Origin of the sequence: Mesorhizobium sp. M0184, from assembly GCF_040322215.1 — a bacterium.
Classification (GTDB): Bacteria; Pseudomonadota; Alphaproteobacteria; order Rhizobiales; family Rhizobiaceae; genus Mesorhizobium.
On sequence record NZ_JAMYSZ010000028.1, the window covers coordinates 1 to 57671 of the forward strand.

Here is a 57671-nt window from a genome sequence, read left to right on the forward strand (position 1 = left end):
CTCCGCTAAACACGGGGGCTGCGCGGCGGACACGCCGACGTCACCGCAATGCCACGCCATTTTGCAGAACTTGACGCACACAACTAGGGACAGCGCCCGGACAGCGCCCCCCTCTGGCCTGCCGGCCATCTCCCCCTCAAGGGGGGAGATCGGTACCTTCGCCGGTAGCGCCTCTCTTTCAACATTCGCGATTGGCGAAACGATACGTGACATTCAATCTCCCCCCTTGAGGGTCCCTTGAGGGGGAGATGTCCGGCAGGACAGAGGGGGGCGCGAAGGAACTCGACGAAGATCAGCTAGCCTGTCTCGCGGCAACCCGGCGCATCGAAATGACGCGGCGGCGCCAGATCTCGGTGCGCATCGCCGTTAGGTGCAGCGCGAAGAAAAGCACGATAAAACCAACCGCCATCACCAGCAACGGCCACAACAGGCTTGGATCAATGGTCGGCCCGCCAAGCCGGAACACCGACGCCGGCTGATGCAGCGTGTTCCACCAGTCGACCGAAAATTTGATGATCGGGATGTTGATGAAGCCGACCAGGGTGATGATCGCGGCGGCCCAGGCGGCACGTCCGGCATCGTCGAGCGCGCGGGTCAGCGCGATGATGCCGAGATACATCAGGAACAGGATGAAGACCGAGGTCAGCCGCGCGTCCCACACCCACCAGGTGCCCCACATCGGCTTGCCCCAGATCGAACCGGTGATCAGTGCAAGGGCGGTGAAGACGGCGCCGATGGGTGCCGCCGATTTCAGCGCCACGTCAGCCAGCGGATGGCGCCAGACCAGCGTGCCCAGTGCCGAGACCGCCATCAGCGTGTAGCACATCATGGCAAGCCAGGCGAAAGGCACGTGGATATACATGATGCGCACGGTGATGCCCTGCTGGAAATCCTCAGGCGCCGTGAAGCTCATATAGAGACCGACAGCGAGGATGATGGCGGCGACGCTCGCCAACCACGGCACGACCTTGTCGGCCAGCGCGACGAACCGCGTCGGGTTGGCAAGGTCCATCCAGCCGGAGAGGCGTGAAGTCGTGTCGCTCATGCGGCTTTACATAGACCGCCGGCGGAGTTGCGGCAACCGCAGCGGCGGTACGTCTTCCCTTCTCCCCTTGCGGGAGAAGGTGGATCGGCGCGTAGCGTCGAGCCGGATGAGGGGTGCTGGACGGAGTGAGGCGCCAATGATCGCCGTGCGCCGAAGTCTGGATTTTGGATGAAGATTTGCGCTAAGCTGGAGCACCCCTCATCCGACCTCGCTTCGCGAGGCCACCTTCTCCCACAAGGGGAGAAGGCAAGCCGCGCTGCTCAAGCGGCTTCGTTCACCGGACGGCTGAGGCGGCGGACCTCCTCGTCGTTGAGCAGGCCGCCGGCGCGCAGCAGGCTGGCGAAGCGACCGTTGCGCAGCGACAGTTCGGTGAACCCGCCCATCTCGACCACCCGGCCCTTGTCCATGAACACGACCAGATCGGCGTCGCGAACGGTGGTCAGGCGGTGGGCGATGATGAAGGTGGTGCGGCCGCGCCGCAATTCGTCGATGGCGTCCTTGACGCGGTCTTCCGTCTCGACGTCGAGCGCGCTGGTCGCCTCGTCGAGAACCAGGATGGGCGCGTCCTTCAGCACGGCGCGGGCGATCGCGATGCGCTGGCGCTCGCCACCGGACAGCTGTCCGCCGCGTTCGCCGACGACCGTGTCGTAGCCCTCGCACTTTGACAGGATGAAATCCTGCGCGGCGGCGGCATTGGCAGCGGCATGGACCTCGTCATAGGTCGCCTCCGCGCGGCCGACGCGGATGTTGTCCTCGATCGAGCGGTTGAGCAGGCCGGCATCCTGGAAGACGGTGGCGATCGAATGGCGCAGCGACTTGCGGGTCACCGTGCGGGTGTCGATGCCATCGATCAGGATACGGCCGCTAGACGGCGTGAAGACGCGCTGCAGAAGGTTGATGAGCGTCGTCTTGCCGGCGCCCGTGGGGCCGACGATGGCGACGGTCTGGCCGGCCTGGACCTCGAACGACGCGTCGTCGACGCCCTGCCCGGAATTGCCGAACTCGAAGCAGACGTTCTCGAAACGCACGTGACCCGTGACGTTGACGAGGTCGCGCAGCCCGTCGGGCTCGGCGGCATCGGAAGCGGAGTCCTCGAGATGATAGAATTCCTCGAGCTTGGCGCGTGCCTCGGAAATCTGGTTGGCGAAAGCCGACATCTGGTCGAGCCGGGCAATCAGCAGCGTGGCAAAGCCGGTAAAGGCGATTACGTCGCCGATGCGCAACTGGCCGTGCGTCACCAGATAGGCGCCAATCAAGAGCACCACCATCATCGAGATCGTCGACGACAGGCGGTGCAGCGCGTTGGCCATCGCCCACCAGTCGAGCACCGGATTCTGTGCGTCGAGCAGGTTCTTGACGTAGCGCTTCAGCGCCTCGGTCTCATGGCCGATGCGGTTGTAGCTCTGCAGGACGGCGACGTTGCTGACCGAGTCGGTCACATGCGCAAATACCTTGTGGTAGTGCCGCTCCACGGCCGCCTGGCCTTCCTTGGTGCGCCGCATCACCAGCCGTCCGATGCCGACATAGAGCGCGCCAAGCGCCAGCAGCACCATCGACATGCGGATATCCATGCTGAGCGCGGTGGGCACCAGCAGGACCAACGCAACCGCGGTCGACAGATGCTGCCGCATGAATTCCAGCCAGAGGCTGAACAAGGTCTCGACCGCGCGCAGGAGCGTGTGCAGGGAATTGGAGGTGCCGCGCTGATGATGCCAGGCAAGCGGCATGGTGATCACGCGCTCGAACGACTGGCAAAGAACCTCGCTGCGCCGCTGGTGGGCAAAGCGGTCGGCGCCGCGCGCCACCAGCACGAAAGCGATGATGTTGAACGCGCCGAGGCCGGCCCACATTGCGAGCGTCGCGAATACCGAGCCGCGGTCCGAAATGGCATCGATCACCCGGCCGAACATGATCGGCTCGAGAATGGCGATAATGGCAAGCGCGACATTCGCCCCGCAGATAAACGCAACGCGTTTCCTGTCGGCAGCGAGATAACCAAGGGCTCGCCAGTAGATTTGCAGAAGTGACACTTCAGCTACTCCGCCAATTATTTATGGTGCAGTGCGTCATTTTTTGACTCGTATCGGTTGACGCGTCGCAAAACAATGCTCGTCTAGCTCTTCCGTTCCCATTCCGCGAACAAAAGATGACGACGCTTCGAAATTTGCCGTGATCGTCTAACAGTTTGAGATAAAAGGTGAAATGTCAGCGTTGCGGCAAAATCATGGCAGCTGGAAAGCACTGCCACAATTTTAATCAGCAAGACCCTGGGCACGACGTCTAAAGTCGTGTGCAGGCATTCAGCAAGGTCAACCGCAAATATAACCGGTAGAGGCACTTGGAGCGCTCGTGCGTGCCCTGGGAACGCTAAGCGACGCGCCAAGCCCTTGAATCTAGGCCGGTATTCTGACGACCACCTCGGCACTATCTCCGGCTTTTGGCTCGAAGGACGAAGATTTGGTCTTCGTGCCATTCACTTCAAGTGAGATGGCCCGGGCCTTTTTGTCGCGGACGACGCGTACTTTGATCTCGGCGCCCAGCATCTTCAGAGTTGCCGAATAGCCGCCCCAATGGCTAGGAAGTCTCGGCGTGAACTGGAGGCGCTGTCCGCGGCGCTCTATGCCGAGAATGCTCTCGACCGCGGCGCGATAAAGCCAGCCCGCCGACCCGGTATACCAGGTCCAGCCGCCGCGGCCGCCCTTGTCTTGCCCGGAATAAACGTCGGCCGCGACGACGTAAGGTTCCACCCGGTAGCGCTCTGCCGCGGCTTCATCGAGCGCATGGTTGACCGGATTGAGCATTGAAAGGCAACGGTAGGCATCGTCGGTGCGACCCATCTCGGCTAGCGCAATGACGAACCATGTTGCCGCGTGCGTGTATTGGCCGCCGTTTTCACGGACCCCTGGCGGATAGCTCTTGATGTAGCCCGGGTCCTTTTCCGTCTTCGAGAAGGGCGGGGTGAACAGTTTGACGATGTTGAGGTCGTCGTCGACGAGCGCTTTCATCGCCTGCGCCATCGCCGTGGTCGACCGCGCCGGGTCGCCCTCGCCCGAAAGCACGCTCCAGGACTGGGCGATCGAGTCGATCTTGCACTCGTCCGACTTGCGCGAGCCGAGCGGCGTGCCGTCGTCGAAGCTGCCGCGCCGATACCACTCGCCATCCCAGGCGGTGCTTTCCAGCGCCCGCTTCAGCACCTCGGCGTGCTTCGTCCAGGCCTGCACGCGCTTGGCATCGCGCTCCGCCTTGGCGACAGCGGCAAAGTCGCCCAGCGTCTTCAGCAGGAACCAGCCCAGCCAGACGCTCTCGCCCTTGCCGTGCTCGCCGACGCGGTTCATGCCGTCGTTCCAGTCGCCGCCGAGGATCAGCGGCAGCCCGGCTGGGCTGCTGCGCTTGACGGCAAGATCGAGCGCCCGCGCGCAATGGTCGTAGAGCGAGGCTGTCTTCTTCGAGATTTCCGGGATGAAGAAAGCATCGTGCTCGCCTTCGCCCAGCGCCTGCCCTTCGATGAAGGGCAGTTGCTCCTTCAGGATCGCGGTGTCGCCGGTCACCAGCAGGTAGCGGGCCGTGGCGTGGGCCAGCCAGACGACGTCGTCCGAGATCATGGTGCGGACGCCGGCCTCGGTGCGCGGCAGCCACCAATGCTGCACGTCGCCTTCGGGGAATTGCCGCCGCGCCGCATTGAGTATCTGATCACGCGCCAGCTTGGGGTCATGCGCCAGCAAAGCCAAGGTATCCTGCAACTGATCGCGGAAGCCGAAGGCACCGCTCGCCTGATAGAACGCAGAGCGGGCACGGATGCGGCAGGCCAGGCTCTGATAGGGCAGCCAGTGATTGACCATGGCGTCGAGTGCCTTGTCCGGTGTCTCGACCTGGATTGTGTCGAGAAAGCCGCGCCATGTGCGCTCGTTGTCGGCCAGCCGCTGATCGAAATCCCTTGAGCGATGGGTCTGCACCAGCGCGCTGGCCTTCTCGGGCGAGGCCGCGTCGCCGAGCAGCCAGAGCAACGTGACGTCGCCGCCGGCAGCGATGTCGATGTCGCGTGCGATGGCCGCGCAGGGATCGTCGCCGGCCTCGACACGGCCGGACAGGCCGGCGCCGCTCAGCACGGCATGCGGAAACTCGCTCGTGCCTTGCCTGCCGATGAACTCGCCGCGGTCGGCCGTGACCGAATGCACAGCACCGTCGGCGGCCAGAAAGGCGATCCGCTCGCCGAAATCGAGCCCATAGGGATTTTGCGCCAGCAATGCGCCGGTTGCGGCATCCCTCGACGGAACGATGCTTGCCGCGGTGCGCGAGCGATGGCCGCCGAGAACCCATTCCGCATAGGCGTAGACGCGCAGCCGCATCGGCACCGAACCCGAATTCTGGATGCGCAGCCGCGATATCTTCACCGGATCGACGGGATCGACGACATGGGTCAGGTCCATCGACAGCGGCCCGCGTTTTGAGCGGAACGTCGAAAAACCCTGCCCGTGCCAGGTTTCGTAAGTCATTGTCGGGTCACGCACCACGGCAGCCATTGGCGAGAACGCCCTGCCACTGGCGTGATCGTAGATATAGATGCCCTCGCCCGGCCGGTTGGTGACCGGATCGTTCGACCATGGCGTCAACTGATAGTCGCGGCTGTTGCGGCTCCAGGTGAAGGCAGCGCCTTCAGCCGACATGTGGAATCCGAACGATGGGTTGGAGATGACGTTGATCCACGGCTGCGGCGTCGTGCGCCGGCCGGCAAGACGCACGACGTAGTGGCGTCCGTCGCCGTCGAAGCCGCCGAAACCGTTCCATTGGTCGAGCCCGCTGCCGTCGACGCGGCCCTCGATCAGTGCCTGGGCGGCAGATGCTTGCGACGTCGGCACCGGCAAGGACGGCTCGCGAAGCGCTGCAAGGTCTGCCGGCTGGAGGGCGGCGTCCCGCGCCTGCAATGCCGCGGCCTCGGCGCGCTCGATCTGGTCGAAGATGGTGCCGTTGCGCGTATGCAGCACCACCCGAGCGACGGCGAGCAAGGTCCTGTAGGTCGTTTCCTCCATCAGATCGCGGCGCACCGCGAAGATGTGCTGGCGGGGTCCGAGCTCCTTGCCACGCAACCGGCTGTTTTCGCACAGCGTCTCCACCGCGCGCTGCAGGTCCTGCACGTAGGATGACGCCTGCTCATTGACGACGACAAAATCGATCATCATGCCGCGGGCGCGCATGTATTCCTGGAAGCGAAGCGCCTGGGCGACGATCTCCAGATCGGCGACATCGGCGATCCTGACCAGGAAAATCGGAAAATCGCCGGATATGCTGGTCGGCCACAGGCTGGACTGCCTGCCGAGCCCGGAGACGATGGATTCGCCCGGAAGGCGCAGGAACGGATCGGGATAGATCAGATAGCGCGCCAGCTTCTGCACATTGGCGGCGTCGGACAGGCTGAGGCCAAGGTGCCGGGTCTGCACCTGCGAGCGCGTCCAGGCGAGCATCGCCTGGCGGGCGAAGCTTTCGGGATGGTCGAGCCGTGCGATGGCGGCATCCAATTCGGCGCGATGGGTACCGACGACGGTCCAGAACGTCAGCGAAATCTTCTTGTTGGCCGGCACGCGCACCTGCCGGCGAAGCGATGCGATCGGATCCAGGGTGAAGCCGGAATGGCCGCCAAGCTTGGCGCCGGGATCAAAGGCAGCCGCTTCGGTGATGGTGCGGCCGCGGCCGATGAAGGCGCGCCTGTCGGTTTCCGCCTCGGCGTCTCGCGCCGATCCAGACGGGTCGGTGACGAAATGCACCATGGTGACGTCGGGTTCGTCCTTTTCGCGCTTGCGCCTGGTGGCGAAGATCGCGCCGTTGTTCGGCGCGATCTCGGTTTCCACGAACATCTTCGAAAAAGCCGGATGGGCATTATCCGAGGGCTCGGAGCCCAGCACCAGTTCGGCAAACGAGGTTACTTCGATATGCCGGTCGGCGGGGCCATCATTGTGGAGCGTCACCCGTCGGCCCTCACCATTGCCTTCCGAGATGACGATGCACTCGACTTCCGAACGCAGCGATCCAATCGATTTGACGAAGCTCGCCTTGTCGTCGGAGAACAGCGTCTGCGCACGCTCGCCGGCGGCGCGCTTCGGCTCGGCGGTGGCCGACCACCAGTCGCCGTTGCTGGCGTCGCGCAGGAAAATATAGGAACCAAGTCGGTCCTCGGTCGGATCCGGCTGCCAGCGCGTGACGGCAAGTTCGCCCCAGCGGCTGTACCCGGAGCCGGTGGCGGTCACCATGACCGAATAGCGGCCATTGGACATGACACTGGTCGAGCGGAGCGCCCTGAGCGGATCGAGCACGATGCGGGTATCCGGGCTTTCCAGCTCGGTCTCGTCCTTCGAGCGCTCGTCGGCCTCGGTCCTGACGGTCGCAGTCGGGATGTCGCGCGGCGCCCTTTCCTGCAGCAGCAATTCGGCCGACTCGATCACCGGATCGCTGTGGAAGCGGTCGCGCAGGCGCCCTTCGAAGATCGCATCGGCAACTGCGGCAATCGACATGCCGGAGTGGTGGGCCATGTAGTTGAGCACGACGGCGTGGTCGGTGCCCTCGGGGACGCGTTGCGGCGTGAAATCCACCGCGTCGTAAAAACCGTGCCGGCCCAGTGCGCCCAGCCGCCTCAGCCTGGCCAGGTTCTGGACGGATTCATGCGGCGTGAACTGCGCTGCCAGCACGGTCGCGTAAGGCGCGATCACCGTGTTTTGGCCAAGGCCGCGCTTCAGGCCGAGCCCGGGCACACCGAAATTGGTGTACTGATAGGTCAGCTCTCGGTCGCGGGCGTTGTAGGCCGCTTCCGAAATCCCCCAGGGAACGTTCTTCGAACGGCCATACTGGATCTGGCGCTTGATGATGAGCTTGCTGGTCTGGTTGAGAATGCTGCCTTGCGGCTCCTTCATCACTAACGGCGGCATCAGATATTCGAACATCGAGCCGGACCAGGACATCAGTGCGCCCTGGAAGCCGATCTCGACGATCGGCCGGCCGAGCCGGAACCAGTGCTCGGTCGGCAAATCGCCCTTGGCGATAGCGAACAGGCTGGTCAGCCGCGCCTCGGAGGCCAAAAGGTCGTAGCAGCTTTCGTCGAGCTGATGCTCCTCGACCCGGTAACCGATCGACAGGAGCTTGCGCTCGGGCCGCATCAGGAACGAGAAATCCATCTCGAAGGCGAAGCGGCGCGTGCGCTCGCGCAAGGTCAGAAGCTTGGCCCGCAACGCCGCGACCGCGTTTTCGTCGCTGTGCGCATCGTGCACATGCGCCTCGCAGGTGGCTTCGAGCCTGGCCGCCCAATCGGCGATGGTGTCGCTCTGGGTCGACGCGGCCTCGGTATGGATGGCTGTCGCGAGCTTGCGTATCTCGCCGGCCAGGACGGCCAGGTTGATGGTGCGGATCGACGCCATCTCCGGCTGCGCCTTGATCAATTCCACCGCCCGCCGCATGCCGTCGAGACGGTCGGCGAGCCGCTGGCGCAAGGGCCGCAATTGACGCCGGTCGTCGGGCAGTTCCTCAAGGCTTTCGTCGAGGATGGTGACGGTGTCGAGGATGCCTTCGAAGTCGCCCTGCACATGCACCGACGGCGCTTCGGCCCATTCGGCGCAGGCAGCGGCCACGGCCACCAGATGGCCGGCGAGATTGCCGCTGTCGACCGCCGAAATGTACAGCGGGTAGAGCGGCTTCAGGGTCGTCGTGTCATACCAGTTGAAGAGATGGCCGCGGTCGCGCGGCATGCTCTCGATGGTCGACATGGTCGCGTCGATGCGGTTGACGGCGTCGGAGAGGCTGATCCAGCCGAAATCGCGTGCCGAAATCACCGACAGCAGGTAGACGCCGATATTGGTCGGCGAGGTGCGGGGCGCCACCACGGGGGCCGGGCTTTCCTGGAAATTATCCGGCGGCAGATTGTGATGCTCGGCCGTCACGAAGGTCTCGAAATAGTGCCATGTACGCCGCGCCACGGTGCGCAGCGCGTGGATGTCGGCGGCCGATATGCGCAGGCGGTCCTCGGTTTCGGCCGAACGGCTGATCCAGCAGGCGATGGCGGGCGCGCCGATCCAGAACAAGGCAAAGAAGAAGGCGACGAAGGCGCCGGTGGAATCGGCCAGCACCGGGACGGCGAGGCCGACGACGCCTATGATCACCGCGCCGTACATGATGCTGTAGTAGGAGCCGAGATCGTTGTCGCCGCCCTTGTGTGCCTGCGAGGCGGTGCGCCATTCGAGCAGGTTCTGACGGCTGACGAACAGGCGGTAGAGCGTGCGGATGATCGCGTCGCCCATCATCCAGGCAAGATGCGCCATCAGCACGATCTTCAGCGCCACCAGGGCAGTGCCGAAGGCAACGTCGCGTGCCAGTGCCGAGAAATGGCCCCGCGGCGTCTGGTCGCCGCTCTTCGGCAGGATGGCGTCGACGATGTCGAAAGTGGGCGCCATGAACAGCGTGAGGATCAGCAGCGCCTGCCATTGGGCGGCCTGCGTGAAGGGCAGCAGCGTCCAGCCGGCGATCGCGGCCATCACCCAGAAGATCGGCGTCACCGAGCGGCGCAGATTGTCCACCATCTTCCAGCGCGACAGCGCCGGCACGTTTGAGCGCGGGCCAAGAATGAAGCCCAGAAGCTGCCAGTCGCCGCGTGCCCAGCGATGGTGGCGCGACGCGTCGACCGAATAGCGGGTCGGATAGTCCTCGACCAGTTCGACGTCGGTGACCAAGGCCGAGCGCGCCAGGGCGCCTTCGAGCAGATCATGGCTGAGGATGGTGTTTTCCTCGATGCGGCCCTTCAGCGCCGCCTCGAAGGCGTCGACATGGTAAAGACCCTTGCCGGTGAAGGAACCGTCGCCGAAGATGTCCTGGTAGAGGTCCGACACGGCAAAAACGTACGGATCGAGCCCGCGATTGGCGGAAAAGACACGCTGAAAGAACGATGCCTCGTCGCCACTGGTCAGCGACGCGGTGATACGCGGCTGCAGGATGGAATAACCTGCCGTAACCTCGCGCCGTGCGACATCGAAATGCGGACGGTTGAGCGGGTGGCAAAGCTTGCCGGCCAGCGCAGCGACGGCGTCGCGGGTGGTGCGGGTGTCGGCGTCCAGCGTCATCACGTGGACGACGCTCTCCGGCAATGGCACTTCCAGCGGCAGGAAGGTGGTGTCGCTGTCCCCGCGCAGCAGAAGGTTCAATTCGTGCAGCTTGCCGCGCTTGCGCTCCCAGCCCATCCAGACGCCTTGCGATGCGTTGTAGAGCCGGCGCCGATGCAGCAGATAAAAGCGCGGCGCCCCTTCCGAGGGATAGCGGGCGTTCAGCCTGGCGATTTCGGCGCGGGCGAATTCGAGGATTTCGACATCCGCCGTATCGATCTCGGTCTTCGAGTCCGGCCAGTCGGAAAGCAGCGCGAAATAGACTTCGCCCGCCGTGTTGGCGAGGTGATGCACCTCGATGTTGCGGATGTTCTCCTCGACATCGTCGCGCGAGCCGATCAGCGACGGCACCACCACCAGCGTGCGCGCCTCGGGCGGCACACCGTGCCTGAAATCATAGCCGATGAGACGCGTCGGCTTCAAAAACAGCGAGACGACGGTGTTGAAGAATGCGAGCGCGCCTTCGCTGGCCGGCACCGCGAACAGGGCCAGCATCACGACGATCGACGGCACCGACAGGCCGAGATTGGCAAGCGCATTGCCGGAAACGACCAGAAGCAGGACCGTCAGCGCAAACACCGGCACGACGATGCCCAGCCATCCGGTCTTGCGGAAGGTCCGGTTGAGCGTCTTGCCGATGGTCGGCCGGTAGCCGATCGACCGCTCGAGCTCCTGCCGGCGCGGGCCGACCAGAAAGAAGCCGACGTCGGTGTGAGCGATCGGACCGCTTTCGGAGCCCGGTGCATCGGCAGCATGGCCGGCGAGCTCGATCGCCCTTTCGGCAACGCGAAATTCGGAGAGATCGGAACGGCGCGCCAGCTCCTCGATCGCAGTCCGGTATTGGTCGCGCGAAAAGAAATCGAGCGCGGCGAAATCGGTGCGTTCGCGCAGCAAGGTGTCGATGCGGCTGACGCCCTCGAACCACACCGTCCAGTCGATGTCGTTGATCAGGCGCAGGCCGCGGATGATGTTGCCGGTCGTCACGTTGCCGCTGGACAGCGTGTGGTGCTCGCTGAGGATGATCTCCTCGGCGTCGGAGCCGGTCCTTTCCAGCTCGCCCTCCAGCCATTCCAGCGCCCTGCCGGCATTTTGCGAGCCGTCACGCAGCCGGTAGAGCAACTGGGTGGCGAAGGTGGTGTCCTGCGCATGGGCGCTGTAGTGGGAAAGTATCGCCTGCCGGTCGGCGCTGTCGTCCGTCGCCAGCACACGATCGGCGACCTCGTTGGCGATCTGGCGCAGTTCCCGCGTGCGATTGACGCGGACCGCGATCCGGCGAAGGTTCTCGATCAGGACGAAGCGCAGCAGCGATGGCAGCGCCCATAATTCGCCAATCTTCAGCGGCTCGATGGACTGGAAGCCTTCGACAATCGCCTTGAACATGGCCGACGAGACGGAACTGTCGGAATGCGCGACATAGGTCCACGCGACCGCCAGTGCGCGCGGCACGCTGGATCCATCCGACAGTTTCAGCGTCGGCAACTGGCGGTAGAAGCGGCGCGGCAGGTCGCGCTTGACCTGAAAAATGGTCTCCTCGACCAGGTAGTTGTTGTCGAGCAGCCACTGCGCCGCGGGCGTGATCGTTTCGCCCCTCGCCTGGGCAGCGTTGGTGGAACGGTAGACATCGAGAATTTTCCTGGCGCTGTCGCGGATGCGCGCCTGAAAATCGAAAGGCGTCAGACCGAACAAGTCCTTGGCGTCGCCATTGGCAAGGGCTGCGCCCAAAGCGCGCAGCCGATCTTCCGGCAGGAAATTGGAGCGTATCGGCACGTCGGTGACAGCCGGGAAGCTGGCGCTCGTCTTTTCGATCTGTGCGAGATTGGTCTGGATATTCATCTAAGGTTCCGTGTTGGGGACGCAGTGCGGCGTCACCGCCACGGCAATGTCCCTAAAACCGGTCCAAATGCAATTGGTTGCATCGCAACACTTGGCCGAAAGTTTGTTTCCGCGCCACGACAAGATGCCGTCTTTCGACAACTTCCAGGCGGCACTATGAGCATCGTTTCGGCTTCTGATCGGCGGAAGATTCAGGCTTTTTCGTGATGCAGCTACCAGCTTACGCGATATTTGGCCGGCGTCACGATCATGTTTGGAAACAGACGTTAATCGTTGCCGGCAATGCGGTCGATGCGGATCACGAACAGCATGGCCGGCCGGACCGGATCCAGGCGCGGTTCCGGCGCTTGCGCCCCGAGCAACAGCGCGTCGAGCGGCCCAAGTTGCATGGGCGCCGCGCCGGCCACGCTGAGTTCGCCGTCGACGCACAGGATGAGTGTTTCATCGGCTTCGGCCTGGATCTCCGTCGGAGCCGAAATCAGCAGGCGCTCGACCGTGTGGATCGCCCGGGCGCGGCGGGTCATGACGTTGAGGTCGGTGACCGGACCGGTGATCAGCATGGCTTGCGTCGGCACGTCGGCCGGAAACGCAAGCGGTGCGGAAGCCTTGGTGATTTCGACCGGCAGCCGGCCGGCGATGTCGAGGATCATGCCCTCGCCTTCCAGCAGCGCCAAGGTCCGGTCGACGCCGGCAAATCCGGAAAATGGGCCGCCGCCCTCGACCAGCGCCATCGAGACGCGCCAGTCGAAATCGTCGAGCCCGGCACCTGGCGGCGAGACGGCAATCTCCGTCGTCACCCCGCCGCCGTTCTTCCACGGCATCGACCGGTATTGGGCTGCCCGAAGAATGCGCAAGGTGCGGCTCAGCCCAATATGCCGGGCAGGTTGAGCTGGTTCTCCCGGGCGCACTCGATCGCGATGTCATAGCCGGCATCGGCGTGGCGCATGACGCCGGTCGCCGGATCGTTCCACAGAACTCGCTCCAGGCGCTTGGCCGCCTCGGGCGTGCCGTCGGCGACGATGACCATGCCGGCATGCTGCGAAAAGCCCATGCCGACGCCGCCGCCATGGTGCAGCGACACCCAGGTGGCGCCGGACGCTGTGTTGAGCAAGGCATTGAGCAACGGCCAGTCGGAGACGGCATCGGAGCCGTCCTTCATCGCCTCCGTCTCGCGGTTCGGCGAGGCGACCGAGCCGGAATCGAGGTGATCGCGGCCGATGACCACCGGCGCCTTCAGTTCGCCCCTGGCGACCATCTCGTTGAAGGCGAGGCCGAGCCGGTGGCGATCGCCAAGCCCAACCCAGCAGATGCGCGCCGGCAGGCCCTGGAAGGCGATGCGCTCACGCGCCATGTCGAGCCAGTTGTGCAGATGGGTGTTGCCGGGGGTCAGCTCGCGCACCTTGGCGTCGGTCCTGTAGATATCCTCGGGATCGCCGGAAAGCGCTGCCCAGCGGAACGGCCCGATGCCGCGGCAAAACAGCGGACGGATATAGGCCGGCACGAAACCCGGGAAGGCAAAAGCATTCTCGAACCCCTCCTCCTTCGCCACCTGGCGGATGTTGTTGCCGTAGTCGAGCGTCGGCACGCCGGCATTCCAGAACGCCACCATCGCCTCGACATGCTCGCGCATCGACGCGCGGGCAGCTCTTTCAACGGCCTTCGGGTCGCTGGTGCGCTTCTCGCGCCACTCGGCCAGCGACCAGCCCTTGGGCAGATAGCCATTGAGCGGGTCATGCGCCGAGGTCTGGTCGGTGACGATGTCGGGGCGCACGCCGCGCCGCACCAGTTCCGGCAGGATGTCGGCGGCGTTGCCGACCAGGCCAACCGATTTCGCCTCACCGGCTTTGGTCCAGCGCTCGATCTTTTCCAGAGCCTCGTCGAGCGTGTCGGCGCGCTCATCGACATAGCGGGTGCGCAGCCGGAAATCGATGCGGTCGGGATCGCATTCGACGGCCAGGCAGCAGGCGCCGGCCATGACCGCGGCGAGCGGCTGGGCACCGCCCATGCCGCCGAGACCGCCGGTCAGGATCCACTTGCCCCTGAGATTGCCGCCATAATGCTGGCGGCCGGCCTCGACGAAGGTCTCGTAGGTGCCCTGCACGATGCCTTGCGTGCCGATGTAGATCCACGAGCCGGCCGTCATCTGACCGTACATCATCAGGCCCTTTCTATCGAGCTCGTTGAATTTCTCCCATGTCGCCCAGTGCGGCACCAGGTTGGAGTTGGCGATCAGCACGCGCGGGGCGTCAGGATGAGTGCGGAACACGCCGACCGGCTTGCCCGATTGCACCAACAACGTCTCGTCGTCGCCAAGCGTCTTCAGCGAGGCAACGATGCGGTCGAAATCGTTCCAGGTGCGCGCCGCCCGGCCGATGCCGCCATAGACGACCAACTCGTTGGGGTTTTCGGCGACGTCTGGGTCGAGATTGTTCATCAGCATGCGCAACGGCGCTTCCGTCAGCCAGCTGCGGGCGTTGAGCTCGCTGCCGCGCGGGCTGCGCACTTCACGGATGTTGTGGCGAGGATCGGTCATGATTGTCCCTTTCGAGTGAGGTGCACCGCGCGTCAGCGTTCGGCCCAGGCGATCGCGGTTTCCAGGATCTTCTTCAGCGTGACGCGGATCGGCGCCGCGAATTCGGCCTCGTAAGGCACCGGCCAGTTAGCCGGTTCGCCCTTGCCTTCGGGCTCGCGCATATAGCCGCGGTTGGAGAGTTCCATCTGCAGCGCGTGGACGCCGGCTTGCGGCTGGCCGAAATGGCGCGTGATCCAGCCGCCCTTGAAGCGGCCGTTGACGACGTAGCTCTCGCCGGTTTCGGCGAGGATCTGGCCAACCGTCGCTTGCAGCGTCGGATCGGCGCTCTTGCCGTCATTGGTGCCGAGATTGAAGACCGGCAATTTGCCTTCGAATAAGCGCGGCAGCACCGAGCGGATCGAATGGCAGTCATAGACGACGACCTTCCCATGCAAAGCGCGCAGCCTGTCGATCTCGGCCTGCAGCGCGGCATGATAGGGTACGAAGAACTTCTCGCGGCGTTCGTCGATCTCCGACGGTCCCGGCTCTTCACCCTTGCGGTAGAGCTGATCGCCGTCAAAGGTCTCTGTCGGGCAGAGCCCAGTCGTCGTCTGGCCGGGATAGAGCGAAACGCCGGACGGATCGCGGTTGACGTCGATAACGGTGCGCGAAATCGCCGTATGCACGACCGTCGCGCCGAGGCTCTCGGCGAAGTCATAAAGCTTGTCGATCCACCAGTCGGCGTCACGGCGGCCGAGCCAGGGCGAGACCAGCCGGCTGTCGAGGCCGGCGAGATCGATGCCGGTATGCGGGATCGAAACCAGCAGGGGTGCTGTGCCTTGAGTGACGGTGAGCCAGGAGGGTGAGGTCATAGAAGATTTTCCCGCGTTGGAGCTCTACGGCGCCCCCCTCTGTCCTGCCGGACATCTCCCCCTCTAGTGGGGAGATTGGCCGTCACACTGGCTTCCGCCAGTCTCCAACGTTGCAGGATTGAGCGAGGCGCCGCAGCTGCCAATCTCCCCACTAGAGGGGGAGATGCCCGGCAGGGCAGAGGGGGGCGCGAAGGAACTCGACCTAGCGTACCGACGTCGGGTTTGCCGATAAGGCGCGGCAGCGCAGGGAATTCGCATTTTTCTTCCCGCTGCGACGCATTTTGTTCTTGCTTTGTGCCGGCAGCTATGCTACTAATTCCGGTATGGTGCTGATTCGGCCCGACGACCCGCCTTTGAGGCGGGTTTTTTGTTTCTAGCTGGACGTCGGCGGGACAGCGCCCCCCTCTGTCCTGCCGGACATCTCCCCCTCCAGGGGGGAGATTGGCAGCTTCGGCGCCTCGCTCAGTCCTGCAACGCTGGAGATTGGCGAAAGCCGAGACGACAGCCAATCTCCCCCCTGGAGGGGGAGATGTCCGGCAGGACAGAGGGGGGCGCGACAGAACGCGACCTGTCACGGCACACCGCCTCATGACGCAACGCCCGGCAGTTTCACCGCACCCGCGGCCTTCACCGCCGCGCCGCTGCGTATCATGGCGATGGCCTTCTCCATGTCGGGGTGGAAGTGCCGGTCGTTGTCGAGATGCGGCACCTCTGCCCTGACCAGCCGGCGCACCGCCTCCAGTGCCGCGCTCGAGGCCAGCGGTGCGTGGAAATCGCAGCCTTGCGCGGCGGCCAGCAATTCGATGCCGATGACGGCCGTCGCATTCTCGACCATGCCGATGAGGCGGCGCGCGCCATGCGCCGCCATCGAGACGTGGTCTTCCTGGTTGGCCGAGGTCGGGATCGAATCGACGCTGGCCGGATAGGCCTTTTGCTTGTTTTCAGAAACCAGTGCTGCCGCCGTGACCTGAGGGATCATGAAACCGGAATTCAGACCCGGCTTGGGCGTGAGAAAGGCCGGCATGCCCGACAGCGCCGGATCGACCAGCATGGCGATGCGCCGCTCCGACAGCGAGCCGATCTCGCAGACGGCGAGTGCGATCATGTCGGCGGCGAAGGCGACCGGCTCGGCATGGAAATTGCCGCCCGAAAGTGCGGAGTCGTCCTCGGCAAAGATCAGCGGATTGTCGGTGACGCCGTTGGCCTCGGTGCCGAGCGTCTCGGCGGCCTTGCGGAGCACGTCGAGTGCTGCGCCCATCACCTGCGGCTGGCAGCGCAGGCAATACGGATCCTGCACGCGCTCGTCGCCGACGCGGTGCGATTCACGGATGGCGCTGCCGGCCATCAAATTGCGCAACGCCTCGGCCGTCTCGATCTGGCCGCGATGTTTCCTGAGCAGATGGATGCGTGGATCGAACGGAGCGTCGGAGCCCTTTGCGGCATCGGTCGACAGCGCGCCGGCGACCAGTGCCGACTGGTAGAGCACTTCCGCCTCGAACAAAGCGGCAAGCGCATAGGCGGTCGAAAACTGGGTACCGTTGAGCAGCGCCAGGCCTTCCTTGGCGCCCAGTGTCACCGGCTCCAGGCCATGCGAAACGAAGGCGACCTTGGCGGGAAAGCGGCCATGCGGGGTAAAGCACTCGCCGACGCCGATCATCACGGCGGTCATGTGCGACAGCGGCGCAAGGTCGCCGGAAGCGCCGACCGAGCCTTGCGCCGGCACCACGGGGATAACGTCGTTGGCCAGCATCGCCTCGATCAGTTCGATCGTCCGCGGCCGCACGCCGGAGGCGCCCTGTGCCAGGCTGGCCAGCTTCAGCGCCATCATCAGCCGGCAGATTGCGACGGGCATCGGCTCGCCGACGCCGGCGGCATGAGACAGCACGATGTTTCGCTGCAACGTTTCCAGATCGGCGGCGGGGATGCGGACGCTGGCCAGCTTGCCGAAGCCAGTATTGATGCCATAGACCGGCTCGCCCTTGGCAACGATCCTGGCGACGGCCTCGGCGCTGGCCTTGATCTTCGGCCGGCAGGCATCGTCGAGCCTCAGTGCGGCGCCGCGATAGATGGCGCGCCAATCGGCCAGCGTGGCATTGCCCGGCCTTAGCTTGAGTTCGGTCATTGTCCCCTCCAGATGCGGGCATGCAGCGGGTTGAAGCCCATGCGGTAGACGAGTTCGGCCAGGCGCTCGACGTTCCAGATCGCCAGATCGGCGGATTTTTCGGCCTCCAGCGTACCGGTCTGTCCAAGCAGCCCGAGCGCGCGGGCAGCCTCGCGGGTAACGCCGGCAAGGCATTCATCGACGGTCAGGCCAAACAATGTCGCGGCCATGTTCATGGTCAGCAGCAGCGAGGTCAGCGGCGACGTGCCGGGATTGTTGTCGGTGGCAACGGCCATCCTGACGCCATGCTGGCGAAACAAGGCGATCGGCGGCTTCTTGGTCTCGCGGATGAAGTAGTAGGCGCCGGGCAGGATGGTCGCCACGGTTCCGGCCTTCGCCATCGCCGCCGCACCGGCCCCGTCGGTGTATTCGAGGTGGTCGGCCGATAGCGCACCATAGCGCGCCGCAAGTTCGGCGCCGTGCAGATTGGACAGCTGGTCCGCATGGAGCTTGACCGGCAGGCCCGCCGCCTTTGCGGCATCGAACACGCGGGCGATCTGCTCCGGCCAAAAGGCAATGCCTTCGCAAAAACCGTCGACGGCATCGGCCAGGCCCTCGGCAGCGACGGCCGGCAAAATCTGCTTTGCAACAAGGTCGATAAAGGCGTCCTTGTCACCTTTTGCTTCGGGCGGCAGCGCATGAGCGCCGAGGAAAGTGGTCCTGACTGTCACCGGCCGCTCACCGCCCAGCCGTCGTGCGGCGCGCAGTGACTTCTTCTCGTTTTCGAGGTCGAGACCGTAGCCGGATTTGATCTCGACGGTGGTGACGCCTTCGGCGATCAGCGCATCGAGGCGCGGCAGCGACTGGGCGACCAGCTCGTCCTCGCTCGCCGCGCGCAGTGCCTTGACCGAGGAAACGATGCCGCCGCCGGCCTTGGCAACCTCTTCATAGGTGGCGCCGGCCAGCCGCATCTCGAATTCATTGGCACGGTTGCCGGCATGGACCAGATGAGTGTGGCAGTCGATCAGGCCGGGCGTGATCCAGCGGCCTTCGCAGTCGATCGCCTCGGCGCCTTTGCTAAGTGCTGCCGGCATGTCGGCTTCCGGCCCGGCATAGACGATCCGGCCGTTGCGCACGGCGATTGCACCGTGCTCGACAACGCCTGACCCGGGGCTGCTTTCGGCCATGGTCGCGAGGCGCGCATTGCGCCAGAGGCGAACCTCCCCTGCCCGGCTTTTGCTCTCTGCAGCCATCATCTTTTCCGTTTCAATAGGTGACGATTATGTATATACATATGAAAAGGCACTGCAAGCGCTATCATCGCACGGCAGACCGGGATTTGGAGAAAAACGTGACAGCAATCTTTGCGGAACAGGCGCTTTTGCCCGACGGCTGGCACAGCAATGTGCGGATCGTCATCTCCGACGGCAGGATCGCCACGGTCAAGGCGAATACCTCGCTCCTGCCTGGCGACGAGCGCCGTGCCATCCTGCTATCAGGGATGCCGAACCTGCACAGCCATGCCTTCCAGCGCGGCATGGCCGGCCTTGCCGAATTGCGCGGCCCTTCCGCCGACAGTTTCTGGAGCTGGCGCGAGGTGATGTACCGTTTCGCGCTGTCGATGACGCCGGACCAGGTCGAGGCGGTCGCGGCCCAGCTCTATGTCGAGATGCTGGAGGCCGGGTTCTCGCGCGTCGGCGAGTTTCATTATTTACACCACGACCGCGACGGCCGGCCCTATGCCAATATCGCCGAGATGGCGGAGCGCATTGTTGCTGCAGCGTCCGAGACAGGCATCGGGCTGACTTTGCTGCCGGTGTTCTACGCGCATTCCTCTTTCGGCGGCGCTGCGCCAAATGAAGGCCAGCGCCGGTTCATCAACGATGTGAACCAGTTCTCGCGGCTTGTTGAGAAATGCCGCGAATCCATTCGCGCGCTGAATCAAAGCGTCGTGGGCGTCGCCCCGCACAGCCTGCGTGCCGTGACACCGGAGGAACTGGAAAACATCATGGTGATCGCACCAGAGGGGCCGATCCACATCCACATCGCCGAGCAGATGAAGGAGGTCGAGGACTGCCTTGCCTGGTCCGGGGCGCGGCCGGTCGAATGGCTGCTTGCCAATGCCAAGGTCGACCAGCGCTGGTGCCTCATCCACGCCACCCACATGACCGACATCGAGACGACCGATTTGGCGAAAAGCGGCGCCGTTGCCGGCCTCTGCCCGATCACCGAGGCCAATCTCGGCGACGGCACCTTTGCCGCGTCCTTGTTCATGCAGCATGGCGGCCGCTTCGGCATCGGCTCGGATTCAAATGTACTGATCGGCCTGCCGGACGAGTTGCGGCAGCTCGAATATTCGCAGCGCCTCGCCCACCGCGCCCGCAACGTGCTGGCGGTGGCCGGCGGCTCGACCGGCCGTGCTTTATTCGATGCAGCGCTCGATGGTGGCAGTGCCGCGCTGGGCGCCGGCCTCTCGCAGATCGCAGCAGGTGCCTCGGCCGATTTCGTCTCGCTCGACGGCAAGCATCCATCGCTGGCCGGCAAGACGGGCGATGCAATCCTTGATGCCTGGATTTTTGCCAACGGCACCAAGGTCGATTGCGTCTGGGTGCATGGCAAGAAACTGGTCAGCGGCGGCAGGCATGCCAGGCGCGATGCCATCGCCGAGCGGTTCCGCAAGGTGATGACGGCGCTTTCGGCATGAGCATGATCGAGGCAATAAGCGCGGATTCTGGAAGCGCGGACGGCGGCGAGGTTCTTTCGCTGCACCAGCGCATCCTGTCGGACATCAGCGAACGGATCCTGTCGGGTGCCTGGGCGCCCGGCCACCGCATCCCGTTCGAGCATGAACTGACGGCCGAATACAATTGTTCGCGCATGACAGTGAACAAGGCCCTGTCGCAACTGGCCAAGGCCGGGCTGATCGAGCGCCGGCGTCGTTCGGGCAGTTTTGTCCGCCGGCCGCAGTCGCAGGCAGCCGTTCTCGAAATCCACGACATCCGGATCGAGGTCGAGGCACTTGGCTTGCCCTACCGCTATGAGCGCATGGCGCGAAACAGAAGGCGCAGCAGCGCCGACGACCGCGCCCTGCTGGAACTCGACGTCGCCGGGCCGGTGCTGGTGCTGGAATGCCGGCATTTCGCCGGCAAGCGGCCGTTCGCCCACGAGCAGCGGCTGATCAACCTGGCCGCCGTGCCGGACGCCGCCGAAGAGGCGTTTTTCGACACGGCGCCCGGTCCGTGGCTGATCGGGCGCGTGCCGTGGAGTGCCGCCGAGCATCGCATTCGCGCGGTTGCCGCCGAAAAGCACATCGCGGCGGCGCTCGACATCGAGACCGGCGCGCCGTGCCTGGTGATCGAGCGGCGGACATGGAGCGCCGAGCACCCCGTCACCTATGTCCGCTTCACCTATGCGGCAGAGAACCACACGCTGGTGGCGCGGTTCACGCCGTCGCAGGGGTAAACCCTCCCCCTTGAGGGGAGGGTCGCGGAGCAAATTGCCGCATGGCGGCACTTTGTGACGCGGGGTGGGGTCGGTGCAACCTCGCCGACCCCACCCCGTCTCGCAGTCTCCGCTTCGCTCCGACTACTCGCCGACCCTCCCCTCGAGGGGGAGGGTTAGGAGCCGCCTCTCAAATCGCCGCGGTAACAATAATCTCGACCAGATATTCCGGTCCGGCAAGCTTGGCTTCGCCGGTGGCGCGGGCCGGCGTGTTGCCTTGCGGTACCCATTTGTCCCACTCCGCGTTCATCTCGGCAAAGGTGCTCATGTCGGCCAGCCAGATGATCGCCTGCAGGATCTTGGTTTTGTCGGTGCCGGCCTTGGCCAGCAATTCGTCGATCGCCGCCAGAATGTCCCTGGTCTGGGCACCGACGTTTCCGCCCGGCTTGCCGACCTGACCGGCCAGATAGACGGTGTTGCCGTGGATGACGATCTGGCTCATGCGCGGGCCTACATCGATACGACGAATGCTCATTGGATATTCCTTCTCTTCTTGTCGGTGCGCCTGTTTAGGGGCCGGGTTCGCCGGGGGCAAGGCCGCTCGAGCGGAACTTCTTGAGCCAAGCCAAAGCAGACAACAAGACGGCCCGGCCGCAATTCCGCCCGATTGGCTTGTTGACTAATGTAATAACATCACATATCGAATCCGCCCCTGCAGCACCGATCGTCGCCCCATGGATCGTCACATGAGCCAAACCTGCCTGACCTTCCGCGACCTGACGCTGGGCTACAACAGCCATCCGGCGATCCACCACCTCAATGGTACGATCCGCAAGGGGTCGTTGACGGCGGTCGTCGGCGCCAACGGCTCCGGCAAATCAACGCTGATGAAGGGCATCGTCGGCGTTCTGAAGCCGATGGCCGGCGCGGTGATCCGGGCGCCCGGCGTGCGCGCGGCCTATCTGCCGCAGCAATCGGAGCTCGACCGCTCCTTTCCGGCCCGTGTCGTCGACCTGGTTTCGCTTGGTCTGTGGCCGCGGCGCGGCATGCTCGGCCGTTATACGAGGGAAGATCGCGACTCTGTCAGCAAGGCGCTGATGGCCGTCGGCCTCGGCGGCTTCGAGAAGCGGCCGATCGACACACTGTCGGGCGGCCAGCTGCAGCGCACGCTGTTTGCCCGCGTGCTGTTGCAGGATGCCGAGCTCATCCTGCTCGATGAGCCGTTCAACGCGGTCGACAGCAAGACGGTCGGTGACCTGATCGCGCTGATCAAGCGCTGGCACGGCGAGGAACGCACGATCATGGTTGTGGTCCACGATCTCGATCTGGTGCGGCAGAATTTCCCCGAAACACTGCTCCTGGCGCGCCAGCCGATCGCCTGGGGCGAGACCAGGGAGACGCTGCAGCCGGAGAATCTGTTGCGCGCGCGCCGCTTCCACGAGGCCTGGGAGGACAACGCGCCATGGTGTGAGCCCGGCGAGCATGATCACGAGCACGGTGGCCACGAGCACAGCCATGACCACGACCATCATCACGGCTCCGGGCCGAGGGCGGCATGATGGAGGTGCTTTACGGTCTTTTCGTCGCCCCGTTTGCCGACTACGCCTTCATGCAGCGGGCGCTCGCCGGTTCGATGATGCTGTCGCTCGGCGCCTGCCCGGTCGGCGTGTTCCTGATGCTGCGGCGCATGAGCCTGTCCGGCGACGCCATGGCGCATGCGATCCTGCCGGGTGCCGCCGCCGGCTTCCTGTTCTATGGCCTGGAGATCCTGCCGATGACCATCGGCGGACTGATCGCCGGCATCATCGTGGCGCTCGGCGCCGGCGCCGTCTCGCGCTTCACCATCCAGCGCGAGGACGCCTCGATGGCGGCCTTCTATCTGATTTCGCTGGCCATCGGCGTGCTCATGGTATCGATCCGCGGTTCCAGCGTCGATCTCATGCATGTGCTCTTCGGCACCGTGCTGGCGCTCAACAATGAGGCGCTGACGCTGATCGGCGGCATTGTCGCGGTGACGCTGGCCAGCCTCGCCATTTTCTGGCGGGCGCTGGTCGCCGAATGCCTCGACCCTTTGTTCCTGCGCTCGGTCAGCCGGATGGGCAGCCCGGTGCATTTCATCTTTCTCGGCCTCGTCGTGCTCAACCTCGTCGGCGGCTTCCAGGCGCTCGGCACCTTGCTGTCGGTCGGGCTGATGATGCTGCCGGCAGCGGCGGCCCGCTTCTGGACCTCGCGCGTCGAGCCGATGTGCGTGCTGGCCACAGTAATCGGCTTTGCCTCCTGCATTGCCGGGCTGCTGTTGTCCTACCATGCGTCATTGCCCTCCGGCCCGGCCATCATCCTGTCCGCCGGCGTCGTCTATTTCGCCTCGATCCTGTTCGGCACGCGCGGCATCCTGCGCGCCCGCATCGTCCATCACCGCCACAGAACTGCCTGATCCCAACAAGGAGAACCTGTCCATGCTGAAATCGATCCGCGCCGCCTTGGCCGTGAGCGTTATAACATTAACCGCCTTTGGCGCATCTTCGGCCTTTGCTGAGCCGTTGAAGGTGGTCGCCAGCTTCACGATCATCGCCGATTTCGCCAAGAATGTCGGCGGCGACCGCATCGATCTGACCACCATCGTCGGGCCGGACGGCGACGCCCACGTCTACGAGCCGAGCCCCGCCGATGCGGTGGCGATGGCCAAGGCCGACATCGTGCTGGTCAACGGCCTGCATTTCGAAGGTTTTCTGCAGCGCCTGGTCGACGCCAGCGCCACCAAGGCTTCGATTGCCGTGCTGACCAAGGGGGTCACGCCGATCAATTTCAAACCCGAATTCGCCGAGGCCGATGCCGCCGAAGGCGCGGAAACCGATGGCGGCAAGACGGTCACCGATCCGCATGCCTTCCAGTCGATCGCCAATGCCAAGATCTATGTGAAGAACATCGCCGACGTCTTTTGCACGGCCGACGCTGCGGGTTGCGACAGCTACAAGGCCAATGCAGCCGCCTATACGCAAAAGCTCGAGGCGCTTGAGGGCGAAGTGCAGGCGGCGATCCAGTCGATCCCGCAGGAGAAGCGCGTCGTCATCACCTCGCATGACGCCTTCGGCTATTTCGAGCAGGCCTACGGCTTGACGTTCCTGGCCCCGGAAGGCGTGTCGACCGAGTCGGAGCCCTCCGCTGCCGACGTCGCCAAGCTGGTCAGCCAGGTGAAACAGGACAAGGCGGCGGCGATCTTCGTCGAGAACATCACCAACCCGCGGCTGATCGAGCAGATCGCCAGCGAGACCGGCATCAAGGTGGGCGGCACGCTCTATTCCGATGCGTTGTCGCAGCCCGACGGCCCGGCCGCGACCTATATCGACCTGATGCACAACAACATCGCCCAGATCAAAGGCGCGATTCTCGGCAGCTGAGCCGACCGATCCGGTTCATTCAGCCGGGCTGGCGCATGATGCGTCCTGGCGACGTACCGCGTTAGCCCGGCTGGATTTCCGGCATCGAAATCCCTATCTGCGCGAATGGATTTCTTTTCGCGCGGATTGCCGACCGGGTCAGGGAGTGGCAAGACTGCCGCTAACCAGATTGCGAGGAACCGCCATGGAATACCGTCAGATCAGCGAGGACTATTCGGTCTCGGGCCAGATCCAGCCCGAGGATGTCGCGACCATCAAGGCCGCCGGCTTCAAAAGCGTGATCTGCAACCGGCCGGACGACGAGCAGCCCGGCCAGCCATCGGCCGACACCGTCAAAGCGGCGGTCGAGGGCGCCGGGCTCGCCTTCCGCTACATCCCGGTGATCAGCGGCCAGATCACGGCCGAGAATGTCGAGGACCAGGCCGAGGCGCTCGACAAACTCGAAGGCCCGGTCTTCGCCTATTGCCGGTCCGGCGCGCGCTGCACCAATCTCTATGGGCTGATCAAGCAGTCGAAGGGGTGAGAGGCCTCACATTCCGAGCGGAGAAGTCAAGTTCCGCACTGTGGCGATCCTTCACACCCCCTCTGTCCTGCCGGACATCTCCCCCTCAAGTGGGGAGATTGGATGTCGCGTTGGCTTTCGCCAATTTTCAGCGTTGCGGAGTGGGCAGCGAGGTCAGAGCTGCCAATCTCCCCACTTGAGGGGGAGATGGCCGGCAGGCCAGAGGGGGGTGCTGTCCCTCCGCCATATCTAACGAAAAGCCGTCTGGCTAAATCGGCAGCGCGCCGGTCTCCTTCAACGTCTCCAGCACGATCGCCGTCTTCACATGCTGCACCGATTCGTGCGGCAGCAGCACGCCGTTGACGAACTCCGACAATGATTTGAGATCGGGCGTCACGACTTTCAATATATAATCCATCTCGCCGGTCAGCGCGTGCGCTTCCTGCACTTGCGGCAGCCGCGCCACCAATTCGCCGAAACGCCGCGCATTGTCGCGGTTGTGGGTGGCGAGCGTCACCGAGATGACGTTGACCAGGGAAAAACCGAGCTTGTCGCGGTCGAGCACCGCCCGGTAACCCTTGATATAGCCGTCCTCCTCCAGCCGCTGGCGACGACGCGAGCACTGCGACGCGGACAGGTTCACCCGTTCCGACAAATCGTTGTTGGTCAGCCGTGCATCGCCCTGCAACAGAGCCATTATCTTGCGGTCAAACTGGTCGATGCGCGCCTCATCCATGAATTTCGGGTCCGCAGTGCACAACTCGCGCATGATCAGACCATTTCAAGCGTTTGAATGCAAGCAATTTGCACTCGCTCCGCGCTATAATTGAGTTCAGATGGCCGACGCGGCCAGTTCCAGATTTCGGAGCAATGCCATGGGTCCCTTCCCGCACGACGCACCGCCCGCCAAGATCAGCAAAACCAATCCCGCCGGCACCGACGGCTTCGAGTTCGTCGAATTCGCGCATGCCGAGCCGGAAAAGCTCGCCGAACTGTTCACCCGCATGGGCTATGTGCCGGTGGCCAAGCACCGCAGCAAGGACATCACCGTCTGGCGGCAGGGCGACATCAACTATGTCGTCAATGCCGAACCCGGCTCGCATGCCATGAAATTCGTCGACAAGCACGGCCCTTGCGCCGCCTCGATGGCGTGGCGGGTGGTCGATGCAAGGCATGCCTTCGATCACGCGGTGGCCAAGGGCGCGACGCCCTATGAAGGCAACGACAAGACGCTCGATGTGCCGGCGATCGTCGGTATCGGCGGATCGCTGCTCTATTTCATCGAAACCTACGGCGAGAAGGGCTCGGCTTACGACGCCGAGTTCGACTGGCTGGGCGAGCGCGACCCCAGGCCGGAAGGCGTCGGCTTCTATTATCTCGACCACCTGACCCACAATGTCTATCGCGGCCAGATGGACAAATGGTGGGATTTCTACCGAGACCTGTTCGGCTTCAAGCAGATCCATTTCTTCGACATCGACGGCAAGATCACCGGCCTGGTCAGCCGCGCCATCACCTCGCCCTGCGGCAAGATCCGCATTCCGCTGAACGAGTCCAAGGACGAGACCAGCCAGATCGCCGAATATCTGAAGAAGTATAATGGCGAGGGCATCCAGCACATCGCCGTCGGCACCGACGACATCTACGGTGCCACCGACAGGCTGGCCGCCAACGGCCTGAAGTTCATGCCGGGACCGCCCGAGACCTATTACGACATGTCTTACGCCCGCGTGAACGGCCATGAAGAGCCGATCGAACGTATGAAAAGGCACGGCATCCTGATCGACGGCGAAGGCGTCGTCGATGGCGGCACGACCAAGATCCTGCTGCAGATCTTTTCGAAAACCGTGATCGGGCCGATCTTCTTCGAATTCATCCAGAGGAAGGGCGACGAAGGCTTTGGCGAGGGCAATTTCCGCGCTTTGTTCGAATCGATCGAGCAGGACCAGATCAAGCGCGGCGTGCTGAAGGTGGACGGCAAGGCAGCGTAGCCAACTCGGCCGAGGTGCCTTGTGGTTTGATCAATTATGACCTAAATTCTGGTCATAAGAGGTCTGACCATGAATGTTCCGATGGCAAAAGCGAAGGCCCAACTCTCTGAGTTGGTGAAACGTGCCCAGGCCGGCGAAGAGATCCATCTGACGCGGCATGGAGAGGTGGTGGCGACCTTAAGCGCGCCCACCCGGGCCGGCGGGAGCAAAGGCCTTTTTGGGGCCCTGAAAGGCCAAATTCGGATACCGGATGATTTTGATGAACTCGGTCCCGAATGGGACGAGTACATTAAATGAGCCGCCAATATCTGGTGGATACTCATATTCTGCTTTGGGTACTCAACGCGGATTCACGCCTTTCGGATCACCATCGCGACATCTTTCTTGCGGGCGAGGATGTGGTCGTCAGCGCCGTCTCGGTAGCAGAGATCGCCATTAAGAAATCGCTCGGCAAAGTCACGCTCACAGGCAACATCGTGGAAATCCTGCGATCGAACGGCATTCCGATCCTCAGTGTGAATGAACTACACGCAGCGAGGCTTGAGCATCTGCCGTTCCATCATCGCGATCCCTTCGACCGTCTGCTCATCGCACAGGCTCAAATTGAAGGTCTGACGGTGGTCACTGCGGATCGACATTTCTCAGCCTACGACGTCGCGTTGGCCTGATCATCCAGCTCCAGCCGCTCGACTTCGGCTTTCCTCAACTTCACATCGTAATCGAGGAAAAACTCGTCGAGTTGCGGCGGTTTCACCGAGGTGCCGGACAGCATCGCGTGCGCCTGGCCGCGATGATGGATGTCGTGGATGAAGAGATGGGCGAGCAGGTCGCCGATCCGTTCCGGTATCATGCCGTCCTCGCGCCGATCGGTGACGACGCGGCGCTCGAGATCGTCCGCCGACAGGCGGTCGCAAAAGGCGATCAGCCGCCGGTCGGCCTCCGCCTGTGCAACAAAAAGCGCCTTGGCATCACTGAACGGCACAAAATCGTCATGGGCGGCGGCGCCGACGCCGCCCTCTTCGAGAAAATCGAGATAGAGGTGATCGACCGCCAGGATGTGATTGAGCGTTGCCTTGATCGAGGGGAAGAAGCTTATCCTTTCAGCCTCGAATTCGCCGGGCTCAAGCTGCAGCACGGCACGATAGAGCCGGTCGTTCGACCACAGATTGTTGGCTGCCATGCCGCGGAAATGGTTCAGCAGGTCCATGACTTCACGGCGCGACCCGGAATAGCGACACACCCGCCCATAGAAGCGCAAACCCAGCCAAAACAATCAGCAGCAGCCCGATCATGCGCCGCCGCATGCCTTGCGTTTCCTGGTCCAGCGCGACGTTGGTGACGGTGTGAAACATCATCGCCTTGCGCGGCAGGCCGCTGCGGTTGGTCAGGCCGGGCGAGCGCGCCTCGATGCGATAGCTCAGGCGGATCGCCAGGATGAAGATCGCCAGCATGACAAGGGCCCAGACACCGCACAGCAGATAGAATGTCTCGCCCGTCATTCTCTTGCCCCCTCGTACTTCTCGACCCTCTGCTCGATGGCGCCGAAGATCGAATGCCCACCCCGGTCCTTCATCTCGATACGCACGCTATCGCCAAAGCGCAGGAACGGCGTTTTCGGTTCGCCGGCTTCGATGGTCTCGATCATACGCAGCTCGGCGATGCAGGAATAGCCGGCGCCGCCCGCCGAGACAGGCTTGCCCGGCCCGCCGTCGAGCTTGTTGGAGACGGTGCCCGAACCGACGATGGTGCCGGCGGCCAGCGGCCGCGTTTTTGCGGCGTGAACAATCAGCGCCGGAAAATCGAAGATCATGTCGATGCCGGCGTTCGCCCGGCCGAACGGTTTGCCGTTGAGATCGACCAGCAGCCGCAGGCTGACCTTGCCGCCATCCCAGGCATCGCCCAGCTCGTCCGGCGTCACCGCAACCGGCGAAAAGGCCGATGACGGTTTCGACTGGTAGAAGCCGAACCCCTTGGCGAGCTCGGGTCCGGTCAGGCCGCGCAGCGTTACATCGTTGACCAGCATGACCAGCCGGATCGCCGCCCGCGCCTCATCGAGGCTTGCGCCCATCGGCACATCGTCGACGATGACGGCGACCTCGCCTTCCATGTCGATGCCAAGGGCATCGTCGACCATGCGGATCGGGTCGCGCGGTGCGAGGAAAGCGTCCGAGCCGCCCTGGTAGATCAGCGGATCGGTCCAGAAGCTTGCCGGCATCTCGGCGCCGCGCGCCTTTCGCACCAGCTCGACGTGGTTCACATAGGCCGAGCCGTCGGCCCATTGGTAGGCGCGCGGCAGCGGCGAATGAGCGTCATGCTCGTGAAAGCGGGCAGACGGCACCGCATTATTCTCAAGTGATTCGGCCATCGCAGCGAGATGCGGCGCGATCCGATGCCAGTCATCGAGTGCGGCCTGCAGCGTGCGCACCAGGAACGAAGCATCGGTAAACCGCGTCAGGTCACGCGAGACGACGACGAGCTTTCCGTCGCGCGTCCCGTCCTTCAATGTGGCAAGCTTCATGCGGTTTCCTCTCCTGGCGCAGCTTTGGCGCTGCTTTGATTTTTTGTTCTACGCATGATCTCTTCCGAAAACCGGTTCCCACTTTTCGGGGTCATGCTCCAGCCTCACAACAAGGCCGTCGCGGGCGATCGTCAAGTCGCCCGCCCATGTTTTCCTGACGGCGGCGATCCAGTCGGCCTCGCCGATCTCCGGATCGTCGGCCGGAATGAGGTGGTTGACGACTAGCCTTTTGACGCCTGCGTTGCTGGCGATGCGGCCCGCCTCCTCGGCAAAGCTGTGGCTGGCAAGCAGGTGCTCTCTCAGCCTTGCGCCGTTGCCGGTCTTCGCGACCAGCCGCTCGATACCCACTTCCAGCATGGCTTCGTGGACCAGTATGTCGGCGCCTTGGGCGAAATCCGCCAATGGCGGAAAGAACGCCGTATCCGACGAAAACACGACGCCTTGCCCCGCATGATCGAAGCGCAGCGCAAAGCAGTCCGTCACCGGCGGGTGGTCGACACGCAGCGCCGATATTTTGAGACCGCGCTCTTCCGCCACCTGGCCTTCACCAAACTCGACGATCGAGACCAGGTCACGGAGATCCGGCCGCCCTTCATCGGCGATGCGGATCTCGATGTCGAACTCCATCGCCTGGCAAAAGCGCTGCCAATAGTAGTCGATGCCGGGCGGGCCGAACAAACTGACCGGTGTCGCCTGGCCGGCCGTCCAGGCAGTGTGAATAAGCGGTCCCAATTCCAGCACATGGTCGGAGTGCAAATGCGTGATGAAGATCAGGTCGAGCGCCTTCAGGCTGATGCCGGCATCGGTCAGCCCGCGCGTTACGCCCAGCCCGCAATCGATGACGATGGTGCGGCCGCCAATCTCCAGCAGCGACGAACTCGGCCACGGGCCGCCCGGCCGCAGCGCCGGGCCACCCTTCGAACCTAGAAGCACCAGACGATCCGTCATGCGACGGCGCTCAAGACCAGTCGCCCTCTGGCGTGCCGTTGAAGCGCTTCTTCAGGCCGGCCCAGCAGTCGATGTAATTGTCCTGCCGGGTTTCGAGCTCGGCGCCATAGCGGGTCACCATTTGCGGAAAGCGTGTCTCGAACATGAAGGCCATGGTATTGTCGAGCTTGACCGGTTTCAGCTCCGCTCGCGAGGCTTTTTCGAAGCCAGACGCATCGGGTCCGTGAGCCAGCATCATGTTGTGCAGGCTGATGCCGCCGGGCACGAAGCCCTCTTCCTTGGCATCGTACTGACCATGTATGAGGCCCATGAACTCGCTCATGATGTTGCGGTGATACCAGGGCGGGCGGAACGTATCTTCCGCGACCAGCCAGCGCGGCGGGAAGATGACGAAATCGATATTGGCGGTGCCTTCCTCGCCGCTCGGCGCGGTCAGCACGGTGAAGATCGACGGATCGGGGTGGTCGAACAGGATCGCACCGACCGGCGAAAAGGTCGCAAGATCATATTTGTAGGGCGAATAATTGCCGTGCCACGCCACCACATCCAGCGGCGAATGATCGATCTCGGTGACATGGAACTGGCCACACCATTTCGCGATCAGCCGACAGGGCGTGTCCTTATCCTCGAACCAGGCGCAGGGCGTCTTGAAATCGCGCGGATTGGCCAGGCAGTTGGCGCCGATCGGGCCGCGATCCGGCAGCGTCAGCTTGGCGCCGTAATTCTCGCAGACATAGCCGCGCACTTGCGGATCGACCAGTTCGACCTTGAACACCAGACCGCGCGGCAGCACGGCGATCTCGCCCGGCCTGAGTTCGATGACGCCCATCTCGGTGACGAAGCGCAAGGCTCCAACCTGGGGCACGACCAGCAACTCGCCGTCGGCGTTGAAGAAATGATCGTCGGCCATCGAACGGTTGGCGACATAGACATGTGCCGCCATGCCGGTCTGGCCGAGCACGTCGCCGGCGGTGGTGATCGAGCGCATGCCGGCGATGAAATCGGTCGGTTCCTTCGGCATCGGCACGGGGCTCCAGCGATACTGGCCGAGTGCGAGCTGGTGGTCGCCGACATTCGGCGCGCTCTTCCACAGCGGATAATTCGCCGCTTTGAAGCGGCCGGTATGCCGTACGCTCGGCCTTATCCGATAAAGCCAGGAGCGCTCATTGGTGCCGCGCGGCGCGGTGAATGGAGAGCCCGAAAGCTGCTCGGCATAGAGGCCGTAGGCCGGCCGCTGCGGCGAGTTTCGCCCTTGTGGCAGCGAGCCCGGCAGAGTCTCGGTCTCGAAGTCATTGCCGAAACCCGGCATGTAGGAATAGGTCATGGAATCCTCCCGAATTCATAGTCCCGGAGCGTCCGAAGGGAAGCTCTGAGTTGACCAGACTGGTTTCATTTGTAACCATTGAAAATGTAACCATCAACAGTGATGTCTCGCAGGAGCCGCAAGCCTGCTCAGTCAAGGCCAATCATGGAAATCCTCGAACTCGAATCCTTCCTGCCTTACCGGCTCTACCGGCTTGCCGATGCGGTCAGCCGCGAGTTCTCAAGGATCTACAAGGACCGCCACGGCCTGACCCGGCCCGAATGGCGCACACTGGCCGGGCTTGGACAGCACGGCACGATGACGGCGACGGCGCTCGGCGAGCAATCGGCCATGCACAAGACCAAGGTGTCGCGAGCGGTGGCCGAGCTTGAGCGGCGGCGCTGGCTGACCCGCACGCCAGACGAGAAAGACCGTCGCGTCGAGCATCTGACGCTGACCAAAGCGGGGCTTGCCGCCTATCGCGAAATGGTGCCGCTGGCGAAGGAGTTCGAGCGGGAGCTGCTGGAGAGGCTTGGTGCGGAAGAGCGGGCGGCGATTGTCAGTGGGGTAGCGGCGCTGGAGGCAAAACTCACCCAGGGTTGAAATCCTCCATAGGTTCGACCGTCGCAGAAATCAGATGGCTACCGCGGCAGGCAACGCTCCTAAACCATAATAGGCGCGTTCGGCTACAATGAAGCCTCTGACACGGCTTCGAAATGCTATCGGATCATCGATGTAGCCCAAGAGAAGCTGCGCCTGCGAAGCCGCATGTCTCTGAGCGCTTTCAAACAGCCGCCTTGCCGATTCAAAATCACCAGCCAAACCGGCCGCCACCCCGGCGTGGAAGGCCGCCCACTCGCCGTAGGCGCCCGGCTGCAATTCATTCACGAGGATTGTCGCTGTCGCCTGCACGGAAGGGAACATTGATCGGTGAACCTGATCGATTTCGACGGCCTTCTTGGCCATTTGATCAACCGCGAGCAGAAACTGTGCCGGGCTCTCGAACGGAACGAACTGTCCAATGCGCTGAGGACGATCGAAGGTAACTGTTTCAGGGAGCGAACCCCAGAGCCAGTGGATTGCTACGTTAAGGTAAGTGCCTTTGGACCAAGAGCTGGGCTGGAACTCGACTACACTTAGCCAGAAGCCGCGATCGGCGATCCAGATTCGAGACTTCCCTTTGCGTTGAAATCCGGCGGGCTTCAGTACGATCTTTGCCTGCGAGGCAATGATGCGACCGTGCTCATTATCCGCCATCTTGCACCCCTATATGCCTCACCAATCCATCACCACCTTGCCGGAATTGCCGCTCTTCATCGCTTCGAAACCGGAAATGTAATCGTCGATGCCGATCCGGTGCGTGATTAGCCCCGACACATCGAGAGGACCCTGCACCAGCGCGATCATCTTGTACCAGGTCTCGAACATCTCGCGGCCGTAGATGCCTTTCAGATGCAGCATCTTGAAGATGACCTTGTTCCAGTCGATCTCGAAGCCGGTCGGCGCGATGCCGAGAATGGCGATCTTGCCGCCATTGTTCATGGTGTCGATCATGTCGCGGAAGGCAGGCGCGGCACCCGACATTTCGAGGCCGACGTCAAAACCCTCGGTCATGCCGAGCGCCGGCATCACGTCGCGCAGCTTTTCCTTCGACGCATCGACGACATGCTGGACGCCGAGCTTTTTCGCCAGTGCCAGGCGCACCGGGTTGATGTCGGTGATGACCACTTTTCGCGCGCCGACGCACTGCGCCACCAGCGCGCCCATGATGCCGATCGGCCCGGCGCCGGTGACCAGCACGTCCTCGCCGACGAGATCAAAGGACAATGCGGTGTGAACCGCATTGCCCAAGGGATCGAAGATTGCCGCGATCTCGTCCGGCACGTCGTCAGGGATCGGCACCACATTGTGCTGCGGAATCGCAAGGTATTCGCCAAAGGCGCCCGGCCGGTTGACGCCGACACCAAGCGTGTTGCGGCACAGATGCCCCCTGCCCGCCCGGCAGTTGCGGCAATGGCCGCAGACGATATGGCCCTCGCCGGAAACGCGCTGGCCGAGTTTGTACTCGGTCACCGCCGTGCCGAAATCGGCGACGGTTCCGACGAATTCGTGGCCGGTTACCATCGGCACCGGCACCGTCTTTTGCGCCCACTGGTCCCAATTGTAAATGTGCACGTCGGTGCCGCAGATCGCCGTCTTCCTGATCTTGATCAGCACGTCGTTCGGACCGATTTCCGGCACCGGCACTTCTTCCATCCAGATGCCCGGCTCGGCCTTGGCCTTGACCAGCGCCTTCATCATGTTCGACATTCTCTTGTCCCCTGAACCTTAGTCGCCTGAACCTTAGTCGCCTGAACCTTAGTCGCCTGAACTTAGTCGCTTGAATCTCTTGATCCGGAATCGCTTTCGGTTCCGGCCGTTCAGGAAATCACGCCGAGTTCGCGACCGACTGCGGCGAACGCCTCAACCGCACGGTCAATGTCCGCGCTGGAATGGGCGGCTGACATCTGGGTGCGAATGCGCGCCTGGCCCTTCGGCACCACGGGGAAGGAGAAGCCGATGACATAGATGCCGCGCTTCAGCATCCGCGCCGCCATCTCCTGCGCCAGCGTCGCGTCGCCCAGCATCACCGGGATGATCGGATGGTCGGCGCCGGCCAGTGTAAAGCCGAGCCTGCCCATCTCGGAGCGAAACCGCGCTGCGTTGGCATATAGGCGCTGACGCAACGCATCGCCATTGCGGACCAGTTCGAACACCCGAATCGAGGCGCCGGCGATCGCCGGCATCAGCGTATTGGAGAACAGATAGGGGCGCGAGCGCTGGCGCAGCCAGTCGACCACCTGCTTCCTGCCCGATGTGTAGCCGCCCGACGCGCCGCCCAATGCCTTGCCGAGCGTGCCGGTGATGATGTCCACCCTGCCCTCGACGCCGCAATGTTCGGCCGAGCCACGGCCATTCGTGCCGACGAAACCAACTGCATGGCTGTCGTCGACCATGACCATTGCGTCATATTTGTCGGCGAGGTCGCAGACGCCCTTCAGATTGGCGACGATGCCATCCATAGAGAACACGCCGTCGGTGGCGATCAGCCGGAACCGACAGTCGCGCGCCTCTTTCAACCGCGCTTCGAGATCGGCCATGTCGTTGTTGGCGTAGCGGAAGCGCTTTGCCTTCGACAGCCGTACCCCGTCGATGATCGAGGCGTGGTTCAGTGCATCGGAGATGACCGCATCCTCCTCGCCGAGCAGCGTCTCGAACAGGCCGCCATTGGCGTCGAAGCAGGAGCCGTAGAGGATCGTATCCTCCATGCCGAGGAAGTCAGAAATGGTCGCCTCGAGCTGCTTGTGTTCTTCCTGCGTGCCGCAGATGAAGCGCACCGACGCCATGCCGTAGCCGTAACGGTCGAGCGCCTGCTTGGCCGCCTCGCGCAGTTCGGCGCTGTCGGCGAGGCCGAGATAATTATTGGCGCAGAAATTCAGCACCTTCTCGCCGCCGACCTCGATCTCGGCCGATTGGGTCGAGGTTATCACCCGTTCGGATTTGTAAAGGCCGGCCGATTTCAGTCCTTCAAGCTCGCTGTCGATGTGGGAAAGGAATGCTTCGGTCATGATCGGGCCCTGGTGAGATCGACGAGGACTGTCGCGCCGCGCGGACGAAAAATCCATCGCAAAAGCGACCGCTTCGGTGGCGGCAGTGGCACCGCAGAGGCCACGATGTTCAAATGCGGAGGCGCCGCGAAAGATTGCAATAACCACTTTGCGGGTTTCCCGCCACGGTCGCCGCCGCCGGCCTGCTGCCGTCCCAAACCTGTTAACACTTTGAAGCCAAAGGTTGTCGCACAAGAATTCGTTGGCGAGAGGGCCGCCTCAGAAAATGTCGCAGCAGCCGGTGCACGCCGTTTCAGGCAGGCTCATACTCCTGATCAAATCTGGCTATTGGCTGGCTCTGCTGATCATAGCCGCCATGGTCGTGGCCTCCTTCATCCTGCTGCAACAGGTGATGTCTACCCAACGGCACAATCAGGCGCTGCTCGATATCGTCAGCACACAAAAAGCCCTGTCGCAGCGCATCGTCTTCCTTGCCGGCGCGACAGGCAGCGCCCAGCGCGATCAACAGCGGGCCCTGGTTAGCGCGCTCAAGCAAGCGACGGTGGAGTTCGAGAAGAACTACGATCTGCTGCTCGAACGGACCGCCGCCGATCCGGCGTCGCCGGCAAGGTTCGATCCGAAATCGATCGAGAGCGTGCTTTTCGCCAAGCCGTACCATCTCGACTATTTCTCGGTCGGGCTTATCGCCAACGGCGAACGCCTGATCTCGTCATTCGAATCGCGGCTCAACATGGCCGGCAATGGTGGCTACAAAGGCGGAGAGGAGCGCGTCAACCTGAACGCTTCCGTTGCCAACGCAACATTGTCGGGCTATGCCGCACTTGGCCAGCGCATCAGCGCCTTTGCAGACCAGCGATCCGAAACACTTCTCGATCTTAACCGCACATTGTTCTACTCGACCATCGGCGTCATCGTGCTGGTGGCGCTTTTCATTTTCAGGCCAATGTCGAATGCCATCCTGCGCAGGACGCGCGAGCTGGTCGATGCGCGCAATTCCATGGCCTTTATCGCCGTGCATGACGGGCTGACCGGCCTGCACAACCGCACCTTCTTGACCGAGCATTTCGATACGCTGATCAATGCGGCGCGGCGACGGCGTGAACGGGTTGCCGTGGTGCAGTTCGATCTCGACCGGTTCAAGCAGATCAATGACACGTTCGGCCACGCCGCCGGCGATTATGTGCTGGTGGCGGCTGCGCAGCGCATGCGTGATTCGTGCCGTACGTCGGATCTCAACGTGCGTCTCGGCGGCGATGAATTCGTCATGATTCTCAACGGCGCCGGCAGCACCGAGGACATCGATACCGTCGCCCGGCGCATCCTGACCAAGCTCAACAAGCCGATCGTCTTTCGAGGCACGACAATCCATCCGGGCGTAAGTGCCGGGATTGCGGTCTACCCTGTCGACGCCGACAATGCGCAGGATCTGCTCGTCCATGCCGATCTGGCGCTGTATTCCGCCAAGAAGCAGGGCGGCGGCAGCTTGTCGTTCTTCTCCGAGGAGCTGAGGCACGAACTCGATTATCGCAAGCAGCTCGAGCTCGACATCAGGACCGCCATCTCGGAGAAGGCGTTCGAGGTCTATTTCCAGCCGCAGGTGTCGCTGTCGGACGGCGCCATCAGTGGCATCGAGGCTCTGGTTCGCTGGAGACATGCCGAGCGCGGCATGATCGCGCCGGGCGAGTTCATTCCGATCGCGGAAAAATGCGGTCTCATGCCCGAGATCGGCCGCATCGTCATCGCCAAGGCGATCGACGAAGCAGCCGAATGGAACCGCGCAGGCATCGCCTTCGGACGGATCGCCGTCAATGTATCCGGCTCGGAGCTGCGCGAGACAGATTTCGAAGTCTTCCTGTTCGACATGCTGGAGAGGGCTGGCCTGCCAGCGCACAAACTGTCGCTGGAGATCGTCGAATCCGTCATCCTCGACGACGAGAAGACCGGTATCGCGGCAAAGCTGCGGCACATTCGCGCCGCCGGCATCCATCTTGAGCTCGATGATTTCGGCACCGGCTACGCATCGCTCAGCCATGTCAATCCAAACGAGATCGATCGGCTGAAGATCGACCGCCGCTTCGTCCAGAACATCAACGAGAACAACGGCAACACCAAGATCGTGCGTGCCCTCACCGAGCTCGCCCGCGCTCTCGGCATCTCGATCGTTGCCGAGGGCGCCGAAACCGAAGCCGAGCTCGACTCACTGATGGCGATCGGCTGCGACCAGGTGCAAGGCTATTCCATCGCTTTCCCGATGCCGCCGGACAGCGTGCGCGAATGGCTGGTGGCGCGAACGTCCAAGAAGGCCAGGCTGACGGTGCTGCAGGGCTGCCGGGCGTAGATCCGTCATGGTTCGGACTTGCGAACCGACCTGATCTGCCGAGGCGGAAGGTCATCCTCATCACCGGGAAATCCTGCCAGCAATTGTCCAAAGCTGGGCACACGCGCCAGTCTTTCGTAGTCCTGAAACGACAAAATGACCGCCTGCTTGCGGCCGTGCCGGGTGATGATGGCCGGTTCTCCCGCGACGACCTGATCGAGCAGCGCCGAGAGTGTAGCCCCGGCATCCTTCAGCGAAATTTCGCGCATGGCGTTTCGTATCCTAATTTCTAACCCTCGACATTGGCCCGTAGCGCGGCCAGCACCTCTGTAAACTCTGCCAGCCTGTCGTCGGACAATCCCTTCCGCAGCCGTTTGTCGAAGGCTAACGCGGCGGTGCGCAATTTCAGGAACAGCGCTTCTCCGGCTTGGGTCAGCTCCACCTGGTGAACCCGGCGGTTCTCGGGATCGCGGCGGCGCATCAGCAGGCCTTGCGTCTCCATGGCGTTGAGGTGGTGGGTCAGCGTTGCGCCCCGGATGCCGATCATGCCGGCGAGCTCGCGTTGGTTGGCCAGTTCCCGCGACTTGACCGACAGCAACGTGACCCAGACCGGCAGCGTGCCGCCTGCCTCGACCAAGGCAGCGTCGAAAGCCTGCGCAACCAGCTTGGCGGTGCGCGCGAGATTCATCCCGATCGGCGGGCGGTCAAAGGGCGTCATGATCCGACACTAGAACAAGGGCAAAGCCTATGGAACTGGCTCGAGCTTATGCGTTGACATCTAATCATTTGATATCTATCAATATGCCTGGCGGTGGGCAAGAGAGGAAATGCGGTCATGCAATATGTCTACATCATCGTCCTCGGCCTTCACGTCATGGCGGGCGTGTTCTGGGCCGGCACCACCATCGCGGTCGCCCGCGAACCGGAGATCAGGGCGGAACGTTTCTTCCGGCCGCAAATGGGCGCAGCCGGCGTGGTTTTCCTCACCGGCTTGCTGCTGTGGTATTTCTTCCACAACGGCTCTTTCGGCTCGATGGAGAAGGTCTTGGCGCTGGGCATCTTGACGGCGTTAATCGCCGCCGGGGTTCAGGGCGCGCTGGTGGGTTCCGCCAGCAGGCAGTTGGCCGGCGCTGATGCGGCGAAGCAAACCCAGTTGCGCGCCAAGATGACAAAAGGCGAACGCATCGCCGGCGGCCTGCTGGTCATCACCGTGTTCTGCATGGCCACCGCCAGGATGTTTTGAACGTCCTGCCGCAATCGCAAGATCGTACGGTGCCCGGCGATGGCCGGCGGCGTGCGCGGCGCGCAGACCGGACCGACGTGCCTGGTGGCTCTCCGTACGGAGGTTCGGCTGCGCGCCACCAATCAATCCAAAATATTCCTCAGATCCGCAAGCCGAACCTGATGCCGTCATAGATGGCGGCGTGGATATTGCGTGAGGCTACCGCGTCGCCGATGCGAAAGACGACGAAACCACTCTGCGGATTGCGCACCGGAAAGATGTCGCCGCCATTGACCAGTTTTTCGTAATCGATCGCGCCGGCGTTCTTCGACAGCGGCTTCAGCGCCAGATAGAGATCGTCGAGCGGCAGCGTGCCGTGCTCGACCACCACCTGGTCGACCCGCCGCTCGCCGCGCCAGCCATCGGCGAAGTCGGACGCGAGCTCGGCGATCAGCTGGTTGCCTTCGCGCCGCACCGAGCGCAGCCGTGTGTTGATGGTCACCGTGACCCCCTTTTCCTGGAAGGCGCGCATGTAGGGCACATGGTTCATGCCGCCCATTTCCGGGGCGAAGAAGCGTTCGGGCGAAACCAGCTCAAGCCTGGCGCCGCTATTGGCGATCAGTTCGGCGGCACCCATGCCCTGATGGCCGCCATTGTCGTCATAGAGCAGCACGTTCTCGGCCGGCTTGACGCTGCCGGCCATGATGTCCCAGCTCGAGGTGACGAGATCGTCGCCCGCCGTCAGAGGCGGGTTCTGCGGCAGCCCGCCGGTGGCGATCACCACCACGTCCGGCGACAGCGCCAGCACGTCGTCCGTCTCCGCCCATCTGTCATAGCGGATCTCGACGCCGAGCCGCTCGAGTTCGGCCAGGCGCCAGTCGATGATGCCGATCAATTCCTTGCGGCGCGGGTTTTGCGTTGCCAGCCGCACCTGGCCGCCGGCCTGGCTCGATGCTTCCAGCACCGTCACCTGGTGCCCGCGCTCGGCGGCGACGCGCGCCGCCTCCAGCCCGCCGGCGCCGGCGCCGACGACGACCACCTTCCGCTTCGGTCCCTCGGTTTTCGGAATAATATGCGGGATATCAGCCTCGCGGCCCGTCGCCGCATTGTGGATGCACAGCGCCTCGCCGCCCTCATAGATGCGGTCGAGGCAATAGGTGGCGCCGACGCAAGGCCGGATCTCGTGCTCGCGGCCCTCCATCACTTTTTTGACGATATGCGGGTCGGCAATGTGGGCACGCGTCATGCCGACCATGTCGAGCTTGCCGGTGGCGATGGCGTGACGCGCGGTGGCGACGTCGGAAATCCGCGCCGCATGGAAGGTCGGGAATTTCGTCGCCGCTCTCACCTCCCCTGCGAAGTCGAGATGCGGTGACGAGCGCATGCCGGTCACCGGGATGACCTTGGTCAGCGCCGCGTCGGTCTCGATCGAGCCACGGATGATGTTGAGGAAATCGACCTTGCCGGAGCCGGCCAGCCGCCTGGCGATTTCGACGCCCTCCTGTTTCGACAGGCCTTTCTCGAAATCCTCGTCGGCGACCATGCGGATGCCGACGACGAACTTTTCGCCGACCGCGGCACGCACTGCGTCGAGCACCATTCCGGTGAAGCGCAGCCGGTTGTCGAGCGAGCCGCCGAAATCGTCGTCGCGCTGGTTGGTGGCCGGCGACCAGAAACCGTCCATCAGATGGCCGTAGGCTTCGAACTCGATGCCGTCGAGGCCGGCAGCCTGGCAGCGCTGCGCGGCCGCCGCATAGTCGGCGACGATGCGCTCGATATCCCAGTCCTCGATAGTCTTGGGAAAGGCGCGATGGGCCGGTTCGCGCACCGGCGAAGCCGACAGGACGGGCAGCCAGTCGGCCTTGTTCCAACCGGTGCGGCGGCCGAGATGGGTGATCTGTATCATCACCATGCAATCGTGCTCGTGGCAGGCATCGGTAAGCTCGGCGAGCCATGGCACGATGCGGTCGTCATAGACATGCAGATTGCCAAAAGCGGCCGGGCTGTCGCGCGAGACGATCGCCGAACCGGCGGTCATGGTCAGCGCCATGCCGCCCTTGGCCTTTTCGGCATGGTAGAGCCGGTAGCGTTCCTTCGGCATGCCGTCCTCGGAATAGGCCGGCTCATGGCTGGTCGACATCACCCGGTTCTTCAGCGTCAGATGCTTGAGCCGATAGGGCTGGAGGAGCGGGTCGTTGCTAGTCATCGTCTTCCTGCTGTTTCAAATTGTGCTAATGAGCGGCAAATTTTTGTTTTTACGCATGTCGCTGTCCCAAAATCGCTGCGCAGTTTTGGGCGACATGCAGCAAGGAACCTGCTCATGACCGATACGAAAAACCTCACCCAGCTCGGCACCAACGTCGAGGCGCCACAGAGCCCTGAAGCGGCAGTCCTGGAAACCGTGCCGTTTTCGCGCGGCGACGGCCCGCCGGCCATCGTTCGCTTCACCTGCCCGGAATTCACTTCGCTCTGCCCGGTCACCGGCCAGCCGGACTTCGCCCATATCGTCATCGACTACGCACCCGATGCGCTGCTGGTGGAATCGAAGTCGCTCAAGCTGTTCATGACCTCGTTTCGCAACCATGGCGCCTTCCACGAAGAATGCACCGTCATGATCGGCCGCCGCATCATCGCCGCGACCAAGCCATTGTGGTTGCGCATCGGCGGCTATTGGTATCCGCGCGGCGGCATTCCGATCGACGTGTTCTGGCAAACCGGCGCGCCGCCGGAAGGTGTGTGGCTGCCCGACACCGGCGTCGCCCCCTATCGCGGGCGCGGCTAATCGGACGGAGCGGCTCACCTGATCCCGGTCCGGCACAGGTTGGTCTCCAGGAAAGGCATCACCGCGTCGCGGTACCGCTGTTGGTCATAGCGATAGAGATCAACATGCCGCGCGCCGTCGAACCAGACCAGCTTTGCGTCAGCGCCTGCCGCATCTTTCAACGCCAGTGTCTGGCTGCGAGCGACAAACGGATCCGAATTGCCTGCTAGCAGCAATATCGGCCGATCAATCGCGCCGATGCGATCGACCGGCCTGACATCATCTACCCCGAAGCCAAGGCGGAGCTGCATCTGCGCCAAGAGGATGGTCGCCTGTACGTCGCGCAACATAGGCAAGGGCGCTCGCAACGCCGTGGTTTCCAGCAAAGTCGCGTAGAGCTGCTCCAGGACATAGGCATCGGCATGCTCCTGCTGAGCGCCAAATACAAAAGCAGCCGCACCGAGCGACGAGCCGATGGCCGCCACCTTGCGACCGGCGAAGCGTTGCCGCGCAAAGGCGAGGATGCGGCTGGCGTCCTGCCGTTCGATGTAACCAAAGCCTCTGATATCGCCGCCGCTTTCGCCATGTCCCGACAGATCGAACAGCACGATCGAGTAGCCGCTTTCGAAAAGCAGCTTCGCTCTTGGAACCATGGCCAGCTTGTTTGAACCGCGTCCGTGTAACAGCACGATTGTTCCGCAACTGTCCTGCCGATCCGCCACCCAACCGGCAAGATCGGGCGCGCCCTCCTGCTTCAGAACGATGCGCTCCACCGGTAACCCCACAGGCAGCGTGAAGCTTTGCTGAGGCACGCGGGCCACCGCGCGGCTTCCTGCCTCCCAGGTGACAGCGCAGGCCAGGACGCAAACCGCCGCGAATAAAGCAACCACGACAGGACCTCTTCTCATCGATCGGTCACGTGCACTTCGCATCAGTTGAGCGGCAGCCGCCGGTAACGGCCGGGACTGTTCGGATCGCTGAAATGGTGCATCGGCCCGTGTTCGGCAAAGTGCGCTGACCAGCGTTTCATTGCCGCCGGGGCGAGTTCGACACCCAGCCCGTCACCTTCCGGCACGCGCACCGTGTTGGCGATCTGTTTGAACGGGCCGTCCTTGATCACGTCGCCGATCTGCCAGCGAAACAGGGATTGCGACGCCTCGGTGATCCATGGCGTTGCCGCCACGACGTGCAGATAAGCCGATGTCATGATGCCGAGATCGTTCGAATAGCACCAGAACCCCTTGCCCATCGCCTCACAGGCGGCGATGAATTTCAGAGTTTTCGATAATCCGCCGAGTGCTGCGAAATTGCAGACGAAGTAATCCGGCGCACCGAGCGCGACTGCCCGTCTGAGATCCGGAATGTGCGTGGAGAACGGAATGCGCGAATGCTGGCGCAGCGCTGCCATCTCCTCGAAGGTCGCGACCGGATCCTCGTAATTGCGGATGTTGAACGGCTCGATCTCGCCCAGCACCCAGCGCGCTGTGGTCAGCGACCACTGCATGTTGGAATCGAGTTTGATCTGCGCTTTATCGCCAAGCGCCTCGCGCAGCATGCGCACTGTCCTGATCTCGAGCTCGGGATCGCCCATGATCAGCTTGCCCTCGAAGATCGTCGAGCCGTGCTGTTCTCGCATGCCGAGACAGTAGTCGACGATCGCTTCGGCGGTCATCTCGCCGCCGGCTCCGCCTTGAGCGGGGCGAAAGGCGAAATATTCCGAAAACGGAATGTCCTTGCGCACCGCGCCGCCGAGCAGCTTGTAGAGCGGCATGCCGAAGACCTTGCCTCTTATATCCCACAGCGCCAGTTCGACGGCGCCGAACGCCACCGTGGCTGCATTCTCGCCGGTGTTGGCGGTAATCTGCCAGGGCGGCACGCAGCGCGCCTCGCAATCGGCGATGTCGAGCGGATCGGCGCCAATCAGCGCCGGCGCGATCTCGGCCTTGATCACCTCGCCGAAATGCCACCATGGCGCCTCGCCCAGTCCGACCACGCCTTCGTCCGTCTCGACCTCGATGATCGATTTCGAGGCGCCGCCGTAGAGACCAGCCGTCCACCAAAACGGAGCATCGAGCGGGACGTTGACGTGGGTGACGCGGATGTTGCTGATCTTCATCGGTTCCGTTCTCACTCGCACTGGTATTGGCTGAGCGCCCATTCGCCGGTCACCGAGAGCAGGTCGGATATCTTCCAGTCGCCGTCGATCTTTTTGAACTTCCATTCCAGCCGGTGCGGATTGCCGGAGACGACAAAAGCGACGACGACCTTGGCCTCGTCGCCCTTGACCGCTTCGATGGTCTTCAGGCTCTTGTCGATCTCCGCCTTTTCGTATTCGGAATTGTCGAGCGCCATGTTGGGATCGAGGCACTCGCCCTGCCCCGACTTCCGCAGCGCGTCGCTCTTGTCGAGCACCGACTTTGCCGGGTCGGTGAAATGGCCCCGCTGAGCCGGATCGACCTCGAGCCCGGCATGCTCGTAGAACGGCTTCACCACCGCGGTCGGCGAGCCCGGCTGCACGGGTGCGGCCGGCGCGTTTTCTGCCGGCGGCAACACTGCCGGCGGGGGTGCCGCACTGTCGGCCGGCGCGTTTGCGGGCGGCGCGCCCAACAGGCCCTGAGCGGCGACGCTGCTCAATCCGGCCAGCAGGCACGCAGTCGCCAGAACCCAGGGACGGCAGCGGAGCACGGCATCACTCCGGGGGCTGCCCGGCCAGGCATTCGAGCGCACTCAGTGTCCAGCCGCTGGTCTTCGAGGTGATGTCGGCGATCTTCCACTGGCCGTCGACCTTCTTCAACGACCAGACCATTTCGCGTTTGGACTCATCGCCTTCCGGGAAAAGGTTGAACGTCGCCGTCACCTCGGCGCTGTCGCCGTCCAGCGTTTCGGCCAGCGTCAGCGTCTTGGCCACGGTCTTCTCGTCATAGTCCTGCGCATCGAGACCTGGGGCGAAGTCGATGCAAGGAACTTCATCCGGATGGTTCTTTGCCGCATTGTCGTTCAGTTCGAACAGTTTCGTTACCGGCGCGGTGAAGCGGTCGCGATATTGCGCATCGGCCTCGAATTTGACCGACGGGACATAAAAGAACTTCACGGCGTTGGCAGCAGGGCCGGCAAACGCGGCCGCCGGCACGGCCATCGAAAGCGCGGCAACAAAAAGTGGCAGTTTCATGGGTGTCCCCGATTGTTCACTGACGGAAGCTATCAGTACCACGCATCTTGCCCGTCGGCTTTCTTGCGGTCCATGAAATCCTGCAACGCGTCCTCTGCTGGCAACTCAGGCGTTCAGCCAGACATTCTGGAGATCCATCTCGAAGGTTTGGTGGACACCGTAGTTCTTCACCTTCTCGTTCATGTGGCTGAACAGCTTCTGCCAAAACGGCTGAATGATGACGCCCGAATCCTGCAGGATCTGCTCGATGTCCTTCATGACCTCGCGGCGCTTTTCCACGTCGATGAGCGAAAGAGCCTGCTTGAGCTTGGCGTCGAAATCAGGGTTCGAGTAGCCGGTTTCGTTCCAGGCCTCGCCGGTGCGATAGCCGAGCGCCAACACCTGTACGCCAAGCGGGCGCATGTACCAGATGGTCATCGAATAGGGGTATTTCGTCCAGTCGTTCCAGAACGTCGACCCCGGCAGCACGGTGCGCTTCACTTTGATCCCGGCATCGCGCAACTGGCCGGCAATAGCGTCGCCGGTGTTCTTTTGCCAATCGTCCTCGACGGTGATCAGTTCATGCTCGAAGTCGTCCTGCCCGGCATCGGCCATAAGCTTCTTGGCGCCCGCGGCGTCGCGTGTCTTCTTGGGCAGCGCGTAGTATTCCGGATGAATCGGGCTGACGTGGTGGTTTTCACCAACAGTGCCTCGCCCGGCGTAGCCAAGTTCGAGCACCGCTTTGTTGTCGACGGCCATCTGGAGGGCGTTGCGAACCCGCTTGTCGTCATAGGGCTTGTTCGTGATGTTGGTCCGGGCGACGAGCGTGGTCGCTGTCGCGACCTCCGATTTGACCAGCCCCATCTTGTCGAGAATGTCTATGAAGTCGGCCGGCGTCTCGAAGTTGAGGTCGATTTCGCCGGAGTCGAATGCATTTATCGAGGCGTTGAAATCGGTTCCGTAGTCGATGAATTCGACGCCGTCGAGAAGCGCTTCACCGCCCCACCATTTGCCATTCTCACGACGTTTGACGACCGCTTTCTGGCCGACCGCATAAGACACCAGTTCGAACGGCCCGGTGCCAATCGGCTTCTCAATCGGATTGGCGCCGTCGGCGTCGAAGTTGCGATGGACCACCAGCGCCGGATAGTCGGTGAAGTTCGGGATCAGCGAGATGTCCGGCTCGTTCAGCTTCAGCTTCACCGTGTTGTCGTCGACCCTGGTGATCGCCCCTTCCCTGGCCTTGCCGGTCTTTGCATCGATCAGCGCACCGACGCGCGCGGCCATCGAATTGCCGGCGGCCGCCTTCTCGCACCAGCGCGTCAGATTGTAGGCCACGTCATCGGCGTTGAAAGCATCGCCGTTGTTCCAGGCGATGCCCTTGCGCACGTGCAGCACGTATTCGGTGGCGTCGTCGTTGACCTCCCAGCTTTCGAGCAGAACCGGCTCGAATGTGAACTGGCGGGTGTAGCGGACAAGCGGCTCGAGCCAGCAGCGTGAAATGTTCGCAAGTTCCACCCAGTCGTAGGTGCGCGTGTCCTTTTGCGCCTTCACCGACATCGAAACGTGCAGCGTTCCGCCTTTCTTCGGCTCTTCAGCCAAAGCCCGCTCCGGCACGGCAAGTCCAATCATGCCGTAGGCAAGGGCCGTCGATGCGCCGAAAGCGCTTGCCAGGGCCAGAAACTCCCGCCGGTCGACGCGACCGGCGCGCGCCTCGCTGGCCATTGCTTCGATGGCGCTCGGTACGCGATCGCCGTTGCTTCTGAAGAGTGTCATTTTTTCCTCCCTTATGGTTCGCATCGGGTCTTCGCCCGTGATCAACTAACGCTGTCCGGCAGTTTCTCCTCGCGCCGCGCAATCAAATCTTTGAGACCATCGGCGATGCCCTCATCGAGCTTCGGCTCCTCATAATCGGCGAGCATGTTGCGCGCTTTCTCGCGGCCGCGGGTGTCGTGGTCCTTTGCTCCTTCCGCCTTCCACTGTTCGAACGAATTGAAGTCCATGATGCTCGGTATGAAGAAGGCGGACTCGAAATGTTCAAGCGTGTGCTGGGTGCCGAGGAAATGGCCCTGTGGTCCGACCTCGCGGATAGCCGCCATAGCCTCCTTGAAATCGTCGAATGGCAGCCCGCCAGCATATTTGTACCAGCCGACAAGCTGCTCGCAGTCGGTGGCAAATTTCGAATAGCCGCAGGTCAGGCCGGCCTCGAGCCAACCGGCAGAGTGCCAGATGTAGTTGGCGCCGGCAAGGATGGCGGCATGCATCAGCATGTTCGCCTCGTAGCCCGCCTGGGCGTCGTTCAGCTTCGAGCCGACATGGAAACCGGACGTGCGCCACGGCAGACGATACTTCCGCGCCAGCGCGCCCATGAGATACATCATCTGGGCCGCCTCCGGCGTGCCGCCCATGGGAGCGCCGGTCTTCATGTCGACCGTCACCATGAACTGTCCGTAGATCTGCGGCGAACCCGGACGCAGGAGCTGTGTGAACGCGACGCCCGCCAGCGCTTCGGCATTGACCTGCGCGACCGCACCGACGGCAGAGGCCGAAGTCGAGGCGCCGCAAAGGGCGAAGGGGGCGAGGATCAGCGGCTGGTTGTGGCGCGCATAGACTTTCATCGCGTCCAGCATGGTGGCGTCCCACACCAGCGGCGAATTGCAGTTGGTGATCGACACCAGGACCGGGTTGTCGCGGACATAGTCCTCGCCGAACACGATGCCTGCCATCGCCATCGTGTCTTCGGCTCGATCCTTGGAGGTCACGATGCCCATGAACGGCTTGTCGGAGTGCTTCAGCGCCGAATGGATGATGTGGAGGTGACGTTTCGGCACCGCGATTTCCATCGGCTCGCAGATGATCGAGCTCGACGAATGCAGCGCCGGCGCCATGTAGGCGAGCTTGTGGAAATTGTTGAGGTCGGCGAGTGTGCCGTAGCGCCTGTTGTTGTCGAGGTCGCGCACGTAAGGCGCCCCGTACATCGGCACGAAGACGGAGTTGTTTCCACCCACACGTACGGAACGCTGGGGATTCCTCGCATTGAGCGTGAACTCCGACGGGACCTTCGAGATGAGCTCCATCAGCAGGGCGCGGTCGATCCGGACCCTTGTCTCCGAGACATCGGCGCCCGCCGCCTTCCACATTGCGATCGCCTCATCGTCGCGGAACTCGCATCCCACTTCTTCGAGGATGGAGAGCGACTCCTGGTGGATCAGCTCAACCGCCTCGTCCGGAACCATCTGATAGACGGGAATCTGGCGGACCAGGGTTGGAAACGACGCTATGGGCGCGCCCCGCAGCGCCTTGCGCCCCAGGCGGCCACCGCTGCGGCGGTTGGTGTGTTCGCTCACTTCAACGGCCGGTGCGTTCATGAAGGCTCCATATTCCTGTTGGTGACCAATCTAGCCAGACAAAATGCGGCTGTGACGCTGGAAAATCCTGATCTCTTGTATAAGCTCAGCTTATGCGAAGCTTGCGCCACCTGCTGCCGTCAGCCGGCAGCCTGATCGTTTTCGAGGCCGCCGGGCGGCTGTCGAGCTTTACCGCCGCCGGGCGCGAGCTCGGCATGACGCAGGCTGCCGTCTCCTATGCGATCCGCGGGCTCGAAGAGCAGCTCGGCGCGAAACTCTTCCAGCGCCGCCACCGGCAAGTCAGCCTGACCGAGGCCGGCGACCGCTTCCATGCCGACGTCTCGCTCGGCCTGTCGCACATTCGCAAGTCGGCGGAGGATCTGCGCCAGATCGCCGTCGGTGCGCATGTGACGCTCGCCGCCTCGACCGCCTTCGCCTCGTTCTGGATGATGCCGCGCCTGCAGCAGTTTCGCGACGAATTGCCGGGCATCGACCTGCGCATCCAGACCGCCGACCGCGATCTCGACATCATCGCCGAAGACATCCCGCTCGGCGTGCGCGGCGGCGAGCCCAAGGAATGGCCGGATTATCATTCGCTGCCGCTGGCCGATGAGGTGATATTCCCCGTTGCCGGCGTTAGTTATGTGGCACGGTTCGGGCTGCCGGAGCGTGTCGCGGACCTTCAATCGCACCGCCTTATCCATCTTGAAGAGCCGTTTCGCGAGGCCGCGAGCTGGGACGAATGGTTCGCCTCGGCCGGTGTCGACATCGCCGATGCCGGACGCGGCTTGCGCATCAACGACTATGCGCTGGTGATCCAGGCAGTCATGGAAGGGCAAGGCATCGCGCTCGGCTGGGGTCACCTCGCCGAGCGGCTGCTGGCATCAGGGCTGCTGGTGCGCGTCACCGGCCACACGATGACGACCGGCAAGGGCTTTCATGTCATCTGGTCGAAGAACCGCGAACTCAGCGACAACGCCCGCAAGGTGCGGGACTGGCTGGCGGCGCAGGCGTGAGGCCGATAAATGCCCGGTCAAACCGTCACGACGATCTTGCCGAATTGCTCGTTCGATTCGAGATAGCGGTGCGCCTCGACGATCTGGTCGAACGGAAAGGTTCTGGCGATTGCCGGCTTCAGCGAACCCGAGCTCAGTCCGTCAAGGATGAACGCCTTGGCGGCCTGCAGCCGGACCGGATCGCGCACGATCTCATGGACGAGATAACCGCGCAGCGTCAGTGTCTTTGCCAGCACTGCAGGTAGCGGAAAGGGTGTCGGGTCGAGGCTCAAGCCGCCATATTCGATGAGAATGCCACCCGGTGCCATCGCTGCCGTCAGTGGCTCGAAGATAGGGCCGCCGACGGCATCGAACACCACGCGCACGCCGTCCGGGCCGGCGATTCGCTTCAGCCTGGCTTCCAGGTCCTCCTCTGCCGAGGCGATGACGTGGGCCGCGCCGAACTCAAGCAAAGCCCGCTTCTTGGCGGATGTCCGTGTGACCGCGATCGGGATCGCGCCAATCATGTTGGCGATCTGGATCGCGGCAAGTCCGACGCTGCTCGAGGCCGCGGTAATGACAATAAAGTCCTCGCTTTGGAATTTGGCAATGTCGATCAGCGCACCGTAGGCGGTGAGATATTGCATCCACGCTGCGGCGGCTTCTTCCCAACTCAGCGATGGTGGATGCTTGACGACGAGCTCGGCGGGGTATGTGGCAATCTCACCATAGGCAGGCCAGCGGGCCATCGATAATGGCGGCACGATGCTGACGGCATCGCCAGGCGCAAACCCGTCCACGCCTTCGCCGACCATCTCGACGATACCCGCCGCCTCGAGCCCAAGACCGGAAGGCAACGGCGCGGTCTGGATGTAGGTCCCCGAACGCAGCAGCGCCTCGGCGCGGTTTATACCCAACGCCTTGACGCGGATCTGAATCTCACCGCTCGCGGGCGCAGGCGTGTCAACATTCTCGATGCGCAGGACCTCGGGACCACCGAGCTCATGAAAGCGAACGACACGTGCCATCGGTCACAACTCCAAAATATTTGAACTGAATCAGCTATGCCAGCGCTCATCAGGCGGATAAATAGCCGCTTGAGTAGATCAGCAGAAACTGTAGGTTTTGAATATGGATCGCCTTACGAGCATGGCCGTGTTCGTCAAAGCCGTCGACCTGGGCTCGTTCGCAGCCGCGGCGGCGGCTCTCGATCTGTCCGGGCCGATGGTCGGCAAGCATGTCCGGTTTCTCGAGGAGCGCCTGAGCGTGCGTCTCATCAACCGGACCACGCGCCGCCAAAGCCTGACCGATTTCGGGCGCGCCTATTATGAACGCTGCCGGCTGGTGCTTGCCGAAGCGGAGGCCGCGGATGCACTCGCCGCCGACCAGCTTGCCGAACCGCGCGGAAAGCTGCGTGTCCTCATGCCGGTGCATTTCGGCCGGCGCTGCGTTGCCCCGATCCTGTTCGGGCTTGCGCAGCAATATCCGGCGCTGGAACTTGACCTATCGTTCAGCGACACGCTCGCCGACCTCGCCGAAGACGGCTGCGATCTTGCCATTAGAACGGGCGACCTGGAGGACCAGGCCGGGCTGATGGCGCGTCGCATCGCGCGCCAGCACATGGTCGTCTGCGCGTCCCCGCCCTACCTCGACCGGCACGGCGAGCCACATGAAATAGATGACCTCGGCAGCCATCACGCGATCATCTACCGCCGTTCCGGGCGTGCCGTTCAGCCTTGGCTGTTTCCGCGCAATGGCCACCCCGCGATTGAGGTCAGGCCAGTCAGCAGATTGCGGCTCGACGACCTCGATGCCATCGCCGATGCCGCGGCCGCCGGCATGGGGCTCGCGTGGCTGCCATACTGGATGGTTCGCCAGCGCATCCAGGCGGGCGCACTTGTCCCGCTGTTGCCGGAACAATCCCGGTTTCTCTACGACGTTCATGCCCTGTGGTTGCAGACGCCTCATCTGCCGATGAAAGTCCGCCTTGCCGTCGATGCACTGTCGGCAGCGCTGCCCAAGCTCATGACTTGAATGCACGGTCGCGGTTATCTGCGTGGATTTCCTCGAGAACGACTCGACGCAAGCGCAAGCCGTTCGAGGCGAGGCTTCGTCGATGGGCTCGGCAGCGCCGCTATCGATCCGCTCGCGCCTCGCATTGGGCGACAGTGCCCCCGAGATCCGCATCGAGGGTGTCCGCGATCGAGCCTGCGGCGGCACCTGCGGCGCAGTGGTAGAAACACGAAACTATATGGTCAGGTTTCGAATATACAGGAGATAAAATAGAAAAACTGTTAGCAATATCGAAATAACCGTCCAAATAGTAAACCAAATTATTCTCGCAATACGACTCTTTCGACGCTGTATCCATCGAGCGAAATTTACCATCAAGTAATCTAGGATGACGTCCAAATGTCGCCTCCAACGGCCATTCGCTTCGGATTTTGGCCTTCGCCCGACTAATTCTAATAAGTCAATTGGGGGCCAAGCCCATTCACTTCAACAATATTCCTATCTCTACATCGTGGCGGGACAGCACCCCCCTCTGGCGGAGCAACGGAGCAGTCTCACTGCCTTGCTACGGTCAACGCTATTCTCCCCCTCTCGCATCGACCACGAATCCGCCTATAGTGCCCCATGCCCATCCGCCAGCTTTCCGAAACGATGATCAACCAGATCGCCGCCGGCGAAGTCATCGAGCGTCCGGCAAGCGTGGTCAAGGAACTGGTCGAGAACGCGCTCGATGCCGGTGCAAGCCGTGTCGAGATCGTCACCGCCGGCGGCGGGCTGAACCTGATCCGCGTCAGCGACGACGGCTCGGGCATTCCGGAAAAAGAACTGGCGCTGGCAATTGCGCGCCATTGCACCTCCAAGCTCGCCGACGACATTCACGACATCCGCTCGCTCGGCTTTCGCGGCGAGGCTTTGCCGTCAATCGGCTCGGTGGCGCGGCTGTCGATCCGCTCGCGCACCGCGTCCAGTGAAAACGCCGCCGAGATCGGCATCGACGGCGGCCGCGTCTCCGCGGTCCGGCCGGCGGCGGCCAATCGCGGAACCACGGTCGAGGTGCGCGACCTGTTCTTCGCCACGCCCGCAAGGCTCAAATTCATGAAGGGCGAGCGCGCCGAAAGCTCGGCCACCGGCGACGTGGTCAAGCGCATCGCCATCGCCTTTCCCGCCGTGCGCTTCACCCTGGCCGGCCCGGACCGCTCGACGCTGGAACTGCCGGCGACCGACGACAGCCCGGAAGGCCGGCTGCGCCGGGTGGCGCAGGTGATGGGCGCCGACTTTTCCGACAATGCGATCGCCATCGACGCGATGCGGGACGGCGTGCATCTCGCCGGCCATGTCTCGGTCCCCTCCTTCACCCGCGCCAACGCGCTGCAGCAATACGCTTACGTCAACGGCCGCCCGGTGCGTGACAAACTGATCGCCGGCGCCATTCGCGGCGCCTTCGCCGACGTGCTGCCGCGCGACCGCCATGCCGTCACCGTGCTGTTCCTGACGCTCGATCCGGCGATCGTCGACGTCAACGTCCATCCGGCCAAGGCAGACGTGCGCTTCCGCGACCCGGGGCTGGTGCGCGGGCTGATCGTCGGCGCTATCCGCGAAGCGCTGGCCAACGCCGGCATCCGCGCCGCCACCACCGGGGCCGCCGGCATGATGGCGGCGTTCCGGCCAGGCGCCGCATCCTATGCGCATGGCGGCCCGGCCAACGGTCACCGCAGCTACGAGGCCGCCTATCGGGCATCGGGCTTTTCCGGGTTCGATCCTGCCCGTTCGCCGCAGCGGCCGCTCGATATGGGCGACGGGTTCGGCGAGGACGAGCAGGCGGCCTTCGACGCCGGGCCGCTGCACAGCGCCGATGCGCGCGCCGGGCAAAACGAAGCGGCGGAAACGCTGCTCGGCACGGCGCTGGGCGCGGCGCGCGCGCAAGTGCATGAGAATTATATCGTCGCCCAGACCAGGGATTCGCTGGTCATCGTCGACCAGCACGCGGCGCATGAGCGGCTGGTCTACGAGGCCTTGAAGAACGCCCTCCACTCACGCGCGGTGCCGTCGCAGATGCTGCTTCTGCCCGAGATCGTCGATCTGCCGGAAGAAGACGCCGAACGGCTTGCCATCCACTCCGAGACGCTGGCCCGCTTCGGCCTCGGCATCGAGCGCTTCGGCCCCGGCGCCGTCGCGGTGCGCGAGACGCCGTCGATGCTCGGCGAGACCAACGTCCAGCAGCTGGTGCGCGATCTCGCCGACGAGATCGCCGACAACGACACGGTCGACACGCTGAAGGAGCGGCTGGACAAAATAGCCGCGACCATGGCCTGCCACGGCTCGGTGCGTTCCGGCCGCCTGCTCAAACCGGAAGAGATGAATGCGCTGCTGCGGCAGATGGAGGCGACGCCGGGCTCCGGCACCTGCAACCATGGCCGCCCGACCTATATCGAGCTCAAGCTCGCGGATATTGAGCGGTTGTTCGGGCGGCGGTGAGAAACTCGCAGGGCGCAGCCCCCACCCGGACCTTCGGTCCGACCTCCCCACAAGGGGGAGGTAGGGAGCCTACCCGCCGACGCCTGGCGAGGAGCTTACCCTCCCCCTTGTGGGGAGGGTCGCTGCGAAGCAGCGGGGTGGGGGTACGAAAAGAGCCGCTGTACAGCGGCTCTTTTCGAGTCAGGCATAGCCCCAAACCCTTTGCTTATCTCTTCAAATTCACCACAATGACGCCGCCCAGCGCCAGCGCCCCGCCGATTATGCCGAGCAGCGTCGGCACCTCGCCCAGCCAGAAGAAGCCGATCAGCGTCGCCATCGGCGACACCAGATAGAGGAAGTTCGAGGCACGCGCCGCCGGCAGCCGGGAAAGTGCTGTTGCCCACGCGGCATAGGCGATCAGGCTGGGCACGATGCCGAGAAAGATGACCGCGCCGAGCCCGGCCGTATCGGCGACCGCCGCCTGCGCCAGACCGCTCGGCAGGAACGGCGACAGGCAGAGCGCGCCAAGCACCATATTCGAGGCCGAGATCGTCAGCGGGTGATGGTGGGCAAACAGCGGCTTCTGGACGATGGTGTTGACGGCCGAGCACAGCGCCGAGCCGAGGACAAGCAGCGCACCATTGTTGAAATGCAGCCCTTGCCCCTCGCCCATGGCGATGATGCCGATACCGGCGAAGGACAGGAATGTGCCGGCCCAGGCCAGGCCCGAGAAGCGTTCGCCGAGCAGCGCCATCGCCATGATGGCGGTGAAGATCGGGCTGACATTGATGATGAAGCCGGCCGCACCGGCCGAAACGGTCAGCTCGCCGAAATTGAGCATCACCGTGTAGAGTGCGACGAAGACGGCACCACCGAAGACAAAGCGCCAGAGTTCATCGAGCCTGGGCAGTGCCGGCCGCTTGACCGCGAGGAAGATCGCCGCCGGAACCGCGGCGATGGCAAAGCGCAGCGCGCCAAGTTCCAGCGGCCCGAAGGCGGCAAGGCCGGCGCGGATCGCCGGAAAGGCGGAGGCCCAGCCGACGACCGTCAGCGCCACCGCGATGGCAGCCGTGACATCCATGCGCTGTGTCGTATTCAACGTGCCGGTGTAAGCGCTCATCTGGGTGTCCTCGCGATCCAATGCCATGAAGTAAAGAAACGCTATTGCAGGTCGGTTGACAAACGAACAAATCGAGGATCACCTGTGACTATGGATCACAGCTCAGACTCGTTGCTGCCGCTCGAAACGCTGCGCGCCTTCGACGCCGCGGCGCGGACCGGCAGCTTTTCGGCGGCGGCCGAGAAGCTCAACATCACCCATGGCGCCGTCAGCCGGCAGATCGCCAAGCTCGAGGGCTGGCTCGGGCTGAAAGTCTTCGATCGCGGCGCGCGCGGCGTCTCGCTGACCATCGAGGGCAACCGCCTGCATCTGCGCACCGCCGAAGCCTTCGCCCTGATCGCCAGCAATTCGGATCGCTGGGTTGAGCCGCGCGGCACGGCGGTGGTGCGGCTGACCTCGATCCCATCGGTCAGCGGGCTGTGGCTGATGCCACGCATGGCGGCGCTGGAGAACCACCCGTCCAAGCTGCGCATCGTGCTCGACGTCGACATCCGCCAAGGCGATCTTGCCGACGAGGGCATCGACCTGTCGATCCGCTGCGGGCGCGGTCGCATTCCGGGCCGGATCTCGGTGCAGCTTTTCGAAGAATATGTGTTCCCGGTCGCCTCGCCGGGACTGGCCAGGGAGATCGGTCGCGGAGATCCCGCCCGACTGCTCGAATTTCCGGTGATCAATGATTCCGACGCTTCAGCCTGGCGCGCCTGGTTTGCGGCGCAGGAGATGGACTATCGGCCGCGGCCGCACGACCGCCGTTTCGAGGACTACAACCTCGTGCTCGACGCCGCCGCGCACGGGCTCGGTATTGCGCTGGCACGTCCGCCGTTGACGGTGGACCAATTGAAATCGGGCCGCATCGTCGCCGTAGACGAGCGCAGTGCGCTGAGCCCGATATCTTACTGGCTCGACCGGCCGCTGGGGCGCCCGCGCGCCGCCGCCGCCGAACTCGCCCGGCGCATCGCGGTCCAGGCCGGGCTGCCAGCGGAGAAGATCGAAGAGTTTATCATCGCCGAGGAATGAGATGCCTAAGGCGCGTCGCGTTCGACCGGCCTGATGCGACGTGCTTCAGGTTCTTGTGTTTATGCATGTCGTTATCGCAAAACCGCTGCACACTTTTGCGCGACATGCATTGGCATCCGGTTTGCCGGCTTGTTCGAGCAAGTGCCACCAGAAACAGAACCAGGCAAGGCCAACCGAGCTTGACCTCGCCGCAATTTGTGGCGATGACATCGTCATGAATTTCGGCACCACCCCATGATGAACCGTTTCGAAGGTCCCGGCGGCAAGGAAGCCCGCATCCGCTATCTCGATGGCGACTTCCAGGTGACCAGCCCCGGCGCCTTCGTGCGCTGCGCGGTGACCGGCGAGAGCATCCCGCTCGACGAGCTCAAATACTGGAGTGTCGCCAGGCAGGAACCCTATGTGAACGCCGCCGCCTCGCTGCGCCGCGAGATCGAAGCGCATCCGGAACTGCGCCGCCGACGCTAGTCCAGCGCAATGAAAGCCGCCCCGTTGCGATCCTGCGCCCTCTGCCGCGGTGTCAGGCCGGCAACACCGAAACCTTAGAGGCTATCTTGAAATAAAAAAACCGCCTCGGGCTCGAGGGCGGGTCACCGGCGAATCATCACCGTACCCAAATTACTAGCATAGCTGCCGGCACAAAGCAGGAACAAAATACGCTCGACCGGCGGAAAGCTGCAAATTTCAGTCCTACATCGCCTCGGTGCTCAAGCTGCTGGTCAGCCCCTCAGCCGGCGCTGCCGCCAGGCATCCAGCGTCTCGTCGATGATGCGTTGCGGCACATGGTCGAGCTCGAAGACGGTGTCGATCTCCAGCACATCGAGCCCGTCGAGGAATTCCGGCGGCGCCGCGCCGTGACGCAGGCGGGCAGCGTCCTTGGCGGTGGTAATGAGGCCAACCCCGGCTTTACGCGCCGTCGCCGCCAATTCGGCAAGCTCGTCCTCGCCATAGAAATGATGGTCAGGAAACGATTTGGTCAGCGCAAGCTCGCCGCCGGCCTCGCTTACCGTGTCGAAAAACTTATCGGGATGACCGATGCCGGCGAACGCCAGGAAACGCCTGCCGGCCAGCGTCACCTTGCTGCTCGGCGCGGTATGCGCCTCGAAGATCGGCCTGCCGGCGCGCGCTGCCTGGCGAACGACCGTGTCGGCCGCGGTGCCCTCGCCCATCTTCAGCAAGGCGCTGGTGAAGACCAGCTGGTCGACGATGTTCGCCCGCAGGGGCCCGCCGGGGATGACGCGGCCATTGCCGATGCCATGGCGCGCATCGACAACGACCAGCGCATAGTCGATGTGGATGCGCGCGCTCTGAAAACCGTCATCCATGATCAAGAAATCGCAGCCGAGCTTCTCCAGCAGAAGCCTGGCGCCGGCGGCCCGGTTCGGCGTCACCGCGACCGGCGCGTGTTCGGCCAGAAGCAGCGGCTCGTCGCCGACATGCTTGGCGGCGTCGTGGTGCGGATCGACGATATGCGGCTGCGCGAAGGAGCCGCCATGGCCGCGCGACAGGAAGCCCGGATTGAGCTGCATGCGCCTGGCCTGCTCGGCCAGCGCGATCGCCACCGGCGTCTTGCCGGTGCCGCCGACGGTGAAGTTGCCGACGCAGAGCACCGGCGCCTCGACCTTTTCGCGCGGCGCGTGCCGCATGCGGCGACCGGCGACAAGCGCATAGATGACGGAAAGCGGCGACAGCGCCGTGACCCGCCAGTCCGGCTCTTCCCACCAGAAGGGTGGCGCTTCCGAGGTCACGTCAGCGCCCGTTCGCGCCCTTCAGGCGCGACTTGACGACCAGCGGCTGGATATAGGGCTCGAGCGACCTGAGCGTATGCGCCAGCGCACCGCGCATCTCGTCGACCGTCGCCGCACCCGCCGCCATCATCTCATGGCGGGCCGCCTCGTTGGTCAAAAGGAAATTAACGGCGCCGGCCAGCATATCGCGGTCGCGCACCAGCTTGGCGCCGCCGCTATCGAGCAGGCGCTGATAGGCCTCGCGAAAATTCTGGACGTTGCGGCCGGCAAGCACCGCCGTCTCCAGCATGGCTGGTTCCAGCGGGTTCTGGCCGCCCTCGGAAGTC

Annotated in this window: 49 protein-coding genes (1 of these 49 running past the window's edge); 18 read left to right on the forward strand and 31 right to left on the reverse strand. The window is 63.4% G+C overall.

Annotated elements, in window-relative coordinates; translation table 11 throughout:
- Positions 1-292 precede the first annotated feature (292 nt).
- From NKJ23_RS26525 to hutI, 8 genes are all read right to left on the reverse strand, one after another.
- Complete coding sequence (locus NKJ23_RS26525) at positions 293-1045, reverse strand: heme ABC transporter permease (RefSeq protein ID WP_352683426.1); 753 nt, start codon at positions 1043-1045, stop codon at positions 293-295.
- A gap of 260 nt (positions 1046-1305) precedes the next feature.
- Positions 1306-3075, reverse strand: a complete 1770-nt coding sequence (locus NKJ23_RS26530) for a glucan ABC transporter ATP-binding protein/ permease (RefSeq protein ID WP_352683428.1) — start codon at positions 3073-3075, stop codon at positions 1306-1308.
- Between the two features lie 363 nt (positions 3076-3438).
- On the reverse strand, positions 3439-12009 hold the full coding sequence (locus NKJ23_RS26535) for a glycoside hydrolase family 94 protein (RefSeq protein WP_352683430.1): 8571 nt from the start codon (positions 12007-12009) through the stop codon (positions 3439-3441).
- A 266-nt stretch (positions 12010-12275) separates the two neighbouring features.
- Positions 12276-12863 (reverse strand): HutD/Ves family protein, encoded by a 588-nt coding sequence (locus tag NKJ23_RS26540; RefSeq protein WP_352683432.1) that lies wholly within the window; start codon positions 12861-12863, stop codon positions 12276-12278.
- A gap of 8 nt (positions 12864-12871) precedes the next feature.
- The gene (gene hutU / locus NKJ23_RS26545) at positions 12872-14542 is read right to left on the reverse strand and encodes a urocanate hydratase (RefSeq protein ID WP_352683434.1); all 1671 of its coding nucleotides are present in this window, start codon (positions 14540-14542) and stop codon (positions 12872-12874) included.
- A 32-nt stretch (positions 14543-14574) separates the two neighbouring features.
- Positions 14575-15393: an N-formylglutamate deformylase gene (gene hutG, locus NKJ23_RS26550; RefSeq protein ID WP_352683436.1), complete on the reverse strand. Its 819-nt coding sequence runs from the start codon at positions 15391-15393 to the stop codon at positions 14575-14577.
- Positions 15394-15979: 586 nt separating this feature from the next.
- Positions 15980-17515: a histidine ammonia-lyase gene (gene hutH, locus NKJ23_RS26555; protein WP_352571517.1), complete on the reverse strand. Its 1536-nt coding sequence runs from the start codon at positions 17513-17515 to the stop codon at positions 15980-15982.
- Positions 17512-18747, reverse strand: coding sequence for an imidazolonepropionase (gene hutI, locus NKJ23_RS26560; RefSeq protein WP_352683438.1), 1236 nt, complete (start codon positions 18745-18747; stop codon positions 17512-17514). Before hutI ends, hutH begins: the two co-directional genes overlap by 4 nt.
- A 98-nt stretch (positions 18748-18845) precedes the next feature.
- On the opposite strand from hutI, the gene NKJ23_RS26565 reads away from it, so the two are divergent.
- Positions 18846-20198, forward strand: a complete 1353-nt coding sequence (locus tag NKJ23_RS26565; protein WP_352683440.1) for a formimidoylglutamate deiminase — start codon at positions 18846-18848, stop codon at positions 20196-20198.
- On the forward strand, positions 20195-20956 hold the full coding sequence (hutC, locus tag NKJ23_RS26570; protein WP_352683442.1) for a histidine utilization transcriptional repressor HutC: 762 nt from the start codon (positions 20195-20197) through the stop codon (positions 20954-20956). Before NKJ23_RS26565 ends, hutC begins: the two co-directional genes overlap by 4 nt.
- Positions 20957-21125: 169 nt before the next feature.
- Here the strand turns inward: hutC and NKJ23_RS26575 are convergent, their stop codons facing one another.
- Positions 21126-21470, reverse strand: coding sequence for a RidA family protein (locus NKJ23_RS26575; protein WP_023674415.1), 345 nt, complete (start codon positions 21468-21470; stop codon positions 21126-21128).
- 211 nt (positions 21471-21681) lie between these two features.
- Between NKJ23_RS26575 and aztA the strand changes: the two genes are divergently transcribed.
- The 4 genes from aztA (at position 21682) to NKJ23_RS26595 (ending at position 24856) form a co-directional block, all read left to right on the forward strand.
- A complete protein-coding gene (aztA, locus tag NKJ23_RS26580) occupies positions 21682-22494 on the forward strand; it encodes a zinc ABC transporter ATP-binding protein AztA (protein WP_352683444.1) in 813 nt (270 codons plus the stop codon).
- Complete coding sequence (gene aztB / locus NKJ23_RS26585; protein ID WP_352683528.1) at positions 22494-23369, forward strand: zinc ABC transporter permease AztB; 876 nt, start codon at positions 22494-22496, stop codon at positions 23367-23369. Before aztA ends, aztB begins: the two co-directional genes overlap by 1 nt.
- Before the next feature lie 22 nt (positions 23370-23391).
- A complete protein-coding gene (gene aztC / locus NKJ23_RS26590) occupies positions 23392-24333 on the forward strand; it encodes a zinc ABC transporter substrate-binding protein AztC (RefSeq protein WP_352683446.1) in 942 nt (313 codons plus the stop codon).
- Between the two features lie 184 nt (positions 24334-24517).
- Positions 24518-24856 (forward strand): protein tyrosine phosphatase family protein, encoded by a 339-nt coding sequence (locus tag NKJ23_RS26595; RefSeq protein WP_352683448.1) that lies wholly within the window; start codon positions 24518-24520, stop codon positions 24854-24856.
- A gap of 247 nt (positions 24857-25103) precedes the next feature.
- Here NKJ23_RS26595 and NKJ23_RS26600 read toward each other — a convergent pair whose 3' ends face one another.
- On the reverse strand, positions 25104-25571 hold the full coding sequence (locus NKJ23_RS26600) for an Lrp/AsnC family transcriptional regulator (protein WP_023674409.1): 468 nt from the start codon (positions 25569-25571) through the stop codon (positions 25104-25106).
- A 139-nt stretch (positions 25572-25710) separates the two neighbouring features.
- Between NKJ23_RS26600 and hppD the strand changes: the two genes are divergently transcribed.
- The 3 genes from hppD (at position 25711) to NKJ23_RS26615 (ending at position 27494) form a co-directional block, all read left to right on the forward strand.
- Positions 25711-26826: a 4-hydroxyphenylpyruvate dioxygenase gene (hppD, locus tag NKJ23_RS26605; RefSeq protein WP_352683450.1), complete on the forward strand. Its 1116-nt coding sequence runs from the start codon at positions 25711-25713 to the stop codon at positions 26824-26826.
- 69 nt (positions 26827-26895) lie between these two features.
- On the forward strand, positions 26896-27123 hold the full coding sequence (locus tag NKJ23_RS26610; RefSeq protein WP_023674407.1) for a type II toxin-antitoxin system Phd/YefM family antitoxin: 228 nt from the start codon (positions 26896-26898) through the stop codon (positions 27121-27123).
- Positions 27120-27494, forward strand: a complete 375-nt coding sequence (locus tag NKJ23_RS26615; RefSeq protein ID WP_023674406.1) for a type II toxin-antitoxin system VapC family toxin — start codon at positions 27120-27122, stop codon at positions 27492-27494. The genes NKJ23_RS26610 and NKJ23_RS26615 overlap by 4 nt, the downstream gene beginning before the upstream one ends.
- Here the strand turns inward: NKJ23_RS26615 and NKJ23_RS26620 are convergent.
- The 5 genes from NKJ23_RS26620 to hmgA are packed head-to-tail and all read right to left on the reverse strand — an operon-like array spanning position 27473 to position 31616.
- Positions 27473-28033 (reverse strand): DinB family protein, encoded by a 561-nt coding sequence (locus NKJ23_RS26620; protein ID WP_023674405.1) that lies wholly within the window; start codon positions 28031-28033, stop codon positions 27473-27475. The genes NKJ23_RS26615 and NKJ23_RS26620 overlap by 22 nt on opposite strands.
- A 4-nt stretch (positions 28034-28037) precedes the next feature.
- Positions 28038-28325: a hypothetical protein gene (locus tag NKJ23_RS26625; RefSeq protein ID WP_352683453.1), complete on the reverse strand. Its 288-nt coding sequence runs from the start codon at positions 28323-28325 to the stop codon at positions 28038-28040.
- Positions 28322-29344 (reverse strand): fumarylacetoacetate hydrolase family protein, encoded by a 1023-nt coding sequence (locus NKJ23_RS26630; RefSeq protein ID WP_023674403.1) that lies wholly within the window; start codon positions 29342-29344, stop codon positions 28322-28324. Before NKJ23_RS26630 ends, NKJ23_RS26625 begins: the two co-directional genes overlap by 4 nt.
- Before the next feature lie 48 nt (positions 29345-29392).
- Positions 29393-30292: an MBL fold metallo-hydrolase gene (locus NKJ23_RS26635; protein WP_352683455.1), complete on the reverse strand. Its 900-nt coding sequence runs from the start codon at positions 30290-30292 to the stop codon at positions 29393-29395.
- Positions 30293-30302: 10 nt separating this feature from the next.
- A complete protein-coding gene (gene hmgA, locus NKJ23_RS26640; RefSeq protein WP_352683457.1) occupies positions 30303-31616 on the reverse strand; it encodes a homogentisate 1,2-dioxygenase in 1314 nt (437 codons plus the stop codon).
- Positions 31617-31760: 144 nt separating this feature from the next.
- Between hmgA and NKJ23_RS26645 the strand changes: the two genes are divergently transcribed.
- Positions 31761-32198, forward strand: coding sequence for a MarR family winged helix-turn-helix transcriptional regulator (locus tag NKJ23_RS26645; RefSeq protein ID WP_352683459.1), 438 nt, complete (start codon positions 31761-31763; stop codon positions 32196-32198).
- A 30-nt stretch (positions 32199-32228) separates the two neighbouring features.
- On the opposite strand, the gene NKJ23_RS26650 is transcribed toward NKJ23_RS26645, so the two are convergent.
- The 3 genes from NKJ23_RS26650 to NKJ23_RS26660 form a co-directional block, all read right to left on the reverse strand.
- The gene (locus NKJ23_RS26650; protein WP_352683461.1) at positions 32229-32852 is read right to left on the reverse strand and encodes a DUF4304 domain-containing protein; all 624 of its coding nucleotides are present in this window, start codon (positions 32850-32852) and stop codon (positions 32229-32231) included.
- Between the two features lie 18 nt (positions 32853-32870).
- Positions 32871-33905, reverse strand: coding sequence for an L-threonine 3-dehydrogenase (tdh, locus tag NKJ23_RS26655; RefSeq protein WP_352452270.1), 1035 nt, complete (start codon positions 33903-33905; stop codon positions 32871-32873).
- A gap of 110 nt (positions 33906-34015) precedes the next feature.
- A complete protein-coding gene (locus NKJ23_RS26660) occupies positions 34016-35203 on the reverse strand; it encodes a glycine C-acetyltransferase (RefSeq protein WP_352683463.1) in 1188 nt (395 codons plus the stop codon).
- 265 nt (positions 35204-35468) lie between these two features.
- Here NKJ23_RS26660 and NKJ23_RS26665 point away from each other — a divergent pair, with 265 nt between their 5' ends.
- On the forward strand, positions 35469-37541 hold the full coding sequence (locus NKJ23_RS26665) for a putative bifunctional diguanylate cyclase/phosphodiesterase (RefSeq protein ID WP_352683465.1): 2073 nt from the start codon (positions 35469-35471) through the stop codon (positions 37539-37541).
- Between the two features lie 5 nt (positions 37542-37546).
- On the opposite strand, the gene NKJ23_RS26670 is transcribed toward NKJ23_RS26665, so the two are convergent.
- Both NKJ23_RS26670 and NKJ23_RS26675 read right to left on the reverse strand, forming a co-directional pair.
- Positions 37547-37789 (reverse strand): type II toxin-antitoxin system Phd/YefM family antitoxin, encoded by a 243-nt coding sequence (locus NKJ23_RS26670; RefSeq protein ID WP_352452273.1) that lies wholly within the window; start codon positions 37787-37789, stop codon positions 37547-37549.
- A gap of 20 nt (positions 37790-37809) precedes the next feature.
- Positions 37810-38238, reverse strand: coding sequence for a MarR family winged helix-turn-helix transcriptional regulator (locus tag NKJ23_RS26675; RefSeq protein ID WP_352457122.1), 429 nt, complete (start codon positions 38236-38238; stop codon positions 37810-37812).
- 117 nt (positions 38239-38355) lie between these two features.
- Here NKJ23_RS26675 and NKJ23_RS26680 point away from each other — a divergent pair, with 117 nt between their 5' ends.
- The gene (locus NKJ23_RS26680) at positions 38356-38763 is read left to right on the forward strand and encodes a hypothetical protein (protein WP_023674396.1); all 408 of its coding nucleotides are present in this window, start codon (positions 38356-38358) and stop codon (positions 38761-38763) included.
- Between the two features lie 139 nt (positions 38764-38902).
- On the opposite strand, the gene NKJ23_RS26685 is transcribed toward NKJ23_RS26680, so the two are convergent.
- The gene (locus tag NKJ23_RS26685; protein WP_352683468.1) at positions 38903-40948 is read right to left on the reverse strand and encodes an oxidoreductase; all 2046 of its coding nucleotides are present in this window, start codon (positions 40946-40948) and stop codon (positions 38903-38905) included.
- Positions 40949-41062: 114 nt separating this feature from the next.
- On the opposite strand from NKJ23_RS26685, the gene queF reads away from it, so the two are divergent.
- Positions 41063-41524 carry a preQ(1) synthase gene (gene queF / locus NKJ23_RS26690; protein ID WP_023674394.1) on the forward strand — a complete coding sequence of 154 codons (462 nt, stop codon included), beginning with the start codon at positions 41063-41065 and terminating at the stop codon, positions 41522-41524.
- 14 nt (positions 41525-41538) lie between these two features.
- On the opposite strand, the gene NKJ23_RS26695 is transcribed toward queF, so the two are convergent.
- The 6 genes from NKJ23_RS26695 to NKJ23_RS26720 all read right to left on the reverse strand — a co-directional run bounded on the left by NKJ23_RS26695 (position 41539) and on the right by NKJ23_RS26720 (position 48019).
- Positions 41539-42324 (reverse strand): alpha/beta hydrolase, encoded by a 786-nt coding sequence (locus NKJ23_RS26695; RefSeq protein WP_352569803.1) that lies wholly within the window; start codon positions 42322-42324, stop codon positions 41539-41541.
- A gap of 110 nt (positions 42325-42434) precedes the next feature.
- Positions 42435-43619, reverse strand: coding sequence for a mandelate racemase/muconate lactonizing enzyme family protein (locus tag NKJ23_RS26700; RefSeq protein ID WP_352683470.1), 1185 nt, complete (start codon positions 43617-43619; stop codon positions 42435-42437).
- Positions 43620-43630: 11 nt separating this feature from the next.
- Positions 43631-44188 carry a hypothetical protein gene (locus tag NKJ23_RS26705; protein ID WP_352683472.1) on the reverse strand — a complete coding sequence of 186 codons (558 nt, stop codon included), beginning with the start codon at positions 44186-44188 and terminating at the stop codon, positions 43631-43633.
- Positions 44189-44192: 4 nt separating this feature from the next.
- On the reverse strand, positions 44193-44672 hold the full coding sequence (locus NKJ23_RS26710) for a DUF3828 domain-containing protein (RefSeq protein WP_352683474.1): 480 nt from the start codon (positions 44670-44672) through the stop codon (positions 44193-44195).
- Between the two features lie 105 nt (positions 44673-44777).
- Positions 44778-46427, reverse strand: a complete 1650-nt coding sequence (locus NKJ23_RS26715; RefSeq protein WP_352683476.1) for an ABC transporter substrate-binding protein — start codon at positions 46425-46427, stop codon at positions 44778-44780.
- Between the two features lie 41 nt (positions 46428-46468).
- Entirely contained in the window at positions 46469-48019 is a 1551-nt protein-coding gene (locus NKJ23_RS26720; RefSeq protein WP_352683478.1) for a trimethylamine methyltransferase family protein, read from the reverse strand.
- 92 nt (positions 48020-48111) lie between these two features.
- Between NKJ23_RS26720 and NKJ23_RS26725 the strand changes: the two genes are divergently transcribed.
- Positions 48112-49014, forward strand: a complete 903-nt coding sequence (locus NKJ23_RS26725) for a LysR substrate-binding domain-containing protein (protein WP_023674388.1) — start codon at positions 48112-48114, stop codon at positions 49012-49014.
- A gap of 17 nt (positions 49015-49031) precedes the next feature.
- Here the strand turns inward: NKJ23_RS26725 and NKJ23_RS26730 are convergent, their stop codons facing one another.
- The gene (locus NKJ23_RS26730; RefSeq protein ID WP_352683480.1) at positions 49032-50021 is read right to left on the reverse strand and encodes a zinc-dependent alcohol dehydrogenase family protein; all 990 of its coding nucleotides are present in this window, start codon (positions 50019-50021) and stop codon (positions 49032-49034) included.
- A 103-nt stretch (positions 50022-50124) separates the two neighbouring features.
- On the opposite strand from NKJ23_RS26730, the gene NKJ23_RS26735 reads away from it, so the two are divergent.
- Positions 50125-51027 carry a LysR family transcriptional regulator gene (locus NKJ23_RS26735; protein ID WP_352683482.1) on the forward strand — a complete coding sequence of 301 codons (903 nt, stop codon included), beginning with the start codon at positions 50125-50127 and terminating at the stop codon, positions 51025-51027.
- 603 nt (positions 51028-51630) lie between these two features.
- Entirely contained in the window at positions 51631-53481 is a 1851-nt protein-coding gene (gene mutL / locus NKJ23_RS26740; protein ID WP_352683484.1) for a DNA mismatch repair endonuclease MutL, read from the forward strand.
- Between the two features lie 205 nt (positions 53482-53686).
- Here the strand turns inward: mutL and NKJ23_RS26745 are convergent, their stop codons facing one another.
- Complete coding sequence (locus tag NKJ23_RS26745; RefSeq protein ID WP_352683486.1) at positions 53687-54580, reverse strand: DMT family transporter; 894 nt, start codon at positions 54578-54580, stop codon at positions 53687-53689.
- Between the two features lie 90 nt (positions 54581-54670).
- Between NKJ23_RS26745 and NKJ23_RS26750 the strand changes: the two genes are divergently transcribed.
- Positions 54671-55597, forward strand: a complete 927-nt coding sequence (locus NKJ23_RS26750; protein ID WP_352683488.1) for a LysR family transcriptional regulator — start codon at positions 54671-54673, stop codon at positions 55595-55597.
- Positions 55598-55831: 234 nt separating this feature from the next.
- Positions 55832-56065 carry a DUF2093 domain-containing protein gene (locus NKJ23_RS26755; protein WP_031211156.1) on the forward strand — a complete coding sequence of 78 codons (234 nt, stop codon included), beginning with the start codon at positions 55832-55834 and terminating at the stop codon, positions 56063-56065.
- Positions 56066-56316: 251 nt separating this feature from the next.
- Here NKJ23_RS26755 and lpxK read toward each other — a convergent pair whose 3' ends face one another.
- Positions 56317-57345: a tetraacyldisaccharide 4'-kinase gene (gene lpxK / locus NKJ23_RS26760; protein ID WP_352683490.1), complete on the reverse strand. Its 1029-nt coding sequence runs from the start codon at positions 57343-57345 to the stop codon at positions 56317-56319.
- A 1-nt stretch (position 57346) separates the two neighbouring features.
- Positions 57347-57671 carry the 3' end of a lipid IV(A) 3-deoxy-D-manno-octulosonic acid transferase gene (gene waaA / locus NKJ23_RS26765; protein WP_352616932.1) on the reverse strand. It continues 992 nt past the right edge of the window, so the window shows 325 of its 1317 coding nt (coding positions 993-1317); its start codon lies beyond the right edge, outside the window; the stop codon is at positions 57347-57349.

What these genes read in the sequence shown, in the direction of transcription:
- NKJ23_RS26625 (WP_352683453.1), bottom strand. Translation starts at nt 28,325, where the DNA reads ATGACGGGCGAGACATTCTATCTGCTGTGCGGTGTCTGGGCCCTTGTC.
- NKJ23_RS26675 (WP_352457122.1), bottom strand. Translation starts at nt 38,238, where the DNA reads ATGACGCCCTTTGACCGCCCGCCGATCGGGATGAATCTCGCGCGCACC.
- NKJ23_RS26620 (WP_023674405.1), bottom strand. Translation starts at nt 28,033, where the DNA reads ATGGACCTGCTGAACCATTTCCGCGGCATGGCAGCCAACAATCTGTGG.
- NKJ23_RS26670 (WP_352452273.1), bottom strand. Translation starts at nt 37,789, where the DNA reads ATGCGCGAAATTTCGCTGAAGGATGCCGGGGCTACACTCTCGGCGCTG.
- NKJ23_RS26715 (WP_352683476.1), bottom strand. Translation starts at nt 46,427, where the DNA reads ATGACACTCTTCAGAAGCAACGGCGATCGCGTACCGAGCGCCATCGAA.
- NKJ23_RS26735 (WP_352683482.1), top strand. Translation starts at nt 50,125, where the DNA reads ATGGATCGCCTTACGAGCATGGCCGTGTTCGTCAAAGCCGTCGACCTG.
- NKJ23_RS26745 (WP_352683486.1), bottom strand. Translation starts at nt 54,580, where the DNA reads ATGAGCGCTTACACCGGCACGTTGAATACGACACAGCGCATGGATGTC.
- NKJ23_RS26685 (WP_352683468.1), bottom strand. Translation starts at nt 40,948, where the DNA reads ATGACTAGCAACGACCCGCTCCTCCAGCCCTATCGGCTCAAGCATCTG.
- NKJ23_RS26730 (WP_352683480.1), bottom strand. Translation starts at nt 50,021, where the DNA reads ATGGCACGTGTCGTTCGCTTTCATGAGCTCGGTGGTCCCGAGGTCCTG.
- NKJ23_RS26660 (WP_352683463.1), bottom strand. Translation starts at nt 35,203, where the DNA reads ATGACCGAAGCATTCCTTTCCCACATCGACAGCGAGCTTGAAGGACTG.
- NKJ23_RS26610 (WP_023674407.1), top strand. Translation starts at nt 26,896, where the DNA reads ATGAATGTTCCGATGGCAAAAGCGAAGGCCCAACTCTCTGAGTTGGTG.
- NKJ23_RS26650 (WP_352683461.1), bottom strand. Translation starts at nt 32,852, where the DNA reads ATGGCGGATAATGAGCACGGTCGCATCATTGCCTCGCAGGCAAAGATC.
- NKJ23_RS26755 (WP_031211156.1), top strand. Translation starts at nt 55,832, where the DNA reads ATGATGAACCGTTTCGAAGGTCCCGGCGGCAAGGAAGCCCGCATCCGC.
- hmgA (WP_352683457.1), bottom strand. Translation starts at nt 31,616, where the DNA reads ATGACCTATTCCTACATGCCGGGTTTCGGCAATGACTTCGAGACCGAG.
- aztC (WP_352683446.1), top strand. Translation starts at nt 23,392, where the DNA reads ATGCTGAAATCGATCCGCGCCGCCTTGGCCGTGAGCGTTATAACATTA.
- NKJ23_RS26615 (WP_023674406.1), top strand. Translation starts at nt 27,120, where the DNA reads ATGAGCCGCCAATATCTGGTGGATACTCATATTCTGCTTTGGGTACTC.
- NKJ23_RS26665 (WP_352683465.1), top strand. Translation starts at nt 35,469, where the DNA reads ATGTCGCAGCAGCCGGTGCACGCCGTTTCAGGCAGGCTCATACTCCTG.
- hutG (WP_352683436.1), bottom strand. Translation starts at nt 15,393, where the DNA reads ATGACCTCACCCTCCTGGCTCACCGTCACTCAAGGCACAGCACCCCTG.
- NKJ23_RS26635 (WP_352683455.1), bottom strand. Translation starts at nt 30,292, where the DNA reads ATGACGGATCGTCTGGTGCTTCTAGGTTCGAAGGGTGGCCCGGCGCTG.
- NKJ23_RS26535 (WP_352683430.1), bottom strand. Translation starts at nt 12,009, where the DNA reads ATGAATATCCAGACCAATCTCGCACAGATCGAAAAGACGAGCGCCAGC.
- hutH (WP_352571517.1), bottom strand. Translation starts at nt 17,515, where the DNA reads ATGACCGAACTCAAGCTAAGGCCGGGCAATGCCACGCTGGCCGATTGG.
- NKJ23_RS26600 (WP_023674409.1), bottom strand. Translation starts at nt 25,571, where the DNA reads ATGGATGAGGCGCGCATCGACCAGTTTGACCGCAAGATAATGGCTCTG.
- NKJ23_RS26525 (WP_352683426.1), bottom strand. Translation starts at nt 1,045, where the DNA reads ATGAGCGACACGACTTCACGCCTCTCCGGCTGGATGGACCTTGCCAAC.
- NKJ23_RS26645 (WP_352683459.1), top strand. Translation starts at nt 31,761, where the DNA reads ATGGAAATCCTCGAACTCGAATCCTTCCTGCCTTACCGGCTCTACCGG.
- NKJ23_RS26725 (WP_023674388.1), top strand. Translation starts at nt 48,112, where the DNA reads ATGCGAAGCTTGCGCCACCTGCTGCCGTCAGCCGGCAGCCTGATCGTT.
- hutC (WP_352683442.1), top strand. Translation starts at nt 20,195, where the DNA reads ATGAGCATGATCGAGGCAATAAGCGCGGATTCTGGAAGCGCGGACGGC.
- hutU (WP_352683434.1), bottom strand. Translation starts at nt 14,542, where the DNA reads ATGACCGATCCTCGCCACAACATCCGTGAAGTGCGCAGCCCGCGCGGC.
- NKJ23_RS26630 (WP_023674403.1), bottom strand. Translation starts at nt 29,344, where the DNA reads ATGAAGCTTGCCACATTGAAGGACGGGACGCGCGACGGAAAGCTCGTC.
- NKJ23_RS26680 (WP_023674396.1), top strand. Translation starts at nt 38,356, where the DNA reads ATGCAATATGTCTACATCATCGTCCTCGGCCTTCACGTCATGGCGGGC.
- mutL (WP_352683484.1), top strand. Translation starts at nt 51,631, where the DNA reads ATGCCCATCCGCCAGCTTTCCGAAACGATGATCAACCAGATCGCCGCC.
- NKJ23_RS26710 (WP_352683474.1), bottom strand. Translation starts at nt 44,672, where the DNA reads ATGAAACTGCCACTTTTTGTTGCCGCGCTTTCGATGGCCGTGCCGGCG.
- aztA (WP_352683444.1), top strand. Translation starts at nt 21,682, where the DNA reads ATGAGCCAAACCTGCCTGACCTTCCGCGACCTGACGCTGGGCTACAAC.
- NKJ23_RS26700 (WP_352683470.1), bottom strand. Translation starts at nt 43,619, where the DNA reads ATGAAGATCAGCAACATCCGCGTCACCCACGTCAACGTCCCGCTCGAT.
- aztB (WP_352683528.1), top strand. Translation starts at nt 22,494, where the DNA reads ATGGAGGTGCTTTACGGTCTTTTCGTCGCCCCGTTTGCCGACTACGCC.
- hppD (WP_352683450.1), top strand. Translation starts at nt 25,711, where the DNA reads ATGGGTCCCTTCCCGCACGACGCACCGCCCGCCAAGATCAGCAAAACC.
- hutI (WP_352683438.1), bottom strand. Translation starts at nt 18,747, where the DNA reads ATGGCTGCAGAGAGCAAAAGCCGGGCAGGGGAGGTTCGCCTCTGGCGC.
- tdh (WP_352452270.1), bottom strand. Translation starts at nt 33,905, where the DNA reads ATGTCGAACATGATGAAGGCGCTGGTCAAGGCCAAGGCCGAGCCGGGC.
- queF (WP_023674394.1), top strand. Translation starts at nt 41,063, where the DNA reads ATGACCGATACGAAAAACCTCACCCAGCTCGGCACCAACGTCGAGGCG.
- NKJ23_RS26750 (WP_352683488.1), top strand. Translation starts at nt 54,671, where the DNA reads ATGGATCACAGCTCAGACTCGTTGCTGCCGCTCGAAACGCTGCGCGCC.
- NKJ23_RS26595 (WP_352683448.1), top strand. Translation starts at nt 24,518, where the DNA reads ATGGAATACCGTCAGATCAGCGAGGACTATTCGGTCTCGGGCCAGATC.
- NKJ23_RS26575 (WP_023674415.1), bottom strand. Translation starts at nt 21,470, where the DNA reads ATGAGCATTCGTCGTATCGATGTAGGCCCGCGCATGAGCCAGATCGTC.
- NKJ23_RS26720 (WP_352683478.1), bottom strand. Translation starts at nt 48,019, where the DNA reads ATGAACGCACCGGCCGTTGAAGTGAGCGAACACACCAACCGCCGCAGC.